The sequence below is a fragment of the Neoalteromonas facilis genome (assembly GCF_002807665.1).
Taxonomy (GTDB): domain Bacteria; phylum Pseudomonadota; class Gammaproteobacteria; order Enterobacterales; family Alteromonadaceae; genus Alteromonas_E; species Alteromonas_E facilis.
In genome coordinates this window covers 1-57,375 of record NZ_PEAY01000006.1, presented here as the reverse complement: position 1 = coordinate 57,375, position 57,375 = coordinate 1, and the positions used below count along the sequence as shown (strand labels likewise).

Annotated in this window: 59 protein-coding genes and 4 tRNA genes (1 of these 63 only partly in view); 54 read left to right on the top strand and 9 right to left on the bottom strand. The window is 45.4% G+C overall.

Going from position 1 to position 57,375, the window contains the following annotated elements:
* The 4 genes from CSH93_RS15695 to ubiD form a co-directional block, all read right to left on the bottom strand.
* Positions 1–123 carry the 5' portion of a M28 family metallopeptidase gene (locus CSH93_RS15695; RefSeq protein WP_100644311.1) on the bottom strand. Its footprint begins 1,293 nt before the window's first position, so the window shows 123 of its 1,416 coding nt (coding positions 1–123); it begins with the start codon at positions 121–123; the stop codon falls past the left edge of the window.
* 72 nt (positions 124–195) lie between these two features.
* Entirely contained in the window at positions 196–4,122 is a 3,927-nt protein-coding gene (locus CSH93_RS15690; RefSeq protein WP_100644310.1) for a S8 family peptidase, read from the bottom strand.
* Between the two features lie 114 nt (positions 4,123–4,236).
* Entirely contained in the window at positions 4,237–4,932 is a 696-nt protein-coding gene (gene fre, locus CSH93_RS15685) for an NAD(P)H-flavin reductase (RefSeq protein ID WP_100644309.1), read from the bottom strand.
* Between the two features lie 59 nt (positions 4,933–4,991).
* On the bottom strand, positions 4,992–6,461 hold the full coding sequence (ubiD, locus tag CSH93_RS15680) for a 4-hydroxy-3-polyprenylbenzoate decarboxylase (RefSeq protein ID WP_100644308.1): 1,470 nt from the start codon (positions 6,459–6,461) through the stop codon (positions 4,992–4,994).
* Between the two features lie 121 nt (positions 6,462–6,582).
* On the opposite strand from ubiD, the gene CSH93_RS15675 reads away from it, so the two are divergent.
* From CSH93_RS15675 to CSH93_RS15640, 8 genes are all read left to right on the top strand, one after another.
* Complete coding sequence (locus CSH93_RS15675; RefSeq protein ID WP_100644307.1) at positions 6,583–7,095, top strand: hypothetical protein; 513 nt, start codon at positions 6,583–6,585, stop codon at positions 7,093–7,095.
* A gap of 13 nt (positions 7,096–7,108) precedes the next feature.
* Complete coding sequence (locus tag CSH93_RS15670; RefSeq protein WP_100644306.1) at positions 7,109–7,351, top strand: TIGR02647 family protein; 243 nt, start codon at positions 7,109–7,111, stop codon at positions 7,349–7,351.
* Positions 7,352–7,513: 162 nt separating this feature from the next.
* Positions 7,514–8,104 carry a tetratricopeptide repeat protein gene (locus tag CSH93_RS15665; RefSeq protein ID WP_100644305.1) on the top strand — a complete coding sequence of 197 codons (591 nt, stop codon included), beginning with the start codon at positions 7,514–7,516 and terminating at the stop codon, positions 8,102–8,104.
* Between the two features lie 75 nt (positions 8,105–8,179).
* A complete protein-coding gene (gene rnr, locus CSH93_RS15660; protein WP_100644304.1) occupies positions 8,180–10,612 on the top strand; it encodes a ribonuclease R in 2,433 nt (810 codons plus the stop codon).
* A 2-nt stretch (positions 10,613–10,614) separates the two neighbouring features.
* On the top strand, positions 10,615–11,355 hold the full coding sequence (gene rlmB / locus CSH93_RS15655; protein ID WP_100644303.1) for a 23S rRNA (guanosine(2251)-2'-O)-methyltransferase RlmB: 741 nt from the start codon (positions 10,615–10,617) through the stop codon (positions 11,353–11,355).
* Positions 11,356–11,883, top strand: a complete 528-nt coding sequence (locus CSH93_RS15650) for a DUF1569 domain-containing protein (RefSeq protein ID WP_124748991.1) — start codon at positions 11,356–11,358, stop codon at positions 11,881–11,883.
* A gap of 191 nt (positions 11,884–12,074) precedes the next feature.
* Positions 12,075–13,130: an aromatic ring-hydroxylating oxygenase subunit alpha gene (locus CSH93_RS15645; RefSeq protein WP_100644301.1), complete on the top strand. Its 1,056-nt coding sequence runs from the start codon at positions 12,075–12,077 to the stop codon at positions 13,128–13,130.
* Positions 13,131–13,235: 105 nt separating this feature from the next.
* Positions 13,236–15,134 carry an aminotransferase class I/II-fold pyridoxal phosphate-dependent enzyme gene (locus tag CSH93_RS15640; RefSeq protein WP_100644300.1) on the top strand — a complete coding sequence of 633 codons (1,899 nt, stop codon included), beginning with the start codon at positions 13,236–13,238 and terminating at the stop codon, positions 15,132–15,134.
* Positions 15,135–15,198: 64 nt separating this feature from the next.
* Here CSH93_RS15640 and htpX read toward each other — a convergent pair whose 3' ends face one another.
* Positions 15,199–16,074, bottom strand: coding sequence for a protease HtpX (htpX, locus tag CSH93_RS15635; RefSeq protein ID WP_100644396.1), 876 nt, complete (start codon positions 16,072–16,074; stop codon positions 15,199–15,201).
* 290 nt (positions 16,075–16,364) lie between these two features.
* Between htpX and CSH93_RS15630 the strand changes: the two genes are divergently transcribed.
* Positions 16,365–17,876 (top strand): DUF4397 domain-containing protein, encoded by a 1,512-nt coding sequence (locus CSH93_RS15630; RefSeq protein ID WP_124748990.1) that lies wholly within the window; start codon positions 16,365–16,367, stop codon positions 17,874–17,876.
* An 81-nt stretch (positions 17,877–17,957) separates the two neighbouring features.
* Here CSH93_RS15630 and CSH93_RS15625 read toward each other — a convergent pair whose 3' ends face one another.
* Positions 17,958–19,577 (bottom strand): sensor domain-containing diguanylate cyclase, encoded by a 1,620-nt coding sequence (locus CSH93_RS15625; RefSeq protein WP_100644296.1) that lies wholly within the window; start codon positions 19,575–19,577, stop codon positions 17,958–17,960.
* Positions 19,578–19,824: 247 nt separating this feature from the next.
* On the opposite strand from CSH93_RS15625, the gene CSH93_RS15620 reads away from it, so the two are divergent.
* Together CSH93_RS15620 and CSH93_RS17960 are read left to right on the top strand one after the other, a co-directional pair.
* Positions 19,825–20,022, top strand: a complete 198-nt coding sequence (locus CSH93_RS15620; protein ID WP_100644294.1) for a hypothetical protein — start codon at positions 19,825–19,827, stop codon at positions 20,020–20,022.
* Between the two features lie 58 nt (positions 20,023–20,080).
* The gene (locus CSH93_RS17960) at positions 20,081–20,236 is read left to right on the top strand and encodes a hypothetical protein (protein ID WP_164078395.1); all 156 of its coding nucleotides are present in this window, start codon (positions 20,081–20,083) and stop codon (positions 20,234–20,236) included.
* 395 nt (positions 20,237–20,631) lie between these two features.
* Here the strand turns inward: CSH93_RS17960 and CSH93_RS15615 are convergent, their stop codons facing one another.
* On the bottom strand, positions 20,632–21,273 hold the full coding sequence (locus CSH93_RS15615) for a tetratricopeptide repeat protein (RefSeq protein ID WP_100644292.1): 642 nt from the start codon (positions 21,271–21,273) through the stop codon (positions 20,632–20,634).
* Positions 21,274–21,583: 310 nt separating this feature from the next.
* Between CSH93_RS15615 and rsgA the strand changes: the two genes are divergently transcribed.
* Positions 21,584–22,627, top strand: a complete 1,044-nt coding sequence (gene rsgA, locus CSH93_RS15610) for a ribosome small subunit-dependent GTPase A (protein ID WP_100644290.1) — start codon at positions 21,584–21,586, stop codon at positions 22,625–22,627.
* A gap of 19 nt (positions 22,628–22,646) precedes the next feature.
* On the opposite strand, the gene CSH93_RS15605 is transcribed toward rsgA, so the two are convergent.
* Positions 22,647–23,870, bottom strand: a complete 1,224-nt coding sequence (locus tag CSH93_RS15605; protein WP_100644289.1) for a GGDEF domain-containing protein — start codon at positions 23,868–23,870, stop codon at positions 22,647–22,649.
* 229 nt (positions 23,871–24,099) lie between these two features.
* Here CSH93_RS15605 and CSH93_RS15600 point away from each other — a divergent pair, with 229 nt between their 5' ends.
* The 18 genes from CSH93_RS15600 to rplQ all read left to right on the top strand — a co-directional run bounded on the left by CSH93_RS15600 (position 24,100) and on the right by rplQ (position 33,656).
* A complete protein-coding gene (locus tag CSH93_RS15600) occupies positions 24,100–24,726 on the top strand; it encodes a lysoplasmalogenase (protein ID WP_100644287.1) in 627 nt (208 codons plus the stop codon).
* 427 nt (positions 24,727–25,153) lie between these two features.
* A complete protein-coding gene (gene rplN / locus CSH93_RS15595; RefSeq protein ID WP_100644285.1) occupies positions 25,154–25,522 on the top strand; it encodes a 50S ribosomal protein L14 in 369 nt (122 codons plus the stop codon).
* Positions 25,523–25,534: 12 nt separating this feature from the next.
* Entirely contained in the window at positions 25,535–25,849 is a 315-nt protein-coding gene (gene rplX, locus CSH93_RS15590; RefSeq protein WP_100644283.1) for a 50S ribosomal protein L24, read from the top strand.
* A 17-nt stretch (positions 25,850–25,866) separates the two neighbouring features.
* On the top strand, positions 25,867–26,406 hold the full coding sequence (gene rplE / locus CSH93_RS15585; protein WP_100644272.1) for a 50S ribosomal protein L5: 540 nt from the start codon (positions 25,867–25,869) through the stop codon (positions 26,404–26,406).
* An 11-nt stretch (positions 26,407–26,417) separates the two neighbouring features.
* Positions 26,418–26,723, top strand: coding sequence for a 30S ribosomal protein S14 (gene rpsN / locus CSH93_RS15580; RefSeq protein ID WP_100644270.1), 306 nt, complete (start codon positions 26,418–26,420; stop codon positions 26,721–26,723).
* Positions 26,724–26,735: 12 nt separating this feature from the next.
* The gene (gene rpsH, locus CSH93_RS15575) at positions 26,736–27,128 is read left to right on the top strand and encodes a 30S ribosomal protein S8 (RefSeq protein ID WP_100644268.1); all 393 of its coding nucleotides are present in this window, start codon (positions 26,736–26,738) and stop codon (positions 27,126–27,128) included.
* Positions 27,129–27,141: 13 nt separating this feature from the next.
* Positions 27,142–27,675, top strand: a complete 534-nt coding sequence (gene rplF / locus CSH93_RS15570) for a 50S ribosomal protein L6 (RefSeq protein ID WP_100644267.1) — start codon at positions 27,142–27,144, stop codon at positions 27,673–27,675.
* Between the two features lie 12 nt (positions 27,676–27,687).
* The gene (gene rplR, locus CSH93_RS15565; RefSeq protein ID WP_100644395.1) at positions 27,688–28,041 is read left to right on the top strand and encodes a 50S ribosomal protein L18; all 354 of its coding nucleotides are present in this window, start codon (positions 27,688–27,690) and stop codon (positions 28,039–28,041) included.
* Between the two features lie 9 nt (positions 28,042–28,050).
* Positions 28,051–28,551: a 30S ribosomal protein S5 gene (gene rpsE, locus CSH93_RS15560; protein ID WP_100644265.1), complete on the top strand. Its 501-nt coding sequence runs from the start codon at positions 28,051–28,053 to the stop codon at positions 28,549–28,551.
* A gap of 6 nt (positions 28,552–28,557) precedes the next feature.
* Positions 28,558–28,737 carry a 50S ribosomal protein L30 gene (rpmD, locus tag CSH93_RS15555; protein WP_100644263.1) on the top strand — a complete coding sequence of 60 codons (180 nt, stop codon included), beginning with the start codon at positions 28,558–28,560 and terminating at the stop codon, positions 28,735–28,737.
* Positions 28,738–28,740: 3 nt separating this feature from the next.
* A complete protein-coding gene (rplO, locus tag CSH93_RS15550; protein ID WP_100644261.1) occupies positions 28,741–29,175 on the top strand; it encodes a 50S ribosomal protein L15 in 435 nt (144 codons plus the stop codon).
* Between the two features lie 5 nt (positions 29,176–29,180).
* Entirely contained in the window at positions 29,181–30,500 is a 1,320-nt protein-coding gene (secY, locus tag CSH93_RS15545) for a preprotein translocase subunit SecY (protein ID WP_100644259.1), read from the top strand.
* A gap of 36 nt (positions 30,501–30,536) precedes the next feature.
* Positions 30,537–30,650 carry a 50S ribosomal protein L36 gene (rpmJ, locus tag CSH93_RS15540; RefSeq protein WP_013343810.1) on the top strand — a complete coding sequence of 38 codons (114 nt, stop codon included), beginning with the start codon at positions 30,537–30,539 and terminating at the stop codon, positions 30,648–30,650.
* Positions 30,651–30,803: 153 nt separating this feature from the next.
* Positions 30,804–31,160 carry a 30S ribosomal protein S13 gene (gene rpsM / locus CSH93_RS15535; protein WP_100644257.1) on the top strand — a complete coding sequence of 119 codons (357 nt, stop codon included), beginning with the start codon at positions 30,804–30,806 and terminating at the stop codon, positions 31,158–31,160.
* Between the two features lie 15 nt (positions 31,161–31,175).
* Positions 31,176–31,565 (top strand): 30S ribosomal protein S11, encoded by a 390-nt coding sequence (gene rpsK, locus CSH93_RS15530; protein ID WP_100644255.1) that lies wholly within the window; start codon positions 31,176–31,178, stop codon positions 31,563–31,565.
* Between the two features lie 24 nt (positions 31,566–31,589).
* Positions 31,590–32,210, top strand: coding sequence for a 30S ribosomal protein S4 (rpsD, locus tag CSH93_RS15525; protein WP_100644254.1), 621 nt, complete (start codon positions 31,590–31,592; stop codon positions 32,208–32,210).
* Between the two features lie 20 nt (positions 32,211–32,230).
* Entirely contained in the window at positions 32,231–33,220 is a 990-nt protein-coding gene (locus CSH93_RS15520; RefSeq protein ID WP_100644252.1) for a DNA-directed RNA polymerase subunit alpha, read from the top strand.
* A gap of 37 nt (positions 33,221–33,257) precedes the next feature.
* Positions 33,258–33,656 (top strand): 50S ribosomal protein L17, encoded by a 399-nt coding sequence (rplQ, locus tag CSH93_RS15515; protein WP_100644251.1) that lies wholly within the window; start codon positions 33,258–33,260, stop codon positions 33,654–33,656.
* 81 nt (positions 33,657–33,737) lie between these two features.
* On the opposite strand, the gene CSH93_RS15510 is transcribed toward rplQ, so the two are convergent.
* Complete coding sequence (locus CSH93_RS15510; protein ID WP_100644249.1) at positions 33,738–34,559, bottom strand: hypothetical protein; 822 nt, start codon at positions 34,557–34,559, stop codon at positions 33,738–33,740.
* Between the two features lie 232 nt (positions 34,560–34,791).
* Between CSH93_RS15510 and CSH93_RS15505 the strand changes: the two genes are divergently transcribed.
* The 24 genes from CSH93_RS15505 to tuf all read left to right on the top strand — a co-directional run.
* On the top strand, positions 34,792–35,796 hold the full coding sequence (locus CSH93_RS15505; RefSeq protein ID WP_100644248.1) for an acyltransferase family protein: 1,005 nt from the start codon (positions 34,792–34,794) through the stop codon (positions 35,794–35,796).
* 51 nt (positions 35,797–35,847) lie between these two features.
* On the top strand, positions 35,848–37,296 hold the full coding sequence (locus tag CSH93_RS15500; RefSeq protein WP_100644246.1) for a lipopolysaccharide biosynthesis protein: 1,449 nt from the start codon (positions 35,848–35,850) through the stop codon (positions 37,294–37,296).
* Positions 37,293–38,426, top strand: a complete 1,134-nt coding sequence (locus CSH93_RS15495) for a glycosyltransferase family 4 protein (protein WP_100644244.1) — start codon at positions 37,293–37,295, stop codon at positions 38,424–38,426. Before CSH93_RS15500 ends, CSH93_RS15495 begins: the two co-directional genes overlap by 4 nt.
* On the top strand, positions 38,423–39,775 hold the full coding sequence (locus tag CSH93_RS15490) for a glycosyltransferase (protein ID WP_100644243.1): 1,353 nt from the start codon (positions 38,423–38,425) through the stop codon (positions 39,773–39,775). The genes CSH93_RS15495 and CSH93_RS15490 overlap by 4 nt, the downstream gene beginning before the upstream one ends.
* Entirely contained in the window at positions 39,775–40,932 is a 1,158-nt protein-coding gene (locus tag CSH93_RS15485; RefSeq protein ID WP_100644241.1) for a glycosyltransferase family 4 protein, read from the top strand. The genes CSH93_RS15490 and CSH93_RS15485 overlap by 1 nt, the downstream gene beginning before the upstream one ends.
* Positions 40,919–41,818, top strand: a complete 900-nt coding sequence (locus CSH93_RS15480; protein ID WP_164078394.1) for a glycosyltransferase family 2 protein — start codon at positions 40,919–40,921, stop codon at positions 41,816–41,818. The genes CSH93_RS15485 and CSH93_RS15480 overlap by 14 nt, the downstream gene beginning before the upstream one ends.
* Positions 41,819–41,830: 12 nt before the next feature.
* Entirely contained in the window at positions 41,831–42,925 is a 1,095-nt protein-coding gene (locus CSH93_RS15475; RefSeq protein WP_100644229.1) for an EpsG family protein, read from the top strand.
* Between the two features lies 1 nt (position 42,926).
* Positions 42,927–43,766 carry a glycosyltransferase family 2 protein gene (locus CSH93_RS15470; RefSeq protein WP_100644227.1) on the top strand — a complete coding sequence of 280 codons (840 nt, stop codon included), beginning with the start codon at positions 42,927–42,929 and terminating at the stop codon, positions 43,764–43,766.
* Positions 43,766–44,899 (top strand): glycosyltransferase family 4 protein, encoded by a 1,134-nt coding sequence (locus CSH93_RS18035; protein ID WP_100644225.1) that lies wholly within the window; start codon positions 43,766–43,768, stop codon positions 44,897–44,899. The genes CSH93_RS15470 and CSH93_RS18035 overlap by 1 nt, the downstream gene beginning before the upstream one ends.
* Positions 44,900–45,490, top strand: a complete 591-nt coding sequence (locus CSH93_RS18030; RefSeq protein WP_100644223.1) for a sugar transferase — start codon at positions 44,900–44,902, stop codon at positions 45,488–45,490.
* Positions 45,477–46,109 (top strand): acetyltransferase, encoded by a 633-nt coding sequence (locus tag CSH93_RS15455; RefSeq protein ID WP_100644222.1) that lies wholly within the window; start codon positions 45,477–45,479, stop codon positions 46,107–46,109. The genes CSH93_RS18030 and CSH93_RS15455 overlap by 14 nt, the downstream gene beginning before the upstream one ends.
* 42 nt (positions 46,110–46,151) lie before the next feature.
* Positions 46,152–47,324 (top strand): DegT/DnrJ/EryC1/StrS family aminotransferase, encoded by a 1,173-nt coding sequence (locus CSH93_RS15450; RefSeq protein ID WP_100644220.1) that lies wholly within the window; start codon positions 46,152–46,154, stop codon positions 47,322–47,324.
* Between the two features lie 3 nt (positions 47,325–47,327).
* Entirely contained in the window at positions 47,328–49,229 is a 1,902-nt protein-coding gene (locus CSH93_RS15445) for a polysaccharide biosynthesis protein (protein ID WP_100644218.1), read from the top strand.
* A 116-nt stretch (positions 49,230–49,345) separates the two neighbouring features.
* Positions 49,346–50,521, top strand: a complete 1,176-nt coding sequence (locus tag CSH93_RS15440) for an outer membrane beta-barrel protein (protein ID WP_100644217.1) — start codon at positions 49,346–49,348, stop codon at positions 50,519–50,521.
* The gene (locus CSH93_RS15435; protein WP_100644215.1) at positions 50,503–51,027 is read left to right on the top strand and encodes a polysaccharide biosynthesis/export family protein; all 525 of its coding nucleotides are present in this window, start codon (positions 50,503–50,505) and stop codon (positions 51,025–51,027) included. The genes CSH93_RS15440 and CSH93_RS15435 overlap by 19 nt, the downstream gene beginning before the upstream one ends.
* The gene (locus CSH93_RS15430) at positions 51,027–53,147 is read left to right on the top strand and encodes a GumC family protein (protein WP_100644213.1); all 2,121 of its coding nucleotides are present in this window, start codon (positions 51,027–51,029) and stop codon (positions 53,145–53,147) included. Before CSH93_RS15435 ends, CSH93_RS15430 begins: the two co-directional genes overlap by 1 nt.
* Before the next feature lie 47 nt (positions 53,148–53,194).
* Positions 53,195–54,214 (top strand): UDP-N-acetylmuramate dehydrogenase, encoded by a 1,020-nt coding sequence (gene murB, locus CSH93_RS15425; protein WP_240615629.1) that lies wholly within the window; start codon positions 53,195–53,197, stop codon positions 54,212–54,214.
* Positions 54,211–55,179, top strand: a complete 969-nt coding sequence (birA, locus tag CSH93_RS15420) for a bifunctional biotin--[acetyl-CoA-carboxylase] ligase/biotin operon repressor BirA (RefSeq protein WP_100644211.1) — start codon at positions 54,211–54,213, stop codon at positions 55,177–55,179. Before murB ends, birA begins: the two co-directional genes overlap by 4 nt.
* Positions 55,169–55,981 carry a type III pantothenate kinase gene (locus CSH93_RS15415; RefSeq protein ID WP_100644209.1) on the top strand — a complete coding sequence of 271 codons (813 nt, stop codon included), beginning with the start codon at positions 55,169–55,171 and terminating at the stop codon, positions 55,979–55,981. The genes birA and CSH93_RS15415 overlap by 11 nt, the downstream gene beginning before the upstream one ends.
* Before the next feature lie 88 nt (positions 55,982–56,069).
* Positions 56,070–56,145, top strand: a tRNA-Thr gene (locus CSH93_RS15410).
* A gap of 9 nt (positions 56,146–56,154) precedes the next feature.
* Positions 56,155–56,239, top strand: a tRNA-Tyr gene (locus CSH93_RS15405).
* Positions 56,240–56,274: 35 nt separating this feature from the next.
* A tRNA-Gly gene (locus CSH93_RS15400) sits at positions 56,275–56,349 on the top strand.
* Positions 56,350–56,356: 7 nt separating this feature from the next.
* A tRNA-Thr gene (locus CSH93_RS15395) sits at positions 56,357–56,432 on the top strand.
* 60 nt (positions 56,433–56,492) lie between these two features.
* Positions 56,493–57,375, top strand: an 883-nt coding sequence (gene tuf, locus CSH93_RS15390; protein ID WP_100644207.1) for an elongation factor Tu, incomplete at its 3' end; no start/stop codon positions are given.

The window sequence follows — 57,375 nt, the reverse complement described above, 5'->3', positions numbered from 1 at the left end:
AAGTGGGTGTTCACTATTGGTGCTATTGTCAGCCAGTGCTGAGAATGAAATACCAGTGGTAATAATAACGCCCGCCAATGCTGCCAACGGCGGCAATACGGGTTTCTTGGCGGTAAACAACATGCGATATCCTCAAAGAAGCAGTAAGGTAATGGGGTATTACCCTACTGCATACGAAAATTGACGCAAGTTAGCTTAACGTAAATTTTTAAAACGTCGACGAATTACCGCTAGCGTTAAAAATGTCAGCAACACATGCAGACTGCCACCGCCACTTTCTGATTGTGTCGTCTGTGGGCGTGCGCTACGCGATGGGTCAAGAGGGTAGGCATCAGCACTATCAGGCACACCATCACCGTCATCGTCATTGTCCGCATTATTGCCTATGCCATCACCATCGGTATCGGTTGTTTCTGTTGGATCTAATGGGAAGGCATCAGCACTATCACTTACCCCATCGCCATCATCATCGGTGTCGGCGTTATTGCCTATTCCGTCGTTGTCAGTATCGACAGATTCGTTAGCATCCAGTGGGAATGCGTCAAGTGCGTCTTCTACTCCGTCGTTGTCATCGTCTTCATCGGCGTTATTACCGATACCGTCATTGTCAGTGTCTAGCCATTCACTGGCATCTAATGGAAATGCGTCTTCTGCATCCGCATATCCATCATTGTCGTCATCATTGTCTGCGTTGTTGCCGATACCGTCTTCATCGGAGTCTAGCCATTCATTTGGGTTGAATGGGAAAGCATCCACGCTATCGTCAAAACCATCATTGTCGTTATCCGTGTCACTGTCGTTAGGGATACCATCCTCATCAACATCATTGGCGGAACCCGTATCAGAGCCAATCGCAATAAAGTCGTTCAACGTATGCGTAACGCTATTATCAATGGTGATCCGTAAGCTCATTACGTGTTCACCGAAAAACATGGGTAAATTGAAAAACGAGCCTACGTTGCTGACTTCTTCATTTAACGTGAGCGGCGTCCAATCGTCGCTGTTCGATAATCGATACTCTACGTTTATCAACTGATAGTAATCGAGGTTGCTAGGCGCGATATATAAACGATCGTTAATCTGATCAATGGCTTGCTCTGAGGCGAACCGATGATTGTTTTCGATCATCAGTGCTTGGATCGTGGGCACTATCTGGTAACCGTCAACATAGGCAACTTGCGATTCGACTGAGGACCACACGGTTTGCCCATCGTTCAATGACGGAAATAGGATGCGCGCTAGCGGTGTGTCACAGACATCGGTTGGTATTGTGCGAGCACCATCAGCGAAAAATGAAATGGCATCGCTAGTTTGTTCGCCACAAACCCATTCCAGCATGATGTCGTTTGGTTCTCCATAACCGTTCGCCAGCGAGTCGCGTAAATAATGTTCATATTCATATTGAAGAACGCCATACGTATAACCATCTTCGATAACGCCGTTGTTAAACTGCAACGCTTGAGACCAATAAAGGCCACTCGACAGTAGTAAAGGCGATGTTGTCGAATCAAATTGATAGTTGTCTAGTAATGTGAAGTTGCGCATCTCGCCAGATCCAGTAAAGGTGAATCGTGCAAAGCCGGCGGCGGTTTTTTCATTCCATTCGGTGTTGTTTACACTATCAAGGAAGCTGAATTCATACTGTCCATCTCGGTATTGACTTTCTGGAACCAACACCTGAATTTCAGATGTATCTTCAAGTTCATCAATAAGGCCAACGCCTCTCGTCGTGCGAACCAAGTAACGCATTGAGTTAACCTGTTCAGGTAACTGGCTGGGTTTTGATAGCGTTCTTAAATCGGCGTCTTCCAAATCTAATGCTATTAGGTGCGATGACACATCTTCACTCGGCATCGTAATGGCGGGATAGGTAATAGTGGTTTGCTCGCTGCTATTTTCAATTTCAGCTAACGAGTAGTAGCCAACACGCGTATTTTCAGGTACGGCATTCAGGCCATAATATTTCATCGTGTTGCCACCGAACGCGATAGCGCCAAAATCAAAACTGCCCACATCAAGTTGCAAGCCGTGCATACCAATTTGCGTTTGGCCACTAGCAATCAAATCTTCGTTGCCATTTTTAACTTGATGGATACCAAAGCTATGAACAATATCTTGTGTGCTGATATGAATATTTTGATTGCTATCCAAGGTCACGTTAGAGACGTGAAAGGCTTCAGAGAACCCGCTTACGTCTGGAATGGGGGCATTGGTATTATTGAAGTTGATGCCAAAGAAAGAGGTTACCAAATGGTAAGAACCTGGCACCATTTTTAGCGTGGTGTCGGTATTTGCTGGAATAGTATAGTAACTTGAACCATTGCCAACACCTTCCTCGGACAGCCATATATCCATACTGCCAGTGTGATCATGCGATAGGTTTATTTCTAGAGCTTTTTGCAGTGCGGTAGCAATATAAGTAACTGGCTCTGACTGATTTTCGCCTGCGTAAATGGCAATCTTGCCGTGCAGAATAGCGTTGCTATTTTCACTAGGTACTAACGTGCTTACATCTTCAATGGTGACTGGAATGTCTAAGGTGATCTGACTATTCGCGTTAACGACAAAACTGTCGGGCAATGTGATGTTAACCCCTTGGCTGATAGGCAACGTTTCTTCCAGTTCAAGAGTTTGAGGCTCATCGGAATAATTGAAGATTGTCAGTTGAAGCGTATCTGAATATTCACCGTCTGCTTGGGTAATATTGCCAAGGTCTAGAACCCCTTGCGGTACCGATATCGTCGCAGACAGCGCAAGATCAACAAGGATCTTACCGCTGCCTTGCACAAATGGGTTTGCATTTAAGTCGGCGGCGCTTGCCATTAAGCGTGCTTTGATTTCGGCGGGCGAGGCATCAGGTAAATACTGACGCAGAATAGCCGCCGCACCTGCCACATGCGGAGACGCCATACTTGTGCCACTTAGATAGTCGTATTCGTTGTTCGGTAATGAGCTAAAAATGCTACTGCCTGGCGCTGTGACTTCGGGCTTTAGTGGAGCTGCTCGTGAACTGTCACCTTTTGAACTAAAGTCAGACATTTCATCCGATTTAGTGGATGACGCAACCGTTATAGCGTCACTTGCCGATGCCGGTGATGTGTTTGGGATATCGTTGTATGAACCGCCATTACCCGCAGCCACCGTCACGATAACACCCGCCGCTACCGCATTGTTGGTCGCTTGACTTAATGCATCGTCAGCATCACCTGGGCCACCTAAACTCATATTGATAACGTCTACGCGATCATCGGTAGCCGGGTTCTGGTCAGGGTCTAGCGCTCGCTCAATGCCGGCGATAATGTCTGATGTATAGCCGCTTCCATAGTCGTTGAGCACTTTATAGGCATATAAGGTTGCGTCCGGTGCAACTCCTTTAATGCTCGCGTTATTGCCTGCGACAATCCCTGCAACATGAGTACCGTGACCATCTACGTCCATTGGGTCAGCGTCGTTGTAGGCAAAGTCATAGCCGTCAACCACTTTACAGCCTTCGCCAAAACACCCACCTAAAGCGTCGTGGCTATAATCGATACCGGTATCCAATATGGCAACTTTTACGCCGCTACCAGTTAAGGTTTCACCTTGTCCATCCGTTAACAACCACGCTGTGTCGGCGTTGATAAGGCCAACGCTAGTATCCAATGTGGTCATTTTTACGCGGTCTTCGTGAATGCGCAGTACCTCAGGCAGTTGCTGAATGGCCTTTAATTCCTTTGCGGATGCTGTAATGGCAATTGCGTTGAGACTATTGGCAAACTGGTGCGTGGCTTTGACCGTTGGTGCGACTTGATTCAGTGCACTAATGACAGAGCGTTGTTGCTGCTCTATCGCTTGATGCTGCTGCACTAGTTCGGTATTAAAGCGAGAACTTTGCTTATGCAGCTTTTTGCTTAACTGATTTGAATAAGCTGAAAGACTGGGGCCCTTGAGCTCAACAATATAGCGTTGTTGAGTACTTGTATTTCTAATGGTGGCTTTTTGGCCGTTAACATAGGTAATGGATACTTCAGGTTTATCCGCAGCTATTTGGGCTGCATCTAGTATTGGATGGTTGGCGGCAATGGCTGTGAAGCTGCAAGCAGATAGCAATGCAGTTCGAATGCTTAATCGAAGAGAGAGCATTGAAACGTCCTTGTTATGTTTTAGTTTTTATTCTGCGCTAAAAATAATCCAATCGCGTCAACTTTTGAAGTCCTAACGATGAATAATTTACGCTAACGCCAACACATTGCGCGCTTAAATATAGTCGAATGCGTCACCAAATAATTGGTTAGCAGGCAAGCCCATATCAGTAAAGTCATCGCGAATGGTTTTGGCCATATCAAATCGACCGGCAACGTATACATCATGCGCTAATAAATCAGGTTGATTTTGCATAACTGCTTTGTGTACCCAACCTGTTAGCCCTTGCCATTCAGCTTCAGCAAATTCGACAACTGGATAAAAGGTAAAGCCTTTGTGTTGCGATGCTAAAGTGTTGAGTTGATCAACATAATACAAGTCTTCAATGTGACGCACGCCCCAATAAAAATTTATGACTTTATCAGGCGTGTTATGTAACACCGATTTCAAGATGGAAAAGGTATAGGAAAAACCGGTTCCGCCAGCAATAAGCAGTAGCGGGCGGTCTGAGACTCTAACGTACGCGTTGCCTGTAGGTGCAGAGACCGTGATAGTTTCACTCGCTCTTAACTTTTCCATCACTTCCCACGCGTAAGGGTTATCTTGCGTGGCACCTATTTGCAGCACCAATTTGTTATTCTCATGAGGTGGGTTGGCAATCGAAAATGGACGTTCGTCACCTTCGTTCATGACGACTTTGACATATTGTCCTGCCGTGAATTCCATAGGTTGCTCGGGAGCTAAAATTACTTCATAAACCACTTTGGTGAGCGGTGTAATACTTTCAATTTTACAGGTGCTAGGCGCCATTTAACTATACTTCTCTTTTTAACTTTCAAGGTGAGCAAAGGCTCACGACTAAACTGCTATTATGACAACAAATCCAGCTCATCCCAAATTGCGTCAACACGCGTTTTTACCGCTTCATCCATGACAATGGGGGTTCCCCATTCGCGATCGGTCTCTCCTGGCATCTTATTCGTGGCATCTAAACCCATTTTAGAGCCGAGGCCAGACACGGGTGAGGCAAAATCCAGATAATCAATAGGAGTATTATCAATTAACGTCGTATCGCGCGTTGGATCCATACGCGTTGTGATCGCCCAAATAACATCTTCCCAATTGCGTGCATCAACATCGTCATCACACACAATGACAAATTTTGTATACATGAACTGACGTAAAAACGACCACACACCAAGCATGACTCGCTTGGCATGACCCGGGTATTGCTTCTTCATGGTCACAATCGCCATGCGGTAGGAACATCCTTCCGGCGGCAGATAAAAGTCGACAATCTCTGGAAATTGTTTTTGCAAAATAGGTACAAATACTTCATTCAAGGCAACGCCTAAAATGGCGGGCTCATCGGGTGGACGGCCAGTGTATGTTGAATGATAGATAGGATTATCACGGTGCGTAATGTGGGTCACGGTGAATACAGGGAATTCATCTACTTCGTTGTAGTAGCCAGTATGGTCGCCATAAGGGCCTTCAGGTGCTGTTTCTCCGGGTTGAATATAGCCTTCCAAGACAATTTCAGCGGAGGCGGGTACTTGTAAATCATTGCTGATCGACTTCACGACTTCCGTTTTATCACCGCGTAATAACCCAGCAAACGCGTATTCAGATAAGGTATCTGGAACAGGGGTTACCGCGCCTAATATTGTGGCTGGATCTGCACCCAGCGCAACGGAGACAGGATAGGGCTTATTCGGGTTTTGCTGGCACCATTCACGAAAATCCAATGCACCACCGCGATGGGAGAGCCAACGCATGATGACTTTGTTCTTGGCTATGACTTGTTGGCGATAAATCCCTAAGTTTTGCCTTTTCTTATGCGGGCCTTTGGTAACCGTGAGTCCCCACGTGATTAATGGCGCAGCGTCGCCGGGCCAGCATCGTTGAATGGGGAGTTTTGATAAATCGACATCATCTGCACTGATGATGTTTTCCTGACAAGGGGCTTTTTTCAAGACTTTTGCCGGCATATTCAGCACTTGCTTAAAGACCGGTAATTTTTCCCACAGATCTTTTAATCCTTTCGGTGGCTCGGGCTCTTTTAGGTACGCCAGCAGTTTGCCCACATCTCGCAGCGCAGAAACGGATGTTTGCCCCATACCTAACGCTACGCGTTGTGGAGTACCGAATAAATTCGCCAAAACAGGAATATCGCTGTTTTTGGGGTTTTCAAACAATATCGCTGGGCCTCCAGCACGTAGGGTCCGATCGGCAATCTCAGTCATTTCAAGATCGGTATCAACAGGTATTGAGACGCGCTTTAATTCGCCGCGTTGCTCCAATTTTTGGATGAAATCGCGTAGGTCTTTATATTGCATATTGAAGAGATTGAGGTTTGTGGCTACTTTTTATGGTAAGCGAGTATACCAGCTAAACCGTATTTCTGATCATTCTGAAATGCATTTCCATTATTTAGCCAAGGGGCGAGGGAGTTAAAAAATGTTGAGAATGAAAGGATTGTTGTTTGGCATGCTGATGTTATGCAGTTTGTTTCAATCTGCGGGTGCAGTTGCTAGCGCCTGTGAAACTGAGGAATATCGGCAATTTGATTTCTGGCTGGGGGATTGGCAAGTCACTCAGCCTGACGGCAGCATAGCCGGCACTAATACTATTGCGCAGGCATATGACGGCTGTGTTTTAACTGAAGACTATAAAGTCAATGGAACACCTTATGGCGCGAGTTTAAATGCTTATGATAAAAGCACAGGACAGTGGCACCAAACCTGGATGGATAAAAATGGAACGGTATTGAAATTAAGCGGTGGTATTGAGCAAGGAAGTATGGTTTTATCAAGCAAAGTCACTGATGCTGAAGGTAATGCTGCAACGCACAGAATAACGTGGCAGCCCCAGCCTGGTGGGACGGTTACCCAGCATTGGCAATATAAATTAGATGAAAGCGATGAATGGTCTACGTTGTTTATGGGGATCTACACGCGAACATCTTCCTGATGTGGAGTAGTGCATGTCATTTACCTCAGATATGTTGGATGAGTTAAATTTATTATTGAAGTTCCCAACTGACAGCCTTATGCAAGGGCTGAAGATCCATCATGATGCGAATCAGTCTGTGATTGACGCGGCTGAGCGTCTTTATTCCAAAGGCATTATTACTCAACGAGATGGCGGTTATTTAACTGATCTTGGACACGATTTAATTGAGCAAGCGCAGCGTTTGCGCATGGCATTAAGCCCAAGGCTCAATTAAACGAGCGGCAACGACCGGGTTATGCTCAAGTCGTCGGTTTGGTCGCCGATAACAAATTGAGTGTATATCCACCGATTAATAATATTCAGGCTTATGAGACATCACATTACTTTCAAGACATTTTCTCAAGCGGTTAGCGCTACTTTGCTAGGCGTTGTGGTGATGTGTGGCTCTGCTCCCGTCGCGTTGGCGCAAGAGGTGAAAGCGGTTCAGCTGTATTCTCAGGACGAACTGATTGGTTTGATCAACGCCAACGAGCACTTAGATCGTGTTGTGATGGACCGATGTCAATTGGTACAGGACATTGAAGCGCGCGCAGAAGTGTTGTCAGTGCCAGCTTATCAGTTCCTATGGGGCGATATGTTGGCGTGGGGCGTTTGTGTAGAAGCCGATCCTGAACGTGGCATCGAATTAATGCGTGACTCGGCGAATCAGGGCCTACCAGCTGCGCTGGAACAATTAGGTCGTTACTACGCCAATGGAACGTTAGTACAGGAAGATAAATCCCGAGCAGTTATATATCTGCGCGAGGCATCAGCATTAGGTAACATGAAAGCTCAAATGCAACTGGCCGATTTGTTCATTGCGGGTCATGGTAGCCCGTATGATTATCAGGACAGCTATCATTGGCTATACAACGCTATCACCAATGATAAAGAAGTCCATGCTCGAATAGCGCATCAGTTATCAGAGCTTGAGAAGCTCATGCATCCAAAGGCGGTCAAAGCTGCGCGAAAACCCCTCGACAGTTAATCAGTAAGAATTCAACACGCAGGACGCGACATTGAGTTATAATGCGTTCATGCATGAAATAAGCGATCCCCCTAAATGAGTGATGACCCGCATTACCAGCGTGAGAAATCTCAATACGAGAATCCGGTAGCCAGCCGCGAATACCTAATCGAAATAATGAAAGAAAGTGGATCTCCACTGTCTTTTTTAGACATCTGTCATCGTGTTCACGCCAACAGTGAACCTGAGCGCATTGGCGTGCAGCGCCGTTTGCGAGCGATGGAGCGAGAAGGTCAGGTTCAATTTACGCGGCAAAAGAAATACGTCGTCGCCGATATAAAAGAAACCGTTGTTGGGCGTGTTATTGGTCATCGAGATGGCTACGGTTTTTTACGCCCTGAGAAAGGTGAGAAAGACCTGTTTATCAGCGCTGGCCAGATGCAAGTCTTGTTGCATGATGATGTGGTTGAAGCACAGATATCGGGAACGGACCGCAAAGGCCGCCCGGAAGCGCGGATCATGCGAGTGATTGAGCCGCGTTCAGAGCCGCTCGTTGGGCGCTACTTTATGGAGCACGGTGTGGGATTAGTCATCCCCGATGATAGTCGTATTCCATTTGAAATATTGATCCCGCCTGAGAATAGTCATGGCGCGCGTCAAGGGCATGTTGTGGTGGTTGAGATCACGCAGCGTCCACGTCGCAGTATCAATCCCATTGGTAATGTCACCGAAGTGTTAGGTGAGCATATGGCACCGGGCATGGAAATCGAAATGGCACTGCGCAGTTTTGATATTCCTCATGTTTGGCCTGAGGGCGTTACTAAGCAAGTTGAAAAGTTGAGTCCTGAAGTTGAAGAGAAAGCGAAGAAGAATCGCATGGATCTGCGTTCGTTAGGGCTTGTCACCATTGACGGTGAAGATGCGCGCGACTTTGACGATGCGGTTTACTGTGAGCCGTTGGATAATGGTGGCTGGCAGCTTTGGGTAGCCATCGCGGATGTTAGCTATTACGTACGCAATGGCACCGCGTTGGATACTGAAGCGCAAAAGCGCGGCAATTCGGTCTATTTTCCGGAACAGGTTGTGCCAATGTTGCCAGAAGTACTCTCGAATGGTCTGTGTTCATTAAACCCTGATGTTGACCGTTTGTGCATGGTGTGTGAAATGACCATCAGTGCACAGGGAAAGATCCAAAATTATCAGTTTTATGAAGCGGTGATGAATTCCAAGGCTCGCCTTACCTATAACAAGGTTTGGGCGATTCTGCAGGGCGACCCCAAATTGATCCAACGATACGACGACAATGTGAGTAATTTACAGGAGTTGTATCGTTTATTTAAAGCGTTGAAGAAAAGCCGTACTCATCGCGGGGCAATTGAATTTGAGACGAATGAGTCAAAGTTTGTCTTCAATGCTCAGCGTAAAATCGAAAACATTGTGCAGCTTGTGCGTAACGACGCACACAAGTTAATCGAAGAATGTATGATTGCAGCCAACGTGTGTGCAGCTAAATTCTTAGAAAAACATGAAGCGCCAGCATTGTACCGTGTGCACGACAGACCCGATCCTGAGCGTTTGACTACCTTTACGTCGTATTTAGCGGAAGTCGGCATTCATCACCATATTCACCCCGATGCAGAACCGCGAGATTTCACTGAAGTCGTGACGCAAACCATGAACCGTCCGGATCAGGAATTGATCCAAACCATGTTGTTACGCTCAATGAAACAAGCGGTATACGATTGTGACAATATTGGTCACTTTGGCTTAGCGCTAGAGGCCTATGCGCATTTCACGTCACCTATACGCCGTTATCCAGATTTGGTTGTGCACCGTGCGATTAAAGCTGTGCTAGCCAAACAGGCAGGTAAACGCCCTGCAACTGGCGGTAAGAGCTATAGCGTTGAAGAGGTTGAGCAATTAGGTGAACAGTGCTCAATGACCGAGCGCCGTGCAGATGACGCTACGCGTGATGTGGCAGATTGGCTGAAGTGCGAATTTATGCTTGATCATGTGGGCGATAGTTTCGAAGGCGTTGTCGCGTCAGTCACAAACTTTGGCTTATTTATCCGCCTTACGGAATATCATATCGATGGCTTAGTCCACATTACGTCACTCGAAAATGACTACTACCATTTTGATGAAGTTAAACAGTGCTTAATCGGTGAAACCTTTGGGCGTGTTTATCGCTTGGGCGATACCGTGTCAGTCAAAGTGGCTTCGGTGAACTTGGATGACCGGAAAATTGATTTGATTTTGGATTTACCGCATCGCGAGCGCAAACGCAGCAGTGGTAAACGCAGTGTGTCGGTTAAATCATCTGAAAAGCCTGCGCCAAAATCACAATCGCGAAGCGGCGGCCACAAAGACGAGCGGCAATCTAAACGGTCGCATGGCAAAAAAGGGAGCGGCGCGTCGAAATCTCCACGCAAACCGTCAGGCACACGCGACGGTGAGCCGCATAAACCGGCGGCTCGCAAAGGCGGTAGTAAGAAAAAGAAATCTAATGCGAAGAGGCGTCAGCACTGATTATGGCTAAAGTAGATTGGTTGTATGGCATTCACACATTGTCCAGCGTGTTAAATACAGAGCCTGAACGAGTCCTAGAAATCTTTGTACTCAAAGGGCGTGATGATCAGCGTTTACATCCGCTGATCAATTTGGCGCGCAAAAACGGTATTTCTGTGCAGTTTTGTGCGCGTAAAACACTGGATGATTTTGTTCACGGCGAACAACACCAGGGAATAGTGGCTAAAGCAAAACCTGCCCGTGCCTTGGATGAATCTGATTTAGACCGTTTACTAGACTCTACCGATTCACCGCTTTTACTCGTGCTGGATGGTGTAACCGACCCACACAATATTGGGGCGTGCTTACGCACAGCCGATGCTGCGGGTGCGACCGCTGTTATTGTACCCAAAGATAAGTCGGGTGGCTTGACGCCGATAGCGAGAAAAGTTGCCGTGGGCGCGGCAGAATCAATGCCGTTTATTCAAGTCACGAACCTGTCACGCACGCTCAAACAAATTCAGGATAAGGGCGTATGGGTAGTGGGTACAGCCGGAGAAGCTGAACACTTGCTGTATGAACAAGATCTCAAAGGTCCATTGGCTTTGGTTATGGGTGCTGAAGGAAAAGGTATGCGACGTTTGACTCGGGAACACTGTGATAGCTTGGTGAAATTACCGATGGCTGGCAGTGTGAGTAGTTTGAACGTGTCGGTGGCAACCGGGGTTTGTTTATTTGAAATCGTGCGTCAGCGAGGCCTGTAATTGCGCCGCCGTACCTTTCTGAGATTATCAGCAGGGGCTTGCGTTACTGCTCCTCTAGTGGGGTGCGGCTCGTCTGCTGCATCGGAGCGTCTGACTCTTGATTCCATGTTGGCCTATTTAACCGCGTTGAAAGGGCGTGGAACATTGAATTTTGATGGGCCTTGGCCAGCGTTTGCAACTTTTACGCATCTGGCACAAAGCGTGGAATATGCGATGTCTGGCTTTCCACAATACCGCTCTGATTCATTTCAACGTTGGGTTGGCCAGCCCGCCTTTTGGCTGTTTAAGCAGGCCGGTGCTATGCATCACGATACAGCTGAAGCTATTCCTGGTGCGCCCGCACTTGATATACAGCAACATGATCCCATCGCGATTAACCAATCTATTGATAGATTAATGTCTGCGCTTACGGTGTTGAATATCACTTCTCAAACTCAACCTCACTTTGCCTACGGTTCGTTGTCACACGATGACTATATGCTTGCCCAACTGATGCATATTAACGATCACCTAACGTTGCTGAGTTAACTTAACCGGCATTTAAATTCGTTGTTACCGCTCTCCAATGTACACTTGCGTTAGTTGAACTTTAACCGCTAACAAAGTGCAATGAAGTGATTTTGCTGCCATCAACAAATCTATTTTCTTTCACAGCAATGCGAGTAAAGTAGTGGCAATTTTACCCTTTGGCTGCCGACGAGAGTCACGCACAATATTTAATGAATATTCATCCCGCGATTAATAGTTATTTTGATCCGTCCGTCAGTGCCCAAGAAATTGAGTGCGTGTTTAAAAAAGGTGTTACCTACGCCGGTCACGAACTCATGGTGCCTGAAAAGTTCGGCTATCACGTGTTGCCGCATTTCAACGAACGTTATGTATTGTTTAATCAAGGCAACCAATACGATCTCATTTCAAATGTGTGTTTACATCGTCAGGCTCGGTTGCTCGAGGGTAGCGGCAGAACGCGCAATATTGTTTGTAAATTACATTGTTGGGGATATGACAACCAAGGCCAGTTGAAAGGTGCGCCGCACTTTACACCGCCACCCAAAGGACAGTTGAAAAAGGAAACCTTGCACAATTGGCATGGTCTGTTGTTTCGAGGGCGTGTACCGAACATGGATCTAGCCAAACTGGGGCTCGACCAATACATCGATTTTAACGGGTACTTTTATGCGGGTTCGGAAACCACTCACTATCAGTTTAATTGGAAAACCTTTATTGAGATTTACCTCGAAAACTATCATGTCTTTTCGATGCACCCGGGCTTGCGCCAGTATGTTAAACCTAACAATCTAGAATGGGCGTTTGGCGAAGACTATTCGGTTCAAAAGGTCGGGTTAGGCGAAGACTTGTTAAAAGCGACAACGCCACATTACAGAGAATTCCAAGACGCCTTGATGGCGCGGTATGGAAATGTATTGCCAAAATACGGTGCGATATGGTGTTTTATCTATCCCAACATCATGATCGAATGGTACCCGGAAGTGTTGGTAGTAAGTACGATATATCCGCAAGGCCCGCGCCAATGCACTAACCACGTTGAGTTTTATTACCCGTTTGTGACCTATCAAAAAGCGCCGTCTTATTTCGAAACCGAGAAAAAGGCTTATATGGAAACTGCTATAGAAGACGAACAGGCGTGTTTATTGTTAGAAAAAGGAAGAGAGTCACTTTACTTAGTCGGAGAAAACGAGCATGGGCCTATTGAGCCATTCTTAGAGGCTGGGGTAGCTCACTTCTATGAGTTTTTAATCAACAGCAACGCATAGTTGAATAACAAGTTTTTGCGTTAATGCGCCTCATTGTGCTTAAGTATTATAATTCCCGCAGGCTGAATGGGACGCCTTCGGCTCATCTACAAAATGAAGGATCACATGATACCACTGCTAAAAATTCTAATTGTTGAACCCAATGAAGCTGTGCTCGATAAGACGGCAGAAAACCTGCTTCGTGGCGCGAATTCGTTTGAACGCAACGATGTGACGATTGACGTTGTCTGTGCAAAAAAAGCTGAAGAGGCTATTAGCCACATTTCAAACGACGGCGATATTCAGGCGGTGATATTAGGCTCAAGTTTGAATGATACAGTAGAGCGCTCACTGCCGCTGTTAAGCCAAATCAAACAGATCCGTCACGAATTGCCTGTGTACATCATCGATGATACGGATAAGGGACTGGATATTGTGACCATATCTAGCAAAATTGAAGCGTTATTTTATCATGATGATGTTCTTTCTGATCCAGAGTCGATTGTTGGCTATGTCCTGAATGATTTCGATGACCGCGCGGAGACGCCCTTTTGGACGGCTTATAAAAAATACGCAATCGAAAATAACGATTCGTGGCATACGCCAGGACACAGTGGTGGAGCAAGTTTCAGAAACTCGCCTTTTATCAACGATTTTTACCGCTTCTTTGGTCGCAACGTATTCGTCAGTGATCTCTCTGTCAGCGTAGACTCTCTAGGCTCACTGACCGATAGCACAAATGCTATTGGGAAAGCACAAGAAAGTGTGGCAAAAACCTTTGAAGTCAACCATTCGTACTTTGTGACCAATGGCTCTTCAACGTCAAACAAAATTGTGTTGCAGACACTGTTACGTGAAGGTGACAAGGTCATTGTTGATCGCAATTGCCATAAATCGGTTCATTACGGCATGGTTCAGTCGAGGGCGATGCCTTTATACCTAGACAGTGTATTGAACAAAGATTATGGCATTTTCGCGCCACCTTCACTGGCACAGATTGCCGAGAAAATTGAACAGAATCCTGACGCAAAACTCATCGTGTTAACGGGCTGCACATATGACGGGCTCCTGACTGATCTCAAGCAGGTTGTCGATTTAGGTCATCGTCATGGCATGAAGGTGTTTATTGATGAGGCTTGGTTTGCTTACTCAATGTTCCATCCGGCTTTTCGTTATTATTCCGCGATTCATGCTGGTGCAGATTATGTTACGCATTCTGCTCACAAAGTCGTATCGGCATTTTCTCAGGCGTCATACATACACATTCAAGATCCTGATTTTGATATAGATTTCTTTAAAGAAATCTATGCCATTCATACCAGCACATCGCCTAAGTACCAAATCATGGCCTCATTAGACGTGTGCAGCAAGCAACTGGAAATGGAAGGCTACAAGTTGCTGAACGGTTTACTACGAAATGTAGACGAGCTTAGAACTCAAGCGAAGCGCTTCAAACGCATTCGGATATTGGATAAAACAGACTTTGCCAATGCATTCCCACATTTTGAAACTGACAATATTGGGCATGATCCGCTGAAAATCCTGATCGATATATCCGAGCTAAAATATTCAAACCATGAAATTCATCGCTATCTCATGGATGAGGTAGGCTTGGAAATCGAGAAATTCACGCATAGCACCCTATTGGTTTTGCTCACGTTGGGCGGCATGAAGGCCAAAATAGTGAGATTGTTTAATGCGCTAAATAAACTCGACGAAGGCACCGTTGTATTACAAAAAAGCAAAAGCAAGCTGCGTTTGCCAGAGGTACTACCGCCCATACAGTTAACCATTTTGCCGGCTACAGCTTTCTTTGGGCAGAGGGAATCGATTGCGTTAAATGAATGTGTTGGTCGGGTTGCGGCGGCTTTGATTACGCCTTATCCACCGGGGATCCCGTTACTCGTGCCGGGTCAACTGATTGAAGCAGAACACGTTGAATACTTAAATTCTCTAGCCGGTCAAAAGCTCACTATTCAAGGTTTACGTGAAGGTGAAATTTACGTGCTATCCAACGATAAGTAGTTGATGCGCATGAGTTTCAAAAGGCACTTCAAGTCTATTCACGAAGTGCCTCTGAAATTGTGTTCTATCCTTTTGCTTGCAGTGCCGCGATGCGGGTTTCAAGTGGTGGGTGGCTAGCAAAAAGCTTGTGAATTTTACCTGCACTGATGGCAAATGCGGCCATTTCATCTGGCAGCGGCGGCGAATCTTGGTGTTGCTTCAAGCGCATAAGCGCCGCAATCATACTCTGCTTACTGGTCAGTGAAGCACCTCCGGCATCAGCGCGGAATTCCCGGTAACGAGAGAACCACATGAGAATCATCATGGCGAATACGCCCAGTATCAATTCAGCAATGATTGATACGATCCAAAACGCTGGGCCATGCCCCCGCTCAACACGAAATACAACCCGGTCTACAATATGGCCGATTACCCGCGACAGGAAAACCACGAAGGTATTCAGGACCCCTTGCAATAGCGCCATGGTTACCATATCGCCATTGGCAACATGACTCACTTCATGTGCCAGTACCGCTTCTACTTCTTCCTGACGCATACTCTCGAGTAACCCCGTACTGACGGCAACCAATGAACTGTTTTTACTCCATCCTGTAGCGAAGGCATTTGGCGATGGGTGATTGAAAATACCAACTTCAGGCATTTTGATACCAGCCGCAGACGATTGGCGGTGTACGGTATTCATCAACCATTGTTCAACATTGTTTCGCGGCTGTTCAATGGTGTGAACCCCCATGGTTTTCTTGGCGATAAATTTCGACAGCAGCAACGATATAAAAGAGCCACTGAAACCGATCACCGCTGAGTAAACCAACAACGCTTGCAGGTTTAAGTCAACACCGTTTTGGGCCAGTAAACCCTCCAAGCCCAAGAGGCTGAAGGTAATACTCAACAATGCCAGAATAGCTATGTTGGTCGCTAAAAATAAGGCAATACGCAGCATAAATAGCTCCTGTTTCATTTATACCTAAAATGAGGGAGAACAGGGCAAAATCAAGAGCCATTATCTTGCAAAGCTAGCAAATATTTTAGTCATGGCGATGAAAAGCAGTGAAATCCGCAAGGTTGAAAATAATTGGCCATGAGTATTTAGCAATACTAGGTTAGGGGAGGAAGATGGGGAGAGATTTCGTCAGCAAACTGTCAAGAATGTAAAGAATTGTAAAGCTCAGAACTAAACAAGCCAGCGAAAGACTGAGAGGTTTGCAATAACGCATTCTTATCGGAGTTTTAATGAAATATTTTAGTCGCCCTTTTCTTACCACAACCTCATGCCTTTTAATGTCATTAGGCGTTATGAGTGTTACTGGCTGTAGCTCAGACAGCGAGCGAGGCTCGGGGTGGGTTAAGTTTTATAATGCATCTCCAAACTCACCGGCTGTATTTCTCACCTTAGATGAAGATCTTACCAGCGATGACACGGATGAATTTGAGCAGACATTTACGAGCGTGCAGTTCGGCAATGCGTTGAGCAATCGAGAGGTCCCCGAAGGCACGTATTATTACGAATTGGCATGGCAGGATGAAGACAGCAGTGCTCGTACGGATCTCGAACTGTTAGCGGAGAGTCAAATCAATGTGCGTAGCGACATCATTTCTTTCGTTGTGTTAAGTGGTGATGTTTTATCACCAGAGGTGAATGTTTATGAAGTTGATGTCATTGATGATGAAGACGACACCAGTAATGATTTGTTTAATTTGCGAGTTTTGAATGCGTCGGAGGCTTATCCAAATCTTGACGTGTATTACTCAAAATCAGATGAAACCTTCAATGAGGCAGAGTTTTTCAGCAGTGCTAATTATCTATCATTGTCTGACAACAATAAGTTAGCCGAAGATCAGTATATCTTCTACGTAACAGAGGCTGGCAGCACTGACGTACTATTTGAGTCTACTGAAGTAGACTATTTATACAGCACCCAGTATGTATTGATCATTCGTCCGAGTGATGGCGCGGGTCAATCTCCTTTTGTTATCGATAACGTGGGTAATACCAGCGTGGCTAGTTATCAAGCCGTTGATGCTGAGGCGCGTTTTCAATTCTACAACGGCATCCAGATGTCAGACTTGTTACCCGACTACTCCGGCACTGTAGAAATTAACGTGGCGGGGATCTCCGAGCAAAATGATAACCAAGTACCAATATTAAGCACAGGAGAGGTCAGTCAATCCTATGAAGTCGAGAATGGTGACTACAGTGTGAATGTTACTGATGCGCAAAGCGGAGAAGTGATGCTAAACAGTCAATTGTTAAGCCTTCCCGAAAATACTGACAAGACAGTCTTCTTTTACGCGATGGAAGAGTATGCAGATGATGATGGTGACGGAGATTATGACGAAGATGGTGATGGCCAAATTGATGAAATCCGCGCAAAGCTAATGTCTACCATTGTTGCCAATAGTACACGTGAGCGGATATACGACCACGAAGTTAAAGTGCTAAACCTAGCATTCAGCTACGACTTTACCCGCGTGACGTTTTACTTTGTTAAAAACAACGAAAGCATATCAACTACTGAGCAGCGTCGTTCGGCCATTATTGGCAACGCTGAATCACTGGTGTTGTTGAACAATACGTACGAGGTGTTTGCCATCGCGACTATTGATGGCTCAGATATCATTCTTGATAGCCAATCGTTATCGTTAGATGAAACATCAGATGAACTGTTTTTACTGTTAGAAGTGAACGACCAATCACCAAGTGGTTATAGCTTGCGTACAATGCCTCAACGCAGTGTTGAGTAAGAAAGCTTAATTAATCTGTAAGGCACTCCGAAAGGTGTGCCTACTTCAATTGGGAAATGTCATTTAAAATGGTTTGACGAATTAGCGTGACGATTTATGGTTCTCTTCGCGCTTTGGCAAACTGTAAGTATGGAACACGACTTGGTTGCGACCTGCTTGCTTCGCGCGGTATAGCTCTTTATCTACAAGTGAGAGAAGGTCCGATAAGGTTACAGCACGATAATTCACATTGGGGTTGGGAATAAAGATAGCGCCAATGCTACAGGTTAGAGTACTTGAAATGGGAGATGCTTCATGCGGGATAGCAAGTGTTTGGATTTCTTCACACAGCTCATTTACGCGTTGTTTTGCCGATGTTTCATCTTCAGCCTGCATAATTAACGCGAATTCCTCACCGCCAATACGGGCACACATTTCAGCTGAACGTCGGCAGAATTTTTGTAGGGCATTTCCTACATTGATCAAGGCTTGATCACCCTCTGGATGCCCGAGAGAATCGTTAAAAAGTTTAAAGTAATCTAAATCCAGTGTAACCAGTAAAAATGCGGTTTCGTGCCTAACGGCATGATGCCATGCATCAGAAGCGTGTTCATCAAATGCTCTGCGGTTTGCGATACCAGTTAAACTATCAGTCATTGAAAGTGAGATTAATTGTTCTCGTTGCCGATTGACCAGGTCCACTGATTTATTAAAAGCGGCACGCATTTTTTCCAGTTCGGCAACCGGCAGTTGCTGTGTGAGTGGCTGCATCTGTTCTTGCTCCACCATTTCAGCAATTTCTTGCGTGTTCCGCCATAGTGGACGAATAAGTGATTTATCGATCGCAAACATTAACACCGCGGGCACTAAAACCAGCAACAACAAAATGAATACCTCAGACCAACCCAATAACTCAGGTACATTCAGAGGGTCGTGGGTAATGGTGAGTAGCATGATGGGCGTACCAGCATAATCATCTAGTAAGCGCTTGCGCTGAAGCGCAAAGCCTTCCACTAATTGCGGTGTTAAGAGAGAAACGACACCATGGGTTTCCGGATCATGCAATGAGGTTGATTTAAAGTTAAGGGTTAGTCGTGTGACGGCTTGTAACCCTTCCATTTGATCTGCAGTAACGCCTTGAACAAACATAAGATAGCCAGCAGGCTCAGCCTCCATGCTTGAATCAGTGATGTACTGCACCGCAAAGGAGCCGGGGCCTTCTTGTGTTGATACCCAGCCTGTTCTCTCCCATTTATCACCTGGTGTCACGTCGTTTGGAAATACTTGAGATGGCGCAAAATTGAGAAGCTCTGCGGTTTCTGCGAAGTCTTCGTTTTCTAAACTGAATCCTTGTGACAAGACAACATTGAAGTTGCGATCTAAAATAATGATGGCGTACAGGTCAAAGGTCTCAAAAGTGCTCGATAGTATATTGTCATCCACAAAAGCCTGGTTTTGTTCTGGTGCCAGAACGTAGTCGTAGGTATCAGTCCAGTGCGCCCAATCGGTGGTGACCGCCAGTAATTGGTCTAACTTTTGTTCCAGCCCCTTATTTAAACTCTGTAGTTCACGGCGCTGATGCTCTTCCACAGTCGCCATATCGTGTGGGAACTCAACAAACACACGATAACCAATAAACACAGCAACTAATAAGGAGCTGTAAATAACAAGAAAGTACAAAAAGTAACGTCGAATTGAATACAACGGCAAACCTTTCTGCATGCGATTATTAGACTAAGCGTAGTTTAAAAATATCGACCCTGCTGCTTTCAGAAATAATTATTGGGCAATCGAACGAGCGGCGGGAAGGTAGCATTCAGGAAGGCTTAATATTAAGTGTGATGCGCCGAGAAATCTTACAAAGCTAGCATTTAGTACAGTTTACCTAAATTTATTAATTTATTAGTGTCTTTAGGGCAGTCAGGTTTGATTGCTTATTTTGGAAACTTTATTAAAAGGAATTAACACAATGTATGTTCTAAACGAAAATGAATGTGAAGCTATTAATGGTGCTGGTTGGCAATATTTAGCGGGATGGGCCGTGGGCCATGCGTTAGATTATGCAATAAACACTTACGTCGACTCTTGGCAAAGTGCCGTTGAAAACGGATGGGGTTCTAACCCCGTTGGTCCGGCTGGTAATAGTGCAGGCTTTGGAACTATTTAAATACAATGCGGGCTAGTGTGCATTGCGCTAAGCCCGCCAAAAAAGAAAGGCCCGTAATATGAAAAGTAGTTATCTTTTAATTTTAGGTATTGTTGTTGGCCTATTACTCGCTAACCTGCTACCTAAAGATACTTCTATTTTTGTTCATTTTGGATTGGCGGTCCTGCTAGGTCTTATTGGGATTGGAGCCGTTAAACTTTTTCGCCAGCGCTAGATATAAGCGCTAGCCGCATCTCTCTAACGTATAAAGTGACACAAAATCTACCGTCCTCGTAAAGGCCAGAAACTCGTAGGTCCGTTTTTTACAATATTCACTAATGAAAAAGGTCATTCCGTTGTAAACGGAACCTCCCTAGAATAGTGAGATGTCTATTGAAATTCAGCTATTTCCCAAGGGAGTCGTGGCCTGCGCCACGTTGACGTGTTTCTTTGAATGGTTGCAACGCACAACATCTTATCGTGAAGACCTCACAGTAGCACAGGGCAGGTTTTAAGCGAATATCCCTATATTCGCACTTAATCTCGGTAGCTTATAAATCCACCATTATAAAAACACTGTTTGATATGTCGGTTACAGAGGCCTTAGGGCAATCTTAACCTACGCTCAGATTACGGTTGCTTTACGCTGATTCCTTCACTGTGTAACTCTGTTAGTCTAAGCTGCGCTTTTTGCTCGCCTTGTTTGGCTGATTTTGTATACCAACTAACCGCTTTAGCTATATCCTTGGCCGTCCCTTCTCCTTGCTCGTACATATAACCAATTTGATACTGTACACCGGCATTATTATCTTTTGCAGCTTCCTTAAACCAGAATAGAGCCTTCGCAAGGTCTTTTGAAGTTCCCAAACCTTGATAGTGTAACTGAGCTAAATGAAATTGTGCGCGTGGATTGCCCTGTTTTGCAGATTCACCGTACCAAAACAAAGCTTGTTGGTAGCTCTTTTTAACGCCCCTACCTCTTTCATACATGTTACCTAAATTATATTGACTTGCATCATCTCCTTGAACTGCTGACTTGGTATACCAAAGAGCTGCTACTTCAAAGTTTTTTTCAACACCTTTGCCAACACTGTACAAATACCCTAACAACCTTTGACTGTAACTATCTCCATCATTCGCAGAAATGTGAAAATACTGGGCAGCACTTTCGTAATCTTGGAGATTGAAAGCCCGTTTGCCTTTTTCTATGTTAGAAGCTGCATTAACTGCAAGTGAAGCGAAAATGAAAATCAGAAGTAGGGAAAGTTTCATATTTATTCTCTGCAAAAAGGTTAACTTAAACCTTTAAATGTGAAGATTTCGTCAGGATGAATGGCCACTGCTTTAGTAGACACAACAAAATCATTTCCCTCAAAAGCAATTGGTTTTGCTTAATGCAATCTTTTGTGTGATTCGATATACTCCACGACGTATCTAAATTATCGGTTAGGAGGAACTTAGTGATTGTAGTAAACCTGACCGGGCACCAAAACTAACCAAACAGTTAGTCACTCAGCCCGGTGTATGCCGGGGCACAAGCCCCTTTTCATATTTCTATTAACGTTATTGTTAAGGGTTTGCTATGACAAATTATCACGCTTTATCCAGCATAGGTTGGAGTCCTTTCTTTCAGCAACAATTATCACTCGATGAATGGGATGAGGTTATTCCTGCTCGTGTGGTAGAGCAACATAAATCCATTATCGGTTTGACAACCGAGTCTGAGGATTTAAGCCTAGAGTTAACTCACAATATGCCGGCTATGGTGGTGGGTGATTGGGTTCTACTCGATAAAGAACATCGGTTTTATCGTCTTCTTGAGCGTAAAACATGTTTCCGCCGCAAGTCAGCAGGCGCAGAGGTTGATTGGCAATTAATCGCAGCGAATGTCGACACCGCTTTTATTGTTTGTTCATTAAATGACGATTTTAATTTAAGTCGCATAGAACGCTATCTGTCACTTGCTAATTCAGCAGATGTAGAGCCGGTTGTGGTGTTAACTAAAAGTGACTTGGTGGAAGACCCAGAAGCTTGGGTGAAGAAGGTACACGAGATGGATAGAAATCTGCCTGTAGTTGCCGTCAACGCATTAAGTTCAGAGTGTACTGAAGGGCTCAATGAGTGGCTTGGAACAGGTCGAACGGTCGTTATTCTGGGTTCATCTGGAGTGGGGAAATCAACTATCACCAATACTTTACTGGGTGAACAACGCCAAGCGAAAGGCTGTATTCGATCAGATGATGATAAAGGCCGTCACACCACGACCAACCGTTCACTTTTGGGGATCCCTAGTGGCGGAATGATATTGGATACACCGGGCATGCGAGAACTTCAAATCGCAGATTGTCAGGATGGCATTGCTTCTACATTTTCTGATATAGAGGCGCTCGCATCGAAATGCCGTTTTTCCGATTGCAATCATGTGGGAGAGCCTGGGTGCGCTGTTATTGAAGCGGTATCCGCTGGTGAACTGGATGCAAGACGCCTAAAAAATTATCTGAAGCTACTCAAAGAAGAAGCGATGAATTCGGCGTCGCTATCGCAAAAACGAGCTAAAGATAAAGCGCTGGGCAAGTTTTACAAGCGAACACTTGTCGATTCATACAAGATAAAGGGCCGGTATTAAGCGGCCCTTGCCTAGTTTGTTAAATTTGCAGTGAAATCGTGTACGCAAAAACATACTTGCAACATAAACTAGATGTATATCTATAAAGATGTTGCAGTATCGGTTTCGCTGAAAACGACGGATTGATTCTTACCTGCACTTTTCGCTCGGTTAAAGCTTGGTCAGCTCGGGAATATAACTCCTTAGAGGTTAAATTTTGTGTCAGGCATGAGAAGGCTATACCGCATGAAGCGGTCATCTTTTTGTGTGGTGGGTTGTCTTCGTGAGGAATGTCAAGCTTGAGGATCTGTGTACACATGGATTGAGCAAGACGAAAGGCATCATCTTTGTTTTCACAGGTCGAAATAAATACGAATTCTTCACCACCGACTCGAAAAGCTGATTCATTAGCGCGGCGGCTCATCTTCCTCAATAATTCACCTATTCTTTTGATGACATCATCACCACTCGGATGCCCGTATCGGTCGTTAAACTTCTTGAAATTGTCTAGATCAATAATCGTGAGCATTAATAACTTTTTCTCTCGATGAGAACGATTGAGTTCATAGTCTAATATACGATGAAACTCCCTTCTGTTATAAAGGCCAGAAAGCTCATCTGTTTTAGCAACGGTCTCAATTGCTTTGTCAGTCAATCTTACATAGCGGATCAGGAAGTACCATAAAATCAACACCAAGATGAAGGACACCATCATCGAAATAACCAAGTATTGCCCACGCTGCCGCTTGCTCTGATCAAGGCTGGATTGAGTCTCTTTTAGTACCTCATCTATTGCGTTAGCTATCCCACTGCTAAAGTCATTCTTGTAACCTTGATATTCATCGCTTTTTAATAGTGACAATGCTTGCTCGTTTTTGTTTGCTTGGACTAAAGCAAACGCTCGCTTTTCCAGCGCAACAAGCTGTGTATTTGCTTTTGCAGTGTCCTGAAAGAAAGCCGATATTTTGGGGTCGGTGTTGGAAGCTTGTTCCAATAATTCCTCTATTGCTAATTCGTACTGGTCATACCGATTCTTCCATTGCGTACCGCTATCGAGAGTAGCGACAAGCGCAGACATCGTCAGAACTTCATCATGCAACGCGATATCTTGGGCTAGGATTTTCAGGTTATAAAAGCGGGAACTGAGAGTGTGTTGTTGATTGAAAAAATATACGGCGGTCGCAGCAGTAAAAATAAGCGCAAACAATGCAATGGTTAATAAGGCAAAGAGTGTCAAACGCAATTTGTATATGCGATTAGGCATCAGGTAGCTTTTTTTCAATGCTATGTCGCCCGCATTATGACACTTAAAACCAAGCTTATACCGCTAAAAGCTGCTTGTCGAACTTACGGCGAAATGCAGGTGCCATGAAAAAGGAGTTTCCAATTTCTGAGTGACGGTGTGTGCTGACAATAATCTTGCTGATGAAACTGTAGGAATGAGTTAACGTTGCGCTATGTTGATTCACTTTTAGCGGGTAGGAACACAAGAAATGAAATGGTTATTCAGTTTAGCGGCAGTGTTGGGCGTTACCTATGTTGTTTCGTTACCGTTTCATCCTTACCCATTCAGTTTTGTGTTGAAAGCGATGCCGGTTTTGTTACTCGCAGCAATCAGTTTGAGGCTTCTTTCCGGTCGTCAGCGTGTGTTGTATATCATTGCTATGGTGGGTTCAGCCGCTGGTGATGTGTTTCTAGATATGGATCGTCAGCTATATCTTAAACACGCATTACTTTCGTTTTTAATCACCCAAATCTGCTACATCGTCATATTTGTAAAGCTAAGAGCTATTCACAAACTCTCCCTTCCAGCTAAAACATTTAGTTATGTAGCACCTATCGCAGTCGCTATTTTTTTACTCTATCAGTTTCACCCGAACACGGGGACTATGTGGTGGCCAGTGGTGGTGTATGTCGCGTGTCTCACCGCAATGGCAATACTCGCGATGCAGACAGGACACAGCTGGATAGCATTAGGTGGAGTTTTATTTATGCTTGCGGATGCGATGATCGGCATTAATCGATTTTGGTTACCATTTGATGCTTCAACCTATGTGATTGTTTCGACTTATCTGACGGCACAGTTATTAATTGGTTACGGATTGTTGTTGAAGCGATAACCCGTAAATTTCTTGCGGTCGGTGCATTGCGATTAGAAGAGGAAGGTGCGTCTGCCTTATGACCACATTTTGCGTTCGGCTTTGAAACACTACATTTTCTTATGGCATGATTAGGCGCAAGTGCAGTATAATTCAGCGCTAAGGTTACCAATGAAGCGAACCCTTCGCTTGAATAGGGTTAAATTTCATGGAGTTAGGCTTAACTAGAACAAAGGTTTCTTGCAGGCCGACCAACCCTCTACCAACCCTACATTTTCAGGCACATACCTGATTAAAAATAATTCAAATTTCGACTGTCACTGTCGGTTCTTTTCTGTTATCATTTCGCGCCCTTTTTATCGGGGTACGGTTAAAAATTGGCCGAAAGGTCCGTTTTTAGCAGCTTTAGTGGCTCATATGAGTCGTAATTTAACAGCGGAGCACTAACATGATCCAAATGCAAACTAACCTGGATGTTGCTGACAACAGCGGCGCTCGCAGGGTTCAGTGTATTAAGGTTCTTGGTGGCTCGCATCGCCGTTATGCACATATCGGTGACATCATCAAAGTTACTGTTAAGGAAGCAATTCCTCGCGGTAAAGTAAAAAAAGGTGACGTACTGAATGCAGTGGTGGTGCGTACGAGGAAAGGCGTTCGTCGTCCAGACGGTTCAACTATCCGTTTTGATAACAACGCAGCTGTCTTGTTGAACAACAACAAGCAACCTATTGGTACGCGTATCTTTGGCCCGGTTACCCGTGAGCTTCGTGGCGATTCGTTCATGAAGATTATCTCACTGGCCCCAGAGGTACTATAAGGAGTCACGATAATGGCTAATAAAATTCGTCGTGATGATGAAGTAGTCGTATTGGCAGGTAAAGACAAAGGCAAGCTTGGCAAAGTTAAGCGTGTTTTTTCGTCTGAAAACCGTGTCATTGTAGAAGGTGTAAATGTAATCAAGAAACACCAGAAGCCTAACCCTCAATTGGGTGAAGCTGGCGGTATTATTGAGAAAGAAGCACCTATTCACGTTTCAAATGTAGCGATCGTTAACCCGGCAACGGGCAAAGCTGATCGTGTTGGTTTCCGTTTAGAAGGCGAGAAGAAAGTTCGTTTCTTCAAGTCTAACGGCGAACTCGTTTAATTTAATTGGAGAGTACGATGGCGAAACTGCATGATTTCTATAAAGAAACAGTAGTAGCTGAACTTGCTAAGCAGTTCGGGTACAAAAGCGTCATGCAAGTCCCTCGGATTGAAAAAATCACTCTAAACATGGGTTTAGGTGAAGCTGTAGCTGACAAGAAGGTGCTTGAGAATGCTCAAGCTGACATGACTGCAATTGCAGGTCAGAAGCCGATTGTTACTGTAGCGCGCAAATCTGTCGCGGGTTTTAAAATCCGTGAAGGTTATCCGATTGGCTGTAAAGTAACCCTGCGCGGCGAGCGTATGTGGGAATTCCTTGAGCGTTTAATCTCAATTGCAATCCCGCGTATCCGTGACTTCCGTGGTTTAAACCCGAAGTCATTTGATGGCCGTGGTAACTATAGCATGGGCGTTCGTGAGCAAATTATCTTCCCTGAAATCGATTTCGATAAGGTAGATAAAATCCGCGGTATGGATATCACTATCACTACCAGCGCGAACACGAACGAAGAAGCGCACGCATTATTGTCTGCGTTTAACTTCCCGTTTAAAAAGTAAGGTGTAGGGTTATGGCAAAAGAATCAATGAAAGCTCGCGAAGTAAAGCGTTCTAAGCTAGTAGCTAAGTACGCAGAAAAACGCGCAGCACTTAAAGCGATTATCAGCGATGTTAACGCCTCTGAAGAAGAGCGTTGGGATGCTGTTCTAAAGCTACAATCACTACCGCGTGATTCAAGTCGTGCACGTCAACAAAACCGTTGCCGTATCACGGGTCGTCCACACGGTTTCCTACGCAAATTTGGTCTTAGCCGTATCAAGCTTCGTGAAGCAGCGATGCGCGGTGAAGTCCCTGGCCTTAAGAAAGCCAGCTGGTAAGGAGTAGCTGATATGAGTATGCAAGATCCTATCGCGGATATGTTTACCCGCATCCGTAACGGCCAAATGGCGCAGAAAGTTGCTGTGACTATGCCATCTTCTAAGCTTCGCACTTCAATTGCGAAAGTTCTTAAAGAAGAAGGTTATATCACTGACTTCGCGGTATCTGGTGACGTTAAGCCTACCCTAGAAGTGACGCTTAAGTACTTCGAAGGTAAGCAAGTAATCGACACAATTGAGCGTGTAAGTCGCCCTGGTCTACGCATCTACAAAAAGAAAGATGAGTTACCAAAAGTAATGGGTGGTTTAGGCGTTGCTATCGTGTCTACTTCAAAAGGTGTGATGACTGACCGTGCTGCGCGTAAAGCAGGCATGGGCGGTGAGATCATCGGTTATGTAGCGTAACGGGAGAAGTAGAATGTCACGTATAGCTAAAGCTCCAGTTGACGTTGTATCTGGCGTAGAAGTTTCTATCGCTGGTCAAGAAGTCACTGTAAAAGGTAAAAACGGTACGCTATCACGCGTATTCAACGACGCTGTTGAAATCGTTCAAGAAGAACAGCAGCTTAAAGCACTTCCTCGTGAAGGTGTTGCGAATGCATGGGCCCAAGCGGGTACTGCGCGTTCATTGTTGAATGCAATGGTTGTTGGTGTATCAGAAGGTTTTGAGAAAAAACTTCAGTTGTTAGGTGTTGGTTACCGTGCGCAAGCTCAAGGTAGCAAGCTAAACCTTACACTAGGTTTCTCACACCCTGTTGTTTACGAAATGCCTGCTGGTATTTCGGTAGAAACTCCTAGCCAAACTGAAATCGTCGTCAAAGGCGCTGATAAGCAGGTGGTAGGACAGGTTGCAGCCAACATTCGCGGCTATCGTCCACCAGAGCCTTATAAAGGTAAAGGTGTTCGTTACTCAGACGAGAATGTTCTGCGTAAAGAAGCTAAGAAAAAGTAGGTGGGTGATACGATGGATAAGAAAACAGCTCGCTTACGTCGCGCAACTCGTGCACGTAAGAAGATCAGTGAACTGGCCGCGCATCGCTTGGTAGTTAACCGCACACCTCGCCACATTTATGCTCAGTTAATCGCACCAAACGGTTCTGAAGTATTGGCGGCGGCTTCTACTGTTGAAGCAGATCTTAAGAAAGGTCTTAAATCAACAGGTAATGCAGAAGCAGCGGCGGCAGTCGGTAAAGCAATTGCTGAGCGCGCAATCGAAAAAGGCGTCAAAGACGTGGCTTTCGATCGTAGCGGATTTAAATACCACGGTCGTGTGAAAGCATTGGCTGACGCGGCTCGTGAAGCCGGTCTTCAGTTCTAGGAGATAACAATGGCTAAACAAGAAGTTCAAAACGGTGAACTGTTAGAGAAGCTCATTGCCGTAAACCGTGTATCAAAAGTAGTTAAAGGTGGTCGCATCTTTAGTTTTACTGCTTTGACAGTGGTTGGTGATGGCAATGGCCGTGTAGGTTTCGGTTACGGTAAAGCACGTGAAGTGCCTGCTGCTATCCAGAAAGCTATGGAAAAAGCACGTCGCAATCTTGTTGACGTTGACTTGAACGGTCACACACTACAGCACCCTATTAAAGGTCGTCACTCTGGCTCTAAAGTATATATGCAGCCTGCATCTGAAGGTACCGGTATCATTGCTGGTGGTGCGATGCGTGCAGTACTAGAAGTAGCTGGTGTACAGAACGTACTTTCAAAATGTTACGGCTCAACTAACCCAATTAACGTTGTACGTGCAACTATCAATGCATTGGTAGAGATGAACTCTCCAGCGCAAGTTGCTGCTAAGCGTGGGTTATCCGTAGATGAAATTTTGGGGTAATTGATAATGGCAACTTTAAAAGTCAAACAAACGAAAAGTGCGATCGGTCGTTTGCCAAAGCATAAAGCCACTTTAACTGGCTTGGGTCTTGGCAAGATTGGTCGTGTACGTGAGTTGGAAGATACCCCAGCCGTTCGTGGCATGATCAACCGTGTATATTACATGGTTGAGATCGTGGAGGAGTAAAAGATGCGTTTAAATACTCTTGCTCCTGCTCCAGGAGCGAAAAATTCGGGTAAGCGTTTGGGCCGTGGTATCGGTTCTGGTTTAGGTAAGACTGGTGGCCGTGGTCACAAAGGTCAAAAGAGCCGCTCTGGTGGTTCTGTTAAGCCAGGTTTCGAAGGCGGACAAATGCCAATCCAACGCCGTTTACCAAAGTTTGGTTTCACATCACGTGTAGGCTTGGTTTCTGACCAAGTGACACTATCTGAAATAGCTAAGGTAGAGGGTGACACTGTTTCTGTAGAAACTTTGAAAGCTGCAGGTCTTATTAAGAAAGACATTCAGTTCGTTAAAGTTATGAAGAGCGGTGAAATCTCTCGTGCAGTAACGGTTAGCGGTGTAAAGGTTTCAAAAGGTGCGCGTGAAGCGATTGAAGCTGCCGGCGGTAAAGTAGAGGAATAAGCTAGATGGCTAAACCAGGATTGGATTCAGGCGCGAAAGGCGGATTGAGCGAGCTTAAATCAAGATTGTTGTTCGTTTTAGGAGCGGTAATTGTTTTTAGGCTTGGTTCTTATGTGCCGATCCCTGGCATTGACCCAGCAGTGCTTGCTCAATTATTTGAGCAGCAAAAAGGTACTATCGTAGAAATGTTTAACATGTTCTCTGGTGGTGCTCTTGAGCGTGCGTCAGTGCTAGCCCTGGGCATTATGCCTTACATCACAGCTTCAATTATTATGCAGCTATTGTCGGTGGTTCACCCACCGATGATGGAGCTTAAGAAAGAAGGTGAGGCAGGGCGTCGTAAAATCAGCCAGTACACTCGTTATTTGACGCTTGTACTTGCGACTTTCCAGTCTATTGGTATTGCGACCGGACTACCCAACCTAATCCAGGGTTTGGTGATTGCCCCAGGCTTCGCGTTCTACTTTACAGCAGTAGTGAGTCTAGTAACGGGAACTATGTTCCTGATGTGGCTAGGTGAGCAAATTACTGAACGAGGTATCGGTAACGGTATCTCTATTCTGATCTTTGCGGGCATTGTCGCAGGTCTACCTACAGCGTTGGGTCAGACAGCAGAGCAAGCTCGTCAAGGTGATATTAACTTATTGTTCTTGTTGCTGATCGGTGCCATTGTCATCGCGTTGACATACCTTGTGGTATTCGTTGAACGTGCACAGCGCCGTATCGTAGTTAACTACGCAAAACAGCAAAAAGGCCGTAAGGTATTTGCAGCTCAAAGCACGCACTTACCACTTAAAGTTAATATGGCTGGTGTAATCCCGCCAATCTTTGCATCAAGCATTATCTTGTTCCCAGGAACAATTGCTGGATGGTTTGGTCAGAATGAATCAACGGCATGGTTAGCCGACGTAGCATTATTGCTATCGCCTGGACAACCGTTGTACGTTATGTTGTATGCAGCAGCGATTATTTTCTTCTGTTATTTCTATACTGCGTTGGTATTTAACCCACGCGATACAGCAGATAACTTGAAAAAGTCGGGTGCGTTTATCCCGGGCATCCGCCCAGGTGAACAAACATCACGCTACATCGACAAGGTAATGACTCGCCTCACATTAGCTGGTGCGCTCTACATAACCTTTATTTGTTTAGTGCCTGAATTCATGTTGATCGCTTGGAATGTTCCATTCTATTTCGGCGGTACTTCACTACTGATTATTGTAGTGGTCATCATGGACTTTATGGCACAGGTGCAGACTCATTTGATGTCACATCAATATGATTCTGTTCTCAAGAAAGCCAATCTGAAGGGTATCGGTCGTTAAGGCCGGCCCCACGATTGCGTACTACGGAGTGATGTAATGAAAGTTCGTGCATCCGTTAAAAAGATGTGCCGTAACTGTAAAGTCATCAAGCGCAACGGTGTTGTGCGCGTGATTTGCAGTGAGCCAAAGCATAAGCAAAGGCAAGGCTAATCAACGTTGCGTTCATTTTACTTTGCGTGGTTTCGGCGATTGATGCCACGCAAGTTGCATAGTAAATGAGCGTTTAAATTGCAATTTGGTCGACGGGTAAGTATCCTATCGGGCTTTTTAGGTCGTCGACATTAATTTAGAGGAGTGCTGTTAATGGCCCGTATCGCTGGCATTAACATTCCGGAACACAAGCATGCTGTGATTGCTATCCAAGCAATCTTTGGCATCGGTGCTACTCGTGCAAAGACTATTTGTGCGGCAGCTGGTGTTGCAGAAACTACCAAGATCAAAGATCTTGATGAAACAACTATTGATAAGCTTCGTGACGAAGTGGCTAAATTCACTGTTGAAGGTGATTTGCGCCGTGAAGTCTCAATGAGCATCAAACGTTTGATGGACCTTGGTTGCTTCCGTGGCATTCGCCACCGTCGTAGCTTGCCTCTACGTGGACAGCGCACTAAAACAAATGCGCGTACTCGTAAGGGTCCTCGTAAACCTATTAAGAAGTAACGGGGAGAGTAAGTTATGGCAAAAGCACCAACTCGCGCTCGTAAGCGCGTAAAACGTCAGGTTGCTGACGGTATGGCTCATATCCATGCGTCTTTCAACAATACAATTGTGACTATTACAGATCGTCAAGGTAACGCCTTGGCATGGGCAACTTCTGGTGGTTCTGGTTTCCGTGGTTCACGTAAATCAACTCCATTCGCTGCTCAGGTTGCTGCAGAACGCGCTGGCGTTGCTGCTCAAGAATACGGTCTGAAAAACCTAGAAGTGTTCGTTAAAGGTCCAGGTCCAGGCCGTGAGTCTGCGATCCGTGCGCTTAACGCAACTGGGTACAAGATCACAAACATTACCGATGTGACCCCTATTCCTCACAACGGTTGTCGTCCACCGAAAAAACGTCGCGTTTAATCGACGGACAACAGGAGAAAGATCATGGCAAGATATTTGGGTCCAAAACTCAAACTTAGCCGTCGCGAAGGCACAGATTTGTTCCTTAAGAGCGGCGTTCGCGCAATCGATTCTAAATGTAAAATCGATACTGCGCCTGGTCAACATGGTGCCCGTCGTGGCCGTTTGTCTGACTACGGTGTTCAGTTGCGTGAAAAGCAAAAAGTACGTCGTATGTACGGTGTACTAGAAAAACAGTTCCGTAACTACTATAAAGAAGCGGCACGTTTAAAAGGCAACACAGGTGAAAACTTGTTGCAACTTCTTGAACAGCGTCTTGATAACGTTGTTTACCGTATGGGTTTTGCAAGCACTCGCTCTGAAGCGCGTCAGCTTGTAAGCCACAAAGCTATTCTTGTAAATGGCAAAGTGGTTAATATCCCATCGTTCAACGTTAAAGCTGATGACGTGGTGTCTGTTCGTGAAAAAGCGAAGAAGCAAGCACGTATCGTGGCAGCACTAGAACTTGCTGACCAACGTGAAAAGCCAACGTGGATTGAAGTCGACAACTCGAAAATGGAAGGTACGTTCAAGCGTATCCCTGAAAGAACTGACTTGTCAGCCGAAATAAACGAACAGTTGATCGTCGAACTTTACTCTAAGTAAAGTGTAACTAAAGAGGATACATTGTGGGTTCTGTAACTGAATTCCTTAAACCAAGATTGGTTGAAATCGAAAACGTTTCTCCAACGCGTGCGAAAGTAACACTAGAGCCACTAGAGCGTGGTTTTGGTCACACTTTAGGCAATGCGTTACGTCGTATCTTATTATCTTCAATGCCGGGTTGTGCCGTAACTGAAGTAGAGATTGATGGTGTTTTACATGAGTACAGCACTAAAGAAGGCGTTCAAGAAGACGTCATCGAGATCTTGCTAAACCTTAAAGGTTTGGCCGTTAGCTTGGAGGGTAAAACCGAAGCTACGTTAACCTTGGTGAAATCTGGAGCGGGCCCGGTAACGGCTGGTGATATCCAGCACGACGGTGATGTTGAAATCGTAAACCCTGATCACGTGATTTGTACGCTTACTGGCGATACAGAAATCAGCATGCGTATCAAGGTAGAGATGGGCCGTGGTTATGTTCCAGCGGCGACGCGTCGTTCCTCTGAAGAAGATGATCGTCCTATTGGTCGTTTATTAGTTGACGCTTCATACAGCCCAGTTGAGCGTATCTCTTATGCTGTTGAAGCTGCGCGTGTTGAACAACGCACAGACTTGGACAAGCTAATCATCGATATGGAAACTAACGGTACTTTGGATCCTGAAGAAGCTATCCGTCGTTCTGCAACCATCCTAGCTGAACAGTTAGATGCGTTCGTAGAATTACGCGATATTTCAGAGCCAGTAGCGAAAGAAGAGAAGCCGGAGTTTGATCCGATTCTACTTCGTCCAGTTGATGATTTAGAGTTAACGGTTCGTTCTGCAAACTGTTTGAAAGCGGAAGCTATCCAATACATAGGTGACTTAGTACAGCGTACTGAGGTTGAGCTACTTAAAACGCCAAACCTTGGTAAAAAATCGCTTACTGAGATCAAAGATGTGCTCGCATCACGTGGACTTTCACTAGGCATGCGCCTAGAGAACTGGCCACCAGAGAGCATCGCTGAAAGAGATTAATCAGGCCTCGGTCTGATTTTTAGAGAAGGATAAAACTATGCGCCATCGTAAAAGTGGTCGTCAGTTGAATCGCAACAGCAGCCATCGCCAAGCAATGTTTAAAAACATGGCAGGTTCATTGGTTAAGCATGAAGTGATCAAAACTACGTTGCCAAAAGCGAAAGAATTGCGTCGCGTTATCGAGCCTTTAATCACACTTGCGAAGCAAGACAGTGTAGCTAATCGTCGTTTGGCGATGGCTCGCACTGGTGATAAAGAAGTTGTAGGTAAATTATTCAATGAACTTGGCCCTCGCTATGAAGCGCGTCCAGGTGGCTATATCCGCATTTTGAAGTGTGGTCTACGTGCTGGTGACAGCGCGCCAATGGCTTACGTTGAATTAGTCGACCGTCCAGTTGTTGAAGAAGCTGAAGTAGTTGAAGCAACTGAAGAGTAAGTAATTACTAAATTAAAAAACCCGGCTTAAGCCGGGTTTTTTGTTTCTGCAGTTTGGTAAAAGTCAGTTTAAGCAACTGCTTTATTGGTCGTCACTTTTTGTCGCCAAAGCGATTTCTTCTTCTGTAGCACCGCCTTTCAATGCGGAATATTTTAATTGCTCTGCATCCACGCCGTGATTCTCTGCAGTTTCAATGATCTTGATGATCTGATCACGCTGCTGCGATGACTCTCGCACCGCATTCTCTACTACAGTGTCAGCTTGCTCAGGGAATAACGCTAAAAGCCCGTCTACAATGTACTCACCGACGAAAGGTACTGCACCAATAGCGGTGGTTAATATACTGACCATATCGTCGGGATGCTCTTTAGCGAGCGTTTGGACAATGCGATCAGCTGAATCAGGCTCAGTAACTACGGCTACACGCACGATATCTTGCAATTCTTCCGGCGTAGTATTAGCGGCGGCTGTAACGACAAAGTTTACATAACTAGGCTCAGCCAAGATGGCTAATTCGACAATATTAGGGCATTCGCTAACACCTTTCTCTATTGCGATCTTAACAATTTCTTCTGTCGCGGTTGGTTGCGTTGAAATTGCTGCGTAAATAATCTCTTTGTATTTATCGGGGTAGGTATCTAACGCAACATCCACGATCGTAGTGATTTGCTGAGGGTAATGGCTGGCAATCGACTTGATGGCACGCCCAATGCTGGCATTGTTTTCCATCTGTCGCTGAATGAAAGCGGCCTTTAAAGCGGCACGATCATGAGATTTATCAGATACATGCTCGGTGCTTTCTTTTAATTCAAGAGGGGTTGTGTCAGTTGGCTGTACAGCAAATGACTGCCCTGCGACAAAAACGGACGACAATACAGCCGCTGCGATAACTGATTTACGCATACTTCATTACACCATCAATTGTTCATGCATCCGTGCAATTAGCTTCATCAACTATCGTTGACCCTCTCTGTCAGCGTTAGTTCATAAATTGTTAAAAAATGTTAATAAATGTAAAGTACGCAAAACCTTAGAAAAACGCAAATTTTCAAGGTATTAAAAGCACTTCCTATGTATTAGCGATCAACTATAGGGCGTCGCAATAAGCTGAAATAACAATAATAAGAGTAGATTCGTGCCAAATCACCGTTTAACTGAACTCGATGCGCTTCGTGGCTTTGCGGCTTTCGCTGTGGTTATCTACCATATGGTTTATCGTTATGCCGATTTATATGGTCATGAGGATATAGCAACGTATTGGGCCTATTGGGGCCAATATGGCGTTCACTTATTTTTTATGATCAGCGGTTATGTGATTTATTGGACGCTGGATCGTATTCAACGCCCCGCAGAATTTGTTATCTCACGCTTCTCCCGTCTTTACCCTGTGTACTGGGTGTCGGTGCTGGTGACCTTCACAGCTGTGTTCGCTTTCGGCTTGGCAGACAGACAAGTTCATGTTAGCGATATGATGTTAAATTTACTGATGTTTCATGAGTACTTAGGCGTGCCGCATGTTGATGGCGTGTATTGGACATTAACACTGGAGCTAACGTTTTATGCGTGGATGTTCACTTTACTTCTGAGTAAGCAGCAACGTAATGCCCCGTGGCTTCTGATACTGTTGATTGCATTAAATGCCGCGCTGCAGGTATTTTCGTTGGAAATTCGTTTTTTAGAATTACTGACCTTGGACGGTTATGCACAGTTTTTCTTGCTTGGTATCGCTGTTTTTAATTGGCAAAGCGAACGCGATAGGTTGTCTACGCGAGTAGCGTTTGCTGTTGTGTTTGTCGCGTGTTTGTTCGCTACCAACTGGCTTGAAACGATCCTATATGGCTTCTTAAGCGCACTGTTTATTGGCGCCGTAAAAGTGCGCATGGCGTTGTTACGCCACTCAATATTTGTTTGGCTTGGCGCCATTTCGTATTCCCTTTATTTAATCCATCAAAATATTGGCTATGTGATATTAAATTATTTGCCGAACAATTGGAGCAGTGTATTAAAAGTGAGCGTTGCGACGATGATGGTTATTGCAATTGCTTATGGTCTGAACCGCTTGATTGAAGTACCATCTAATCGAGCGTTTAAAAAACGTTTGCAAGCACGCTTTTTGAGAGGAAAAGCGTCAGCGTCGTAAAATGCGGCGTATCAGTAATACAGCGGCGACAAAATAAAAATAAACGAGCCCATGACAACCACCGAATCTAAACGGTTAAATACAAATAAGAATGCTACCTGGTCGGTTATTCATCAGGTGGCCACTTACGCATCGTCGTTAATTTTCACCGCCATCCTCGCACGTATAATCGCCCCGCATGATTTTGGTATTTTTGCCATGGCGATGACAGTATCTGCATTTTTTCTAATATTCGCCGATGGTGGGATGGTGTGGTCACTGATCCAACGTGAAAAAATCACCCCCGCCGAAATCATAAACCTGCGTTGGCTCAATGGCGGATTAGGCTTGGTGATGGCTGTTGCTGCAGTCTTGGTGTCACCCTTGGTTGCTGCATTTTACGGCTATCCGGAAATCACGTGGGTCTTAGCCGTACTGGGTTTGAATTTCTTCATTTCAGGGATCAGCACGCCCAGCATCATGTGGATGAAACGCCAACAACGCTTTAAAGCACTCGCAATTGTCGATATTGTGGCGACCGGTATTGCGGGCGCTGCTGCGATTATATCGGCCCTCAATGGCGCAGGTGTGTGGGCATTGGTGATTCAAGCGATTGCTAAGTTTGCCATACAAGCCCTGATTGTCACATATCTAGCTAAGTGTCCTTCAGGTTGGTTCGTACGTCACGTCGATATGCGAACCTTGACCCTGTTTGGTGGTTCTTTGATAGCGTTTGGGGCCGTTAACTATTTTGCTCGAAATCTCGATAATGTTTTGATTGGTAGCGTCATCAATGCGGAGTCACTGGCATTTTATGCGCGGGCCTATTTCCTAATGACCTTACCCAGTATGCTGACAACAGGTGCCCTTAGCGGTTTGATGGTCAGTATTCTCTCGCGCCTGCAACATGACTCCAAACAGCTGCAACGGCAGTATGCTCATACATTACGTTTTCTGTTTATCTTATGTGCCCCGGTGGCAATTTATTTTGCATTGTTTCCTCGCGATCCCGTTGCACTATTGTACGGGGAGCAATGGGATGCAACTGTTCCACTGTTACAGATACTCAGTATTGCTTGCTTGACCCAACCGATCCACAACACCATGGGGTGGATTTTCACAGCCACAGGGCAAGCAAACAAAATGCTGCGTTGGGGAATTTTTGCCTCTATTTTACTCAGTGTATCTTTTGCTCTTGGTGTCAGTTTCGGCGTGTCTGGTGTAGCGTGGGCGTATACTATCGTGATGGGCATTGGATTGACAATTGGCGCTGTTGGGTATGCGCATAAAAGTGCGGGGATATCTTTCCGTGAAAGCTTAACTTATCTACTAAAACCTGCGTTGGTGATTGTCGCCACTGTGCTTTTGGTTGTTGGCATTACAGGCATGTTGGCGCTCAATATTGAATCGCTATGGGGTTCGATTGTGCTGCATGGCACTCTCATTGTCAGCGTTTATGGCGTGTTGCTATTGATGGTATATCGCAGAGAGTTTAAACATGTCATGCAGGTGGCCGCATGAAAATAGGGTTTGTGTGCAATGAATATCCTCCTGTGACCTGTGGTGGTATCGGTACTTTCACCCGAGAGTTGGCAGAAATGCTCGTTGCACAAGGTGACGAAGTCCATGTTTTTGGGGTTTATGCTGATGTTACCGACGCTATTCACGAAAACGTGAACGGTGTTGAAGTTCACCGTTACCCAGCTAAACCTGGCATCAAAGGTATTTGGAATAACCGTCGCCAACTATATAACGCCGTTAAGTGTGCAGCAAAAGAACAACAGATTGAGATCATTGAAATCCCCGATTTTGAAGGCTACGGTGCATTTTGGGGGCGGCTAGCAATACCCGTTGTTGCGCGACTGCATGGTTCGGTCACGTATTTCAATCACGAATTGAAGCGTGCGCCTAGTCGACTAATGAAGTATTTAGAACTGGCAACGTTAAAACGCGCATCAGGTTTAATTTCTGTCACCCATTATGCGGCGCTTGAAACACTTTCAGTATTCCATCTTAAACAGTCATATGATGTTATTCACAATGGTATTGCCTGGCCCGAAGACAGTGACTGCAAGCAAAATTATGAATATACCGGGCGGGTCGTATTTACTGGCTCATTGATGAGTAAGAAAGGCGTCTTTGCTTTAGCCTCAGCCTGGCGTCAGGTCAAAACGCGCTTTCCGGATGCATCACTTACTTTGATCGGAAAAGACACTACTGAAAACGGTAGTTCCGCAATCGCCAAAGTGCTCGAACTCGCCGGAGATGGGGCTGACATTCATCACACGGGGCATATTGCTAAAGCCGAGTTAAATGCGATTGTTAAGACGGCAGATGTAGCTATTTTCCCCTCATTTTCAGAAAGTTTCGGCTTAGGTCCAGTAGAAGCCATGGCACTCGCTGTACCAACCATTTATACCCAGCTTTCTTGTGGGCCAGAAATCGTAAATCAACATGTGGACGGGGTATTGATAGACCCCAATGACCCCGACACTATCAGTCAGGCACTGATTGAACTCCTTGGTGATGAAGCTCAGCGTGAGCGCTATGGAAAAGCCGGACGAGCGCGAGCCGCGTCATTTTCAGTGGCCACTCAGTTGGCACAAAACAGGGCCGTATATTCACGGTATATAGAGGCGACAGGTTTATGACAGCGAAAAAAGTACTTTTAATCACGCCTTATTTTGCACCGCAAACACATGCCGCCATGTTCCGCGTGTATAAGTTAGCCCGGTATTTACCTTCTTTGGGGTATGAAGTACACGTACTCACCGTTGATACAAACTACTTGTACAATGAAGATGAGAGTTTGCTCGCGCAATTACCTGAAGAGGTGAAAATACATAAAGCGCGCTATATTGAGCCAACGTTTCGAGGTTTAAAAATGGCTTTAGGGGGCAAGGATACGACCTTTGCTTCTTTGAAACGCCAAGGCGCAATCGAGCAGGTTACAGCGACCAAGACAAAATCAGCCGCTTTGCAGACCCGACCAACCTTGGTACAGCGCTTTAAGCAATGGTTGGCCAATAGGCCTGATCGCTATTGGACATGGTACACCCCTGCACTAAAACAAGCTCGCCGCATTATTCAGCGCTATGACATACAGTTGATATATACCACAACGGCGCCTTATACATGCTTGCGCATCGGCGATAAATTGAAGCGGGAACTCGGCATTCGATGGGTATCAGACTATCGTGACCCTCTCGGCTATAGCGAACGTTTTTCCGCGCCTTCTTTGGATGTACAACAAATAGAAAAGCAAATAGTACGCTCCTCTATGAAATCGGCAGATCATGTGGTGGGGCTAGCGCGAAGCTATGAATATATTTTTTCTGATCTGTATCAGGTGCCCAGTGAACGTTTCAGTTTTATTCCTACTGGGGCCGATGATGCATACATTCGACATGCAGAGAAAGAGGTTGGTGCTCGGCATAAATCCATTACAGTATTGTTTGTCGGAGAATTCTTGGATGAGTACGACAGCAATCATATTTTTAAAGCACTCGATCAAGCTTCACTTAAGTTGCCACAAGGACTCACACTTAAAGTCATTGGGCGCAAAGAGGTTAATCAACATCGAGTTGAGCGTTTACTTAACAGTGCCAGCTGCGACAATTTAAAAGTGCACTGCGAATTTATTGATCACATGCCTCAATCCGAGCTTTATGCAGAAATTCTGCGTGCTGATGCTTGTTTACTCATTCCCGGTAATAGTTTGTGGTGGACCAATTTTGCTAAATTGGTTGATTACATAGCGATGAAGAAAACCGTCATTGCGGACGTACCTCTTATCAGCGAAGCTCGTCATGAGTTAGAAAGATCAGGTTTGGGCGTGTTCCTGAGCGGTGAGTTGATAGACGACACCAATGTATTGCTGGATCTCTTTGATGCGCGCCGGCAAACCATCAATCACGAATATTGCAAAACGTACTTAGCATCGTCTCAAGTTGCGTCATTCGCAAAAGTGTTTAATCAGCAATTAGGTATCAGCGATTGATGAAAAAACCTATTTGCTTAGTTAGTTTTGATTATCCGCCATTGGAAGGCGGTATTTCGCGTTTGTGCGCCGCGATTGTTGAAAGATTGGTAGCGCAAGAACATCCGGTTAGCGTGGTAAGTCGGGAGCATGCTGAGGCCACCTCGGCATTTGTTATACCGCATACGAACGAATATAGAGTACCCGCGAAACGCGGTAAGGCTGAATGGCAGCTTTTTAAACGTTTACGCCGATATCACCGCGATGATCTTATTATTACCGGAGTGTGGTATCCCGAAGCGTTAATTGCTCGACTTGCAGGGTGTAAAAATATTGTGGTGCTGGCACATGGTAACGAAGTCATGGCGGGGCGCCCAACGTGGAAAAATCGCTTATTAAGCACAGCCCGTCGTTGGTTATTCGATCACGTACGCTTAATCATTGCTAACAGTCATTACACTGGCGAATTAGTTTCAGCGCAAACTCAAACGCCTGTCGAAGTCGCAACATTGGGTGTAGATGAGAAACGTTTTGTTCCTTTGGAACCGGAGCAAAGACAGCAAGCGCGACAAAGGTTTAAACTACCCCAAGATAAGTTTGTTGTACTGACAACATCAAGAGTACAAGCCTATAAAGGTCATGACGTGGTGTTAAAGGCATTGGCAGAAATCCCCGAAGATGAGCGTACATCTTTGCACTATGCGATTGCTGGGCGAGGGGAGCATCTAGCCAATTTGCAGCAGCTCACAGAAGAGCTGGGTTTAACGTCGCAAGTCTCCTTTTTAGGATTTGTCGAAGAAAACGATTTAGCCTCGCTATACGGTTGTGTTGATGTATTTGCCATGTGTACACGAGAAGAAAAAGAAAATAAGCAAGTCGAGGGGTTTGGCTTAGTTTTCTTAGAAGCTCAAGCCTGTGGCACTCCCGCAATAGGGGTTAAACAGGGCGGCATTACTGACGCAATAGTTGATCAACGCGGCGGTTATCTGATTGAGCGAGATGATCAGTTTGCCTTAGCGGATATTTTGCGTTTACTGGTGCAAGAACCCTCAATATTGGCGAAGCAGCAAACGCTTGCTCGTGAGCGGGTTGAGGCAGAAGCAACATGGGATCACTACGGGCAACGGGTATCCGAAATTCTAGCGCGTTATGTGGAGGAGCATCATGCAAACGCCTAAAGTCAGTGTCATCATACCGACGCTGAATCGTGACAAATATTTATTGTTGTCTGTACAAGACATGCTGGCGCAAGATTATTCCAATTTTGACATTATCGTTGTTGATCAATCCCCTGCACCTACCGCAGAGATGCAAATCTTAATTAAGCAAAATCCGCATCGCCTACGCTATTTTAATGTTGATTTTAAGGGGCTCCCTCAAGCAAGAAATTATGGTTGGCAGCACAGTGATGCCGATATCGTGCTCTACATAGATGATGATATCCGCAGTGATGAGAACCTTGTTAAGCGGCATGTTGAATGCTATCAAGATTGTGAGATAGGCATGGTGGCGGGTGGTATTGATGAGGCACATAGAGGGTTAGATGCTGGGCCCAAAGTCGGTAAATTTTCTCGTTGGAGTTGTACGCCATATCGTGGTTTCGCTAGCCATCATGATCAATGGGTAGACCATGTGCCGGGGGGGAATTTCAGTGCGCGCCGCGAGTTACTTGAACAAGCGGGCGGAGTAGATGAGCATTTAACCCTAGGAGCAGCGCTGTACGAGGAAAGTGAATTGTCCTTGCGTGTGAAGCGCGTCACAGGCAAGAAGTTTTGGTTTAAATCCGAGGCAAGGTTATTACACCTTGCAGCAGACGATGGCGGTTGTCGGGTCGTGAATGATGTTCCGCGTTATATTTGGGGGTTGTCGCATAACAGAGCTATTGTCATGAAGCGCTATTTATCACCCATTCAACGTTGTGTAGCGATGCTATTTTTACTCAAGTTGGTAGCAGCATACGCGTGGGCCAATAAGTCACTTAAAGTGTTTTTGTCTTTTTGGCAGGGATACTCGCTTGGTGTCAATAATGCGCAGCTGCCACCTAAATGTACTGACATGCGTTAACGAGCAACTGTCATGATATTTCACCTAGCGTCTATGGCCTTTTGTACTATTGTGGCGGCTACATTTTTTGATGAGCAGGTGACTTCGCGCGCACAGCAGAAACGTTTCTTTCAAGTCTTAATTGCGTGCTTTATGGTGCAAATTGCTGTGATGTATATCATGCGTGATATCCACGGCGATACGTTTCGCTATTTACGTAGTTACGATCGTATGGTTGGGCAGGACTTCTTCATTGCCATTCTAGAAAGCGGCAAAGAAATTGGATTTACCGTGCTGTCGTGGCTCAGTGCGAATGCAGGAGTGGGCCATCGCTGGTATTTAGCCGGTATATTTGTGATCGGTATTGTGCCATTTATCGCGGGACTGAAAAAACTCTACGGTGATGGCTGGGGCTATATGCTTGTCGTTTATGCCGCTTACCCATTCTTTCTTAGTTACTTTGCCAGTGGTATGCGTCAAGCGGTGGCAATGAGTATCGCGTTCTTTGCCATCGTGCACTACGCGCATCATCATAAGCTCATACGTACTCTGATCGTGATTGCCATTGCGAGTTTATTTCACCTTTCTGTTTTAGTGCTATTGCCAGCTTTGTTTGCGCTGCATTTTGCTGAGCGTTTCCTCACCTTGCCAAAGATTTTAGCGCTGTGGACTGTCGTGGTGTTTATTAGCGCGTCTGGGATCAATGAGAGTGCTTTAGGTTTTCTTTCAGGTTTTTTCGATGAAAGCTCACGTTACCAATACTACCTAGATAGCGACAAAGTGGCCCAAGTGAGAGATCTTATGGGGTACAGGACGGGCTTCCGGATAGATTTCACATTGTTTTCCATTGTACCTGTGTTGTTCGTGTTGTATTTCGAACGGCGACAGGGAATCGATTTGTGGCTAATTAAATTTTATTTAATTGTGAATTGTGCTTTTCAGTTGTTGAGTTTTACTGCCTCAAATGACCGCTTTGCCGCACTCTCTTGGTTTTATATACCGGCTATTTTAGTGCACTCTCAATTTTACCAGCGCCCTATGCGCAGCAGTAAGCTAGCTTATTATTTATTGGCTTTTTCCGGTGTCGCGTTGTTGGCGCTGTTTAACAAAAGGTATTTTGCAGCCTAGTATGACTCAATTGGCCACCAACCCCACTATCAGTATTGTCGTGCCGTTTTACAATGGCAAGCAGTGCCTTGAGCGCTTGTTTGTTTCGCTAGCTGATTACAAAGAACGACAAGATATCGAAATGATTATTGTTGATGATTGTTCTAGTGCAGAGCATGCTCAAGCATTAGATGATATGGCAACAACATTATCTTGGACTGGCTTGCATATAGTGCATTGTGACGAGAACGGCGGTGCCGCGAAAGCCCGAAAAGTAGGTATTCAACAAGCGAAAGGTGAGTATATCGCTTTCTTAGATAGCGATGATGCCTGGGCTTTGCATAAGTTAGATGCGCAATTAGCCGCGATGAAGCAATATGAAGCGGTGATCAGTGGTTGTGCTTGTGAGCAAATTGAAGAAAATCAACTGGCGCAAGCAAGAGCTAAAGCAGTGACCCACTATGACATTGAGCACTTTTCTTCTATTCAGGCGTTGTTTAAAAACCCGTTTAGCACGCCCACGGTAATGATGACGAAAGCCGTCGCACTAGAACATCCATTCTCCGATACCTTACGCTATTCTGAAGATGTTGATTGTTGGCGACGTATCTTATTGCAATATGGTGGGATTGTGCTTAAAGGCCCGAATGCGTTCATGTTTAAACATGCTTTTTTGAGTGACCAAGGCTCATTGAGTAGCTTCACGATCAAAATGAGTTTAGGCCAATTATCGTCTTTGTCAGCGTTGCTGTTTAATGCACAGGTCAAACTGCGCTATCGTGCGTTAGTTCCGTTTGCTCTAGTATGGGCTAGCATTAAAGCACTGCGTAGAGAATGGTTGGTGCTAAGGCGGAAACGATAATGACAGACAGCAAAACAAAAACATTATTGGTTGTATCAAGTTTCGCTGAGTCATTGGTGAACTTTCGTTTAGCATTGATGCAAGATGCCATTAAAGACGGGTACATTGTTCACGCGTGTGCACCAGACTTCGACCCTCTGATTGAAGCCGAGTTACAAAAGCATGGCATTATTCCACATAGCATTCGGTTGTCCCGTAATGGGCTAAATCCATTTGGTGACATTGCAACACTGCTGGATATCCGGCGGTTGATCAAACAAGTACGTCCGACTCATACGTTGGCTTATACCATTAAGCCCGTGATCTATGGTTGTTTGGCGGCTCGTTTGTGCAAAGTAAAGCACATTGGCGCTCTTATAACCGGTTTGGGTTATGCGTTTATGCAATCCAATACATTGCGTCAGCGGCTAGTGAGTTCCATTGCTCTGGTTTTGTACCGTGCAGCACTCAGCGGGGCTCATCGGGTATTTTTTCAGAACCCAGATGACAGGGCATTATTTCTTGCTCACAAACTGGTTAAACAAGATAAAACACAAGTCGTAAATGGCTCCGGCATAGATGTTCAGGCCTTCAGTCAGCATCCCTTACCTGATAAAACGGTGCTTCGTTTTTTAATGATTGGCCGTCTTTTGAAAGACAAAGGCATTCGCGAGTTTGCTGCTGCGGCGAAAGTTATAAAACAGCGCTTCCCGCAGGTGGAGTTTCACCTTGTGGGTTGGCTCGACAGCAACCCAACCTCAATTTCTCAACGCAAGCTTGATCAATGGATTGCGGAACAGCGCATTATTTTTCATGGCAAATTGGCGGATGTCAGGCCTGTGATTAAAGCGTCACATGTGTATGTGTTGCCGTCATATAGGGAAGGCACACCACGCACAGTATTAGAAGCTATGGCGATAGGTCGAGCGATCATCACCACCGATGCGCCGGGCTGCAGAGAAACCATAATCGACGGCGAAAGTGGCTTTTTAACCAAGGTGGCGGATGTCGATGACTTAGTGCGTGCAATTGAGCACTATATTGAGCATCCTGAACTTATAGAAGCTCATTCCAACGCCGCCAGAAAGCGTGCAGAAACCATTTACGATGTGCACAAGGTGAATCAAAGTATGTTGCAAGGATTACAAGAATAAATGAAACGACTTTTCGATTTTTGTGTAGCGCTGATGATTGTTGTATGCGCATGGCCGATTATTTTATTGGTTGCAGTGTTGGTGGCGCTAAAATTGGGACGCCCCGTATTATTCAGTCAGGATAGGCCTGGACTTCATGGACAAGTGTTCAAAATGTATAAGTTTCGCAGTATGACGGACGCGCGTGATGAAAAAGGCGAGCTGCTTCCCGATGCCATCAGACTCACACCGTTTGGACGCTTATTGCGTTCTACCAGTTTGGACGAGTTACCCGGACTGTGGAACGTTTTAAAGGGGGATATGAGCTTAGTGGGGCCTCGCCCCCTACTGGTTGAATATCTACCGTTATACTCAGAGCGACAGTCGCGCCGCCACGACGTGAGGCCTGGTATTACAGGGTGGGCTCAGGTTAATGGGCGTAATGCGATTTCTTGGCAAGAAAAGTTTGAACTGGATGTATGGTATGTGGAAAACCGCTCGTTCTGGCTGGATATCAAAATCTTATTTATGACCCTGCAAAAAGTAGTCGCACGCGCGGATATCAATCAAGACAATCAAGCCACAATGGAGAAGTTTAATGGCAACAACTAAACCCAAGTTGTTCATTATTGGGGCTGGAGGCCATGCTAAGGTCGTTGCGGATTGTGCTGAACTGCTTGGGTATGACGATATTGCTATGTTGGATGATCACTTCCCCGACATCAACACATGCGGTCGATGGCCTGTGGTTGGAAAGCTCGCCTATTTAAATGATCTGGATAAATCCAAGGTCGAATGCTTTGTCGCGATTGGAAATAACCCAGTACGTGCGACGATTTGCCAAACCCTTTTGGATGACGGCTGGTCGATTCCGACACTAATCCATCCAACTGCTGTGATTGCGCGGGACACAGAAATTGGCGTTGGAACTTTGGTTTTAGCAAATGTTGTGGTTAATTCATTTAGTTCTGTAGGAAAAGGTTGTATTCTGAATACTGCATGTTCGGTGGATCATGATTGCACTATCGGTAATTTCGTTCACATTGCGCCAGGTACTCGTTTAGCGGGTGGTGTGAGTGTAGGGGACACGTCATTTATCGGTATTGGATGTGCTGTTATTCAGCAAGTGACTATTGGGGTTGGTGTAACCATTGGTGCCGGCTCAACCGTGCTGAAAGATATTACAGATAACGTTGTGGCTGTTGGTAGCCCTGCGGTTATCAAAAAATAACAATAATATTCGCCAGAAAGCGAAAACACAGAGGTAGTATGCATGTTAGGGGGTCCATTCTCGCCCTGGCCGTGTGTCAGCGACGATGAGAAATCAGCTGTTATGGCTGTGCTCGACAGTAATCGTGTTAATTATTGGACAGGTCAAGAGGGACGGCAGTTCGAACAAGAATTTGCCGAGATGCAGCAAGTTAATCATGCCATCGCTGTTGCGAACGGTACTGTAGCACTGGACTTAGCTTGGGTAGCATTAAACTTACCCAAAGGCAGTGAAGTTATTGTCACGTCCCGAACATTTCTTGCCTCCGTTTCATCAATCGTATTGGCAGGGTTGGTTCCTGTATTTGCAGATGTTGACGCCAACACTCAAAACATTTCAGTAGACACCATCCAAGCTAAATTGAGCACTAAAACCAAAGCGATTTTGTGTGTTCACCTTGCCGGCTGGCCGTGCGATATGGATGCCATTAATGCCCTTGCTAAAACGCATGGTCTCTATGTGGTAGAAGATTGTGCACAAGCACACGGCGCACTGTACAAAGGCCAACCCGTTGGAGGGCTAGGCGATATTGCGGCGTGGTCCTTTTGTCAGGATAAGATCATGACAACAGGCGGTGAAGGTGGCATGGTGACTACTCAGTCTGAAGAGTTCTGGCGTACCATGTGGTCGTTTAAAGATCATGGTAAATCCTGGAATGCAGTATATGAACGCGAGCATCCTCCAGGCTTCCGCTGGTTACATGAATCATTTGGCACAAACTGGCGCATGACGGAAATGCAAGCGGCTATTGGTCGCTGCCAAATCAAAAAAATGCCAGTTTGGACCCAGGCTCGAAATCGCTACGCTAAACAAATTTTAGACACGGCGGCTGAATTGCCGGGTCTAAGAGTGCCAGAGGTACCCTCGGACATTACCCATGCGTTTTACAAGTGCTATGTATTTGTAGAGCTTGAGGCGCTAAGAGCCGGTTGGGATCGTGACCGTATTATGCAGAGTATGCTCGATTTGGGCGTCCCTTGCTTTTCTGGTAGTTGTTCTGAGGTGTATCTGGAGAAGGCCTTCGATGACACTGGGTTACGCCCAGCAGTGCCTTTACCAGTCGCCCACGAATTAACCTATACATCGTTGATGTTTTTGGTGCATCCAACGCTGACTGAATCTGAAATAGTTCACACTTGTAACGCGCTGCGTCAGGTAATGGAAATGGCGGTTTAATTCATGTCCTCGTTTTCCTTAAACCAAATATTCCGCTTTCCGCCAAAGCTGAAACTAGCGATAGAAGTCACCTGGGATACCGGGGCGATTTTGCTAACATTGCTGGTATCCTATTGGATGCGGATTGGTATTGAGGCGTGGTCTTTTTCCCCTACTGAATGGGGCGTTGTTGTTGCCAACTTATTCTTTACGCAAGGGATTTTAGTATTGCTGGGCCACTACCGGCAGATGATCCGTTTTATCGAGATATCAGCGGTTTATAAGATTGGACTGGCGATGCTGTTGTCATCGATTTATTTGGTCGCCGCTGAATATGTCTTGGATATCTTCTTACCAGCCTCTGTACTGCTGCTTTATTTCTTTGGCGCTACCGCTGCTATTGCTGCGCCTCGGTTGTTGATACAGGCTACCTCTCAGGCTCAAAACGATAAATTACGCGAGAAATGCTTTGTTTATGGTGCGTCAGGTGCGGGGCGGACGTTAGTCACAGCGTTAAGAGCAGGTAAAGACTTAATGCCTATCGCATTTGTCGATGACAAGCGAATTTATCATGGTAAAGAGATTTTAGGATTACCGGTTATCAGTCGTGAAGAGATCCCTGAATTAAAGGCCAAACACGATATTCATAAGATGCTCTTGGCGGTTAATAACACCTCGCGTAGCCGCCGCAAAGAGTTAATTGAAGAGCTTGAACCATATGCTTTAGAACTGCTTTCAGTTCCTAATGTGCAAGATATAGCCAGTGGCAAACAACGCATCGACGAACTGCAAGAAGTTAAAATTGAAGATTTACTAGGGCGCGACCCAGTACCGCCAATTGTGTCTCTGTTAAATGCAAATATCACTGATAAAGTGGTATTGGTAACCGGTGCAGGTGGTTCAATAGGTAGCGAACTTTGCCGGCAAATAGTAAAAGGGAAACCGCGCAAACTAGTATTGTTGGAGCTTTCGGAATTCAATTTATATCAAATTGAGAATGAATTAAAACGCGCTTACCCCGAGTTAGAATTGGTCTCTATTTTGGCAACAATCCAAGATACCGAATCACTGCGCAATACAATTGAAACCCATAAAATTCAGACCATATACCACGCGGCAGCCTATAAGCATGTCCCGATGGTCGAGTCGAATATAACCGCTGGTATTCGCAACAATATTTTTGGTACGGCGAACGTAGCGCTGATTGCCGCTGAGTACGAAGTCGAAAAATTTGTGCTTGTATCTACTGACAAAGCGGTTAGACCAACCAACATTATGGGCGCAACAAAGCGATTTGCTGAGTTGTTCGTGCAAGGTATTTCTGCGCTTCACAGTGAGACTGAATTCTCTATCGTGCGTTTTGGTAATGTCCTCGGCAGCTCTGGTTCAGTTGTGCCGCTATTTAACGAACAAATACGCAAGGGGGGGCCAATTACAGTTACTCACCCTGATATTATTCGTTACTTTATGACCATACCCGAAGCCGCACAGTTAGTCATTCAAGCTGGCGCGATGGGTAAACGCGGGGAAGTTTTCGTGTTGGATATGGGAGAGCCCGTTAAAATAGCCGACCTAGCTGAAAAAATGGCACATTTAATGGGATTCAAAGTGACAGAAAATCCTACCCATGATGGTGAAATTGCAATTCGCTACACCGGGTTGCGACCCGGTGAAAAACTGTATGAAGAGCTGTTAATTGGTGACAATGAAACAGCAACGGAACATCCGCGCATTATGGCAGCTAACGAGATCAGTATGGATTTTGCTGAAGTTGTGATGTTGCTTGATCAAATTAACTACGAACTGGTTAATCGCCATGAAGATCAAGCGATTGCCATTTTGGCATCAGCCCCTCTCGCGTATAAACCTGATAACGCAATCGCTCAGCGAATCGAATCAGCAAACCAGCAAGTTCAGAACGGATAGCCTCAGAGACCTGAGTTAAAGGTGCAGAATTTAGAGGGTTGGCCGATACAAACCATACACTGTGCTGCGTTATATAACGGGCACCAAAACAATAATATTCAGGAGTTTGCGCTGAGATGAGACGTTTTTTGTGTATTGCAGCAGGACTGCTCGCAATGTCTGCACACGCTCAACTAGCTAATATCGACAAGTCTGCATCACCGTTTACATTTCAAGCGGGAAGTGTGTATAACGATGCTATTAATCCATCTTATTTAGGTGGTTCAGAAGGTTATGGGGTCAGCTTAGAGGCGAATGGAACCTTAGTTAGTACCCAAGAATCGGTGTGGTGGCAGTTCGATTATGGCGCTGCTTATGACCGCTACCAGTTGCAAGAAGAACAGCTTGATTTTGATGAGTCACAAGACTTTTATGCCTATAACGTTCGTATCCAATCACGCGCATTTGTGCATGAAGCCTTTACGGTAGATGTTGTCGCTGAGCACCGGAAATCGGAACAAAAGTACGGTGAAGGCATTAGTCGTTTTCAGAATAATGTTCTGTCGATTGACACCCTGAGTCGGAACCGTGCGGAGATAATCGCTGTATATGGTCGTGACCCAAATCACAACTCAATTACGGCAGAGTTGTTTTGGCAGAAAGACAGCTATGATGACGTGAATCCGTATGCTTCGTTGTTTGATTTGTCTCAGCAAGGCGCTTTGGCTCAAGTTAAATTGATGGTGGCGGGAAAGATAGGCTTTTTAGCTCGCGTGTCGATTACAGATGACGATTATGAGTCAAACGAGCGTGTTGATAGCCGATTGTATAATGCGTTAGTGGGAATCGATTGGACGCTTTCTGGTAAATCGTCCTTGCGAGTGTTATTGGGTGGGTTCCAACGCGATGCTGAGGATGGGCAAGATCGTAGCGGATTTTCCTGGGATGTTAGCTATGACTACAGTCCCAGTGATTACCAGGCTATTTCACTCACCACCAAACGCACATCAGCGGTGTCTGAGGTGGCCTTCTCATCAAGCAGTGTTGATGTAACTCACGGTTTTAATTGGCGTTATGCAATCGATGAAATCTGGTTCTGGCAGGCCAATATGAGCTGGCTTGAGAAAGACATCAATGCGGATGATTTAACGCGTACATTGGAACAATTTGATGCGGGTTTTACTCTGGGTTATAACCTGCGTTCTTTCAGCCACATCATGCTCGGCGTAACGCGAAGAGACGTATCTTCCAGCGACAATACAGTTGATTATGCACAAAACGAGGTAAGACTCAGTTGGTTATACGAGTTTTAAAACTGTTACTCATTACAATGGGGTTTATGTTGAGTGTTGTGCTGAATGCTCAACAGCAGATCCCTATTGGTGTGGGTGATGTTATAACGATGGACGTGCATTTGGAAAAGGACCTGTATTTACGCAGTCGTGTAGATGCTTCAGGTGTGATCCGGTTTCCACTGATTGGCGACATGCAGGTCGTAGGTAAAACCGTTAAAGAATTAAGTGATGATTTGGTCACGGCTTATCAGGATGGCTATTTAGTTAATCCAAGTATCGTGGTGCAAATTGCTGAGATCCGCCCTTTCTATGTGCGCGGTGCGGTTAAACAGCCGGGCTCATTTCCCTTCGAGTTGGGCTTGACCATGGAAAAAGCCATTGCTGTTGCCGGTGGTCAAACGGATAGAGCATCAAAGAAAAATTGGATCATCATTCGCGGCGAGCAAAAACAGCGTATCGAAGCGTCTGCTGACACGCCGATCTTGCCTGGCGACATTGTCGAAATACCGGAAAGTATATTCTGATGATGGATACCAGTTCGAAGCATTCAGCAGCCCATGAACCATTATTTGACATTGGTGATTTGCTGTTGCTCGTCTGGAACAAAAAATACCGTATTGTTTTTACTGCCGGGCTTATCGCAGCCGTTATTGGGTATTATGTTTTACAATTGCCGCGCATTTATATCGCAACTACCACTTTGCAATTGGGCAACTCTTCAAGTGACTTGTCTCTTCCACAAGGTTTTGCTGGCTTTGCCTCAGGGGGAGATTCAAAACTTGATACCTATTTGCAGTATATGCGTTCACGTCAATTTGCAGAGCGGGTAGTTGAAGATAGCGGGCTGCTGCACCGTTCAGAGCTCGTCAGCCAGAACCAAAGTGATGAAAATAAGCAGATGCAGGCTGCTTTGAGATTGCAACGAGGGTTGGTCTATAGTCGCCTAGGCGAAACCAACATGGTGAATGTTAGCTTTGAGTCTACTTCAGCCAAGCTTGCTGCAGATGTCGTCAATGCCGTAGGCCCCACTTTCTTCGAATACCAAACACAAAAAAGTCGAGCGCGCTCGGCTGATGCAAGTCGATGGCTTAACCAACAGTTTGCGCAAGTGCAAGAGCAATTGGAGAAGTCGGAAGCCGCGTTACAAGACTACTTTTTGGATAATAAGTTAATTGATCTGGCGAGCCAGATATCCCTTGCCAGTAGCGAAATATCGACCTATATGTCGCAGCGCATTCAAGTGGATGCACAAGTGGCTGAAATGAAAACCATGATCAGTCAGTTAGACGCCGCTGAAGGGGATATTCAAGGCCTGCTAAATGTTAGCTACATTATCAAAAATGCAATGGTGCAGGACCTGCGTAAACGCATCTTAGACGAAGAAGAAGTGCTGGCTGAAATATCTCGTCGCTATAAGTTTAAACATCCTAGACACATTGCACAGGTGTCGAAAATTGATGCCATGAAACGAGAGCTGGATAACCTGGTCAGTAAATTGGTTACATCGTTGAAGCAGGAATATCAGATAACGATGGAACGTAGCGAAGAAATCAATAAATTGATTGATGAGGCAAGGGGGCGACACAGTGAGCTGGGCCAGCACGAGGTTAATTTAGCCAAGATACGACGTGAGGTTGAGTCAACGCAAAAGCTTTACGATATGTTCCTGTCGCGCGTGCAAGAAACAGAAATTCTACGTGATCTGGGTAGTCAGGAAGACTTCTCTATTATTGATTACGCGAGCGTGCCAACGGCCCCTGCGAAGCCCAACTTGATCTTGCTGCTTGCCGCAGCGGTAGTGTTTAGCATGTTTGTCAGTGTCATGGGCTGGCTATTTATTCACATTGTCAGTGACAAACGATCACGGACAGTCAAATTATTGGAAAGCATGGATGTTGCCGTATTGACCGATATTCCGCGCATCTTAAAAGGTAAGCGTAAACTCTCCAACGTATTGGATGTGAGCCGAGAGAACCTGCAATTCGCCGAGTCTATTCGCACATTACGCACCAACCTTATAGTGCGCAACGACATTGAAGAAAATCGCGTCATTGCCATCACGGGAGTTAAACCCAACGATGGAAAATCGCTTGTCGCTGCAAGTTTAGCTGAGTCGTTTGCGAAACTAGAAAAGTCGTTAGTCTTGGACGCTGATCTTAGATACCCCTCAATCAGTGGGGCATTTAAAATGAGTGAAAAGTTACCGGGTTTGACCCATTTTATCGGTAAGCAAATGCCGGCTGGGCGCTGTATTCATCGTATCGGAGATGGTCAACTGTCGATGATGCCGAGTGGGGTTATTCCACAAGACCCAATGGTTTATTTGTCTAAACCCAGATTTAAAGCGTTCTTGCATAAACTCAGTATTATCTTTGAGCGAGTCGTGATCGACGTACCTCCTCTTGAAGAGTTCAGTGATGCGCTGGTTATCAGTCGCAATGTTGATGCGATTGTACTGGTTTGTGATTTAGAGAACTGCGAAACCGCTGAAGTCATTCAGGCAGTACAGAAACTTAGAGACGTTGGCGCGCCGTTGGTGGGGGTTGTCTTCAACCGCGTAAAAAATATGCCAGCGAATGTGCGTGCGCCAAAAGATCGTTTTAAATTGCTGCGTAAGATTAGGCGTAAGCGAAAAGTAGCATAACCCTCTGCTCTCAGCAGTTTCTCAGTGTTACAGAATCGGGTAAGCTAATGCCTGATTTTTCCAATGATTGTTTTACTTTGACGAACTTACAGCCCTTTCACACGTTTGGCCTGTCGGCCCATTGTTCAGCGCTTAATTTGCTTGAAACGCCTGAACAAATCCCTCTCCTTGAGCCAGAAGCGCCTTTTTGGTTGCTAGGCGAAGGGAGTAATTGCATTTTTGTTGAAGATTTTGCCGGCGAAGTGTGGGTCAATCGCCTATCCGGCATAGCGGTTGAAGAACGTGATAATTGTTTCAAGATCCGAGTCGCCAGTGGTGAACATTGGCACAGCTTTGTGAAATACTGCTTAAATGCTGGCATCTATGGTTTTGAAAACCTCGCATTAATCCCAGGCACTATTGGCGCAGCGCCGATCCAAAACATAGGTGCATACGGGCGCGAAGTGGCTGAATTTATCGACTCTGTTGAAGTCATTGATTTACTTACGGGCGAGTTGTTCGTGTTGCAAGCCAAAGAGTGCCAGTTTGGTTATCGCGATAGCATATTCAAGCGACCTGAACATAAATTTTGGTTTATACGTCACGTATCATTTACGGTGGACAAGCATTTACCAATGGCGTTGGACTACGGTGAGCTCAGACAATTGGAAAATCCCACGCCAAAGACAATATTTGAAACGGTGGTTAACGTCAGGCAACGAAAATTACCTGATCCTGCTGAGTTGGGGAATGCTGGTAGCTTTTTTAAAAACCCGGTGATCACTAAAGAGCAATTTGCCCGCATTGCAGATCAATATGCACAAGTGCCCCACTTTGCGGCTGGCGATAACGCGGTAAAGATTCCTGCTGCGTGGCTAATTGACCAATGTGGTTTCAAGGGGCGCTCTCTCGGAGGCGTTCAAAGTCATGTCAATCAACCTCTGGTTCTGGTCAATACTGGCAATGCACAAGGAAAGGATGTAGTTGCGTTTGCTCGCCAAATCCAATCTGACGTACACGCGCGTTTTGGGGTTAGATTAGAAAATGAAGTGCGCTTAGTGGGTAAACTCGGGGACATCCAATTATGACGATGACTCCAGAAGAAGTCAGAACGCGCATATTACAGCTACTGTCCGACGGTAGTTTCCACTCTGGTGAAACGCTCGCACAACATTTTTCACTTAGTCGCACTGCCATTGCGAATCATATTCAAAGCTTAACTGAGCTAGGGCTCGATATTTATAGTGTAAAAGGAAAAGGGTACGCATTGGCGAATCCCATCACCTTGCTTGAGCATAGCGAAATCATGGCACATGCAAACGCAACAGAAGATGATTTGTCGTTGATGGTGTTACCGATTATTGATTCAACTAACACCTATCTTAAGCAAAATATTGATAACGTACCCCATGGTCAGGTTGTAATTGCAGAAGCACAAACTGCGGGCAGGGGACGGCGCGGTAAACAATGGGTATCACCTTTTGGCGCTAGCCTGTATTTGTCAATGTGTTGGCATTTTCAGGGCGGATATCAGCAAATTGGTGGGTTATCACTTTTCGTGGGAGTGTGTGTTATCCGTGCGTTGCAGAAATTAAACGTAGACGGGTTATCGATAAAGTGGCCGAATGATATATACCGTAATGGTGTTAAATTAGGGGGCGTACTGGTCGAGGTCGAAGGCCAAATTGGTACTCAGGTTAGCTGCATTATCGGTATCGGAATAAATGTCAATTTGCCCGATGTGGAAGCGCAAATTGATCAACCTTTTACTGATCTTTCTGACTTCGAGATAAACCGCAATCAGTTGTGTGCGACGATAATCGACACGTTGTACGATTCTTTGCCCGATTTTGAAGCATTTGGATTATCAAAGCTCATTAACCAATGGAATGAATTAGACGTGTTTTATCAGAAGCCAGTAATGATAAGCTCTCATGGCAAAACACAAAAGGGTATCAATCTAGGGATAGACGCATCTGGTGCTTTACAACTTGCCACAGAAGAAGGCGTGTTGAGTATTCATGGTGGAGAGGTAAGTCTGCGTGCGCAATGAATATTGGTTATTTGATATTGGTAATACTCAATGCAAACTCTTGCGTATATGCCGTGATGGTTCAGACATGCTAACCAATATTGACACGGATCCTGTTAAGTTTACGGATCATCTTGAGTTGCAAGCTTTTGTAGCGCAGTACACTTCAACCAAAGACATAGACGCATTCGTTGCAAGTGTGCGCTCCGACGAAGAAACGCAACGGTTTATCGACGCTATGCAAACACTGGCTCGCAGTGTCGAACATATTCATACGCAAGCTGAAACTTTTGGACTACACAATAGCTACTCGCAGCCAAATAAAATGGGTGTGGACAGATGGCTGGCAATGATCGGTAGTCAGTTACTCACGGACAAACCATTTATAGTCGTTGATGCGGGAACTGCGGTCACCATAGATGCTGTGGCAGAAAATAAACATTTGGGCGGCTGGATCGCGCCCGGGTATCAATTAGGGCTCAATGCCGTGACAGGCAATACACGGCGGGTATATCAACGCGCATTTACTGAAACGGACGTTGTATTTGGGAATGATACGGAAGCTTGTTTGCACTATGGTGAATTGGCTCAACTGAATGGCATGATATGGATGGCGTGTGATTTGATGGGTAAAAAATCGCCTGATTTCGATATTATTATCGCCGGTGGTGACCAACATTTGTTCGAACAAATGGATTCGTTGCTGCATAACAAATCTTTTTTGCGTGCAAGAAATATTGTCTTTTTAGGGCTTATTCGGTTTTTACTGGCAAAAGAGCCCCTTGAAACGCAGCGAAAATGCGTAGAATCGTTGGATATTTGAGCATACAGCAAGAAAAAGCATTTTTTTTGAAAAAGTCTATTGCACAGGGAGAAGGTTTTCACTAGAATGCGCAGCCACTTGATGCAGTGCCGACTTAGCTCAGTTGGTAGAGCAACTGACTTGTAATCAGTAGGTCGCCAGTTCGATTCCGGCAGTCGGCACCATCAATCTCTGGAGGGGTACCCAAGCGGTCAACGGGAGCAGACTGTAAATCTGCCGGCTCAGCCTTCGCAGGTTCGAATCCTGCCCCCTCCACCACTTTTCCTTATGAGGTGGCCAGAGAATTTAGGAATGCGGGCATCGTATAATGGCTATTACCTCAGCCTTCCAAGCTGATGATGCGGGTTCGATTCCCGCTGCCCGCTCCAGATTCGTGCTGATATAGCTCAGTTGGTAGAGCGCACCCTTGGTAAGGGTGAGGTCGGCAGTTCAAATCTGCCTATCAGCACCATTTCTCCCCAGCTCATAAATGAATAAATTTTTTTAATAGCACTTTGCTGGGAAGATAGACATGGCAAAAGAAAAGTTTGAACGTACGAAACCGCACGTAAACGTTGGTACAATCGGCCACGTTGACCACGGTAAAACAACTCTAACCGCGGCAATCACTACCGTACTAGCAAAGACATACGGCGGTTCAGCACAAGCATTCGATCAAATCGATAACGCACCAGAAGAGCGTGAGCGTGGTATCACAATCGCGACTTCACACGTAGAGTATGACACTCCAACACGTCACTACGCACACGTAGACTGCCCAGGACACGCTGACTATGTTAAAAACATGATCACCGGTGCTGCACAGATGGACGGCGCGATTTTGGTAGTAGCGGCGACAGATGGTCCTATGCCACAAACACGTGAGCACATTCTATTAGGTCGTCAGGTAGGTGTACCTTACATCATCGTATTCATGAACAAATGTGACATGGTAGATGACGAAGAGCTTCTAGAGCTAGTTGAAATGGAAGTACGTGAATTGTTGTCTGAGTATGAATTCCCAGGTGATGACTTGCCAGTAATCCAAGGTTCAGCACTTAAGGCGCTAGAAGGCGACGAGCAGTGGGAAAAGAAAATCATCGAGCTAGGCGAAGCATTGGATTCATACATTCCAGAGCCAGAGCGTGCGATTGATAAGCCATTCATTTTGCCAATCGAAGACGTATTCTCAATCTCAGGTCGTGGTACAGTTGTAACAGGCCGTGTAGAGCAAGGTATTGTAAAAGTTGGTGAAGAAGTAGAAATCGTTGGTATCAAAGAGACGACGAAGACGACTTGTACTGGTGTAGAGATGTTCCGTAAGCTTCTAGACGAAGGCCGTGCAGGTGAGAACGTTGGTGTTCTACTACGTGGTACTAAGCGTGACGAAGTAGAGCGTGGCCAAGTATTGGCGA

What these genes read in the sequence shown, in the direction of transcription:
- rplE (WP_100644272.1), top strand. Translation starts at nt 25,867, where the DNA reads ATGGCGAAACTGCATGATTTCTATAAAGAAACAGTAGTAGCTGAACTT.
- CSH93_RS18035 (WP_100644225.1), top strand. Translation starts at nt 43,766, where the DNA reads ATGACAGACAGCAAAACAAAAACATTATTGGTTGTATCAAGTTTCGCT.
- rplF (WP_100644267.1), top strand. Translation starts at nt 27,142, where the DNA reads ATGTCACGTATAGCTAAAGCTCCAGTTGACGTTGTATCTGGCGTAGAA.
- CSH93_RS15665 (WP_100644305.1), top strand. Translation starts at nt 7,514, where the DNA reads ATGTGTGGCTCTGCTCCCGTCGCGTTGGCGCAAGAGGTGAAAGCGGTT.
- CSH93_RS15450 (WP_100644220.1), top strand. Translation starts at nt 46,152, where the DNA reads ATGTTAGGGGGTCCATTCTCGCCCTGGCCGTGTGTCAGCGACGATGAG.
- rpsK (WP_100644255.1), top strand. Translation starts at nt 31,176, where the DNA reads ATGGCAAAAGCACCAACTCGCGCTCGTAAGCGCGTAAAACGTCAGGTT.
- CSH93_RS15430 (WP_100644213.1), top strand. Translation starts at nt 51,027, where the DNA reads ATGATGGATACCAGTTCGAAGCATTCAGCAGCCCATGAACCATTATTT.
- secY (WP_100644259.1), top strand. Translation starts at nt 29,181, where the DNA reads ATGGCTAAACCAGGATTGGATTCAGGCGCGAAAGGCGGATTGAGCGAG.
- CSH93_RS18030 (WP_100644223.1), top strand. Translation starts at nt 44,900, where the DNA reads ATGAAACGACTTTTCGATTTTTGTGTAGCGCTGATGATTGTTGTATGC.
- CSH93_RS15640 (WP_100644300.1), top strand. Translation starts at nt 13,236, where the DNA reads ATGATACCACTGCTAAAAATTCTAATTGTTGAACCCAATGAAGCTGTG.
- CSH93_RS15670 (WP_100644306.1), top strand. Translation starts at nt 7,109, where the DNA reads ATGTCATTTACCTCAGATATGTTGGATGAGTTAAATTTATTATTGAAG.
- rplO (WP_100644261.1), top strand. Translation starts at nt 28,741, where the DNA reads ATGCGTTTAAATACTCTTGCTCCTGCTCCAGGAGCGAAAAATTCGGGT.
- CSH93_RS15470 (WP_100644227.1), top strand. Translation starts at nt 42,927, where the DNA reads ATGACTCAATTGGCCACCAACCCCACTATCAGTATTGTCGTGCCGTTT.
- CSH93_RS17960 (WP_164078395.1), top strand. Translation starts at nt 20,081, where the DNA reads ATGAAAAGTAGTTATCTTTTAATTTTAGGTATTGTTGTTGGCCTATTA.
- rpmD (WP_100644263.1), top strand. Translation starts at nt 28,558, where the DNA reads ATGGCAACTTTAAAAGTCAAACAAACGAAAAGTGCGATCGGTCGTTTG.
- CSH93_RS15445 (WP_100644218.1), top strand. Translation starts at nt 47,328, where the DNA reads ATGTCCTCGTTTTCCTTAAACCAAATATTCCGCTTTCCGCCAAAGCTG.
- CSH93_RS15600 (WP_100644287.1), top strand. Translation starts at nt 24,100, where the DNA reads ATGAAATGGTTATTCAGTTTAGCGGCAGTGTTGGGCGTTACCTATGTT.
- rplQ (WP_100644251.1), top strand. Translation starts at nt 33,258, where the DNA reads ATGCGCCATCGTAAAAGTGGTCGTCAGTTGAATCGCAACAGCAGCCAT.
- rnr (WP_100644304.1), top strand. Translation starts at nt 8,180, where the DNA reads ATGAGTGATGACCCGCATTACCAGCGTGAGAAATCTCAATACGAGAAT.
- CSH93_RS15645 (WP_100644301.1), top strand. Translation starts at nt 12,075, where the DNA reads ATGAATATTCATCCCGCGATTAATAGTTATTTTGATCCGTCCGTCAGT.
- CSH93_RS15440 (WP_100644217.1), top strand. Translation starts at nt 49,346, where the DNA reads ATGAGACGTTTTTTGTGTATTGCAGCAGGACTGCTCGCAATGTCTGCA.
- rplX (WP_100644283.1), top strand. Translation starts at nt 25,535, where the DNA reads ATGGCTAATAAAATTCGTCGTGATGATGAAGTAGTCGTATTGGCAGGT.
- CSH93_RS15500 (WP_100644246.1), top strand. Translation starts at nt 35,848, where the DNA reads ATGACAACCACCGAATCTAAACGGTTAAATACAAATAAGAATGCTACC.
- rplR (WP_100644395.1), top strand. Translation starts at nt 27,688, where the DNA reads ATGGATAAGAAAACAGCTCGCTTACGTCGCGCAACTCGTGCACGTAAG.
- CSH93_RS15605 (WP_100644289.1), bottom strand. Translation starts at nt 23,870, where the DNA reads ATGCCTAATCGCATATACAAATTGCGTTTGACACTCTTTGCCTTATTA.
- CSH93_RS15455 (WP_100644222.1), top strand. Translation starts at nt 45,477, where the DNA reads ATGGCAACAACTAAACCCAAGTTGTTCATTATTGGGGCTGGAGGCCAT.
- rsgA (WP_100644290.1), top strand. Translation starts at nt 21,584, where the DNA reads ATGACAAATTATCACGCTTTATCCAGCATAGGTTGGAGTCCTTTCTTT.
- rpsD (WP_100644254.1), top strand. Translation starts at nt 31,590, where the DNA reads ATGGCAAGATATTTGGGTCCAAAACTCAAACTTAGCCGTCGCGAAGGC.
- murB (WP_240615629.1), top strand. Translation starts at nt 53,195, where the DNA reads ATGCCTGATTTTTCCAATGATTGTTTTACTTTGACGAACTTACAGCCC.
- ubiD (WP_100644308.1), bottom strand. Translation starts at nt 6,461, where the DNA reads ATGCAATATAAAGACCTACGCGATTTCATCCAAAAATTGGAGCAACGC.
- CSH93_RS15690 (WP_100644310.1), bottom strand. Translation starts at nt 4,122, where the DNA reads ATGCTCTCTCTTCGATTAAGCATTCGAACTGCATTGCTATCTGCTTGC.
- CSH93_RS15615 (WP_100644292.1), bottom strand. Translation starts at nt 21,273, where the DNA reads ATGAAACTTTCCCTACTTCTGATTTTCATTTTCGCTTCACTTGCAGTT.
- htpX (WP_100644396.1), bottom strand. Translation starts at nt 16,074, where the DNA reads ATGCTGCGTATTGCCTTATTTTTAGCGACCAACATAGCTATTCTGGCA.
- rpsN (WP_100644270.1), top strand. Translation starts at nt 26,418, where the DNA reads ATGGCAAAAGAATCAATGAAAGCTCGCGAAGTAAAGCGTTCTAAGCTA.
- rpsH (WP_100644268.1), top strand. Translation starts at nt 26,736, where the DNA reads ATGAGTATGCAAGATCCTATCGCGGATATGTTTACCCGCATCCGTAAC.
- CSH93_RS15480 (WP_164078394.1), top strand. Translation starts at nt 40,919, where the DNA reads ATGCAAACGCCTAAAGTCAGTGTCATCATACCGACGCTGAATCGTGAC.
- rpmJ (WP_013343810.1), top strand. Translation starts at nt 30,537, where the DNA reads ATGAAAGTTCGTGCATCCGTTAAAAAGATGTGCCGTAACTGTAAAGTC.
- CSH93_RS15675 (WP_100644307.1), top strand. Translation starts at nt 6,583, where the DNA reads ATGTTGAGAATGAAAGGATTGTTGTTTGGCATGCTGATGTTATGCAGT.
- CSH93_RS15490 (WP_100644243.1), top strand. Translation starts at nt 38,423, where the DNA reads ATGACAGCGAAAAAAGTACTTTTAATCACGCCTTATTTTGCACCGCAA.
- birA (WP_100644211.1), top strand. Translation starts at nt 54,211, where the DNA reads ATGACGATGACTCCAGAAGAAGTCAGAACGCGCATATTACAGCTACTG.
- rplN (WP_100644285.1), top strand. Translation starts at nt 25,154, where the DNA reads ATGATCCAAATGCAAACTAACCTGGATGTTGCTGACAACAGCGGCGCT.
- CSH93_RS15475 (WP_100644229.1), top strand. Translation starts at nt 41,831, where the DNA reads ATGATATTTCACCTAGCGTCTATGGCCTTTTGTACTATTGTGGCGGCT.
- CSH93_RS15485 (WP_100644241.1), top strand. Translation starts at nt 39,775, where the DNA reads ATGAAAAAACCTATTTGCTTAGTTAGTTTTGATTATCCGCCATTGGAA.
- CSH93_RS15510 (WP_100644249.1), bottom strand. Translation starts at nt 34,559, where the DNA reads ATGCGTAAATCAGTTATCGCAGCGGCTGTATTGTCGTCCGTTTTTGTC.
- rlmB (WP_100644303.1), top strand. Translation starts at nt 10,615, where the DNA reads ATGGCTAAAGTAGATTGGTTGTATGGCATTCACACATTGTCCAGCGTG.
- CSH93_RS15625 (WP_100644296.1), bottom strand. Translation starts at nt 19,577, where the DNA reads ATGCAGAAAGGTTTGCCGTTGTATTCAATTCGACGTTACTTTTTGTAC.
- rpsM (WP_100644257.1), top strand. Translation starts at nt 30,804, where the DNA reads ATGGCCCGTATCGCTGGCATTAACATTCCGGAACACAAGCATGCTGTG.
- rpsE (WP_100644265.1), top strand. Translation starts at nt 28,051, where the DNA reads ATGGCTAAACAAGAAGTTCAAAACGGTGAACTGTTAGAGAAGCTCATT.
- CSH93_RS15620 (WP_100644294.1), top strand. Translation starts at nt 19,825, where the DNA reads ATGTATGTTCTAAACGAAAATGAATGTGAAGCTATTAATGGTGCTGGT.
- CSH93_RS15495 (WP_100644244.1), top strand. Translation starts at nt 37,293, where the DNA reads ATGAAAATAGGGTTTGTGTGCAATGAATATCCTCCTGTGACCTGTGGT.
- CSH93_RS15630 (WP_124748990.1), top strand. Translation starts at nt 16,365, where the DNA reads ATGAAATATTTTAGTCGCCCTTTTCTTACCACAACCTCATGCCTTTTA.
- fre (WP_100644309.1), bottom strand. Translation starts at nt 4,932, where the DNA reads ATGGCGCCTAGCACCTGTAAAATTGAAAGTATTACACCGCTCACCAAA.